The 52,664-nt window shown below is 66.0% G+C and carries 61 protein-coding genes and 1 CRISPR repeat array (2 of these 62 cut by a window edge); of the genes, 14 read left to right on the plus strand and 47 right to left on the minus strand.

The window, feature by feature from the left end:
- The 6 genes in view from ampD to ROZ37_RS16905 are tightly spaced (at most 56 nt apart) and all read right to left on the minus strand, a layout consistent with a single transcriptional unit that may run on beyond the window.
- Nucleotides 1–181 carry the 5' end (the start) of a 1,6-anhydro-N-acetylmuramyl-L-alanine amidase AmpD gene (ampD, locus tag ROZ37_RS16880; protein WP_312661067.1) on the minus strand. It extends 407 nt beyond the left edge of the window, so only the first 181 of its 588 coding nucleotides appear in the window; its start codon is at nt 179–181; its stop codon lies beyond the left edge, outside the window.
- Nucleotides 168–404: a hypothetical protein gene (locus ROZ37_RS16885; RefSeq protein ID WP_312661068.1), complete on the minus strand. Its 237-nt coding sequence runs from the start codon at nt 402–404 to the stop codon at nt 168–170. Before ROZ37_RS16885 ends, ampD begins: the two co-directional genes overlap by 14 nt.
- Nucleotides 405–460: 56 nt before the next feature.
- A complete protein-coding gene (locus tag ROZ37_RS16890; RefSeq protein WP_312661069.1) occupies nt 461–916 on the minus strand; it encodes a periplasmic heavy metal sensor in 456 nt (151 codons plus the stop codon).
- The gene (locus ROZ37_RS16895; protein WP_312661070.1) at nt 913–1,401 is read right to left on the minus strand and encodes a zf-HC2 domain-containing protein; all 489 of its coding nucleotides are present in this window, start codon (nt 1,399–1,401) and stop codon (nt 913–915) included. Before ROZ37_RS16895 ends, ROZ37_RS16890 begins: the two co-directional genes overlap by 4 nt.
- Nucleotides 1,398–1,964 carry a sigma-70 family RNA polymerase sigma factor gene (locus tag ROZ37_RS16900; protein ID WP_312661071.1) on the minus strand — a complete coding sequence of 189 codons (567 nt, stop codon included), beginning with the start codon at nt 1,962–1,964 and terminating at the stop codon, nt 1,398–1,400. Before ROZ37_RS16900 ends, ROZ37_RS16895 begins: the two co-directional genes overlap by 4 nt.
- Before the next feature lie 28 nt (nt 1,965–1,992).
- A complete protein-coding gene (locus ROZ37_RS16905; protein ID WP_312661072.1) occupies nt 1,993–2,469 on the minus strand; it encodes a hypothetical protein in 477 nt (158 codons plus the stop codon).
- Nucleotides 2,470–2,743: 274 nt separating this feature from the next.
- On the opposite strand from ROZ37_RS16905, the gene ROZ37_RS16910 reads away from it, so the two are divergent.
- Nucleotides 2,744–3,253: a pilin gene (locus ROZ37_RS16910; RefSeq protein ID WP_312661074.1), complete on the plus strand. Its 510-nt coding sequence runs from the start codon at nt 2,744–2,746 to the stop codon at nt 3,251–3,253.
- 180 nt (nt 3,254–3,433) lie between these two features.
- Here the strand turns inward: ROZ37_RS16910 and ROZ37_RS16915 are convergent, their stop codons facing one another.
- The gene (locus ROZ37_RS16915) at nt 3,434–3,949 is read right to left on the minus strand and encodes an acyloxyacyl hydrolase (RefSeq protein ID WP_312661075.1); all 516 of its coding nucleotides are present in this window, start codon (nt 3,947–3,949) and stop codon (nt 3,434–3,436) included.
- Nucleotides 3,950–4,330: 381 nt separating this feature from the next.
- Between ROZ37_RS16915 and ROZ37_RS16920 the strand changes: the two genes are divergently transcribed.
- The 5 genes from ROZ37_RS16920 (at nt 4,331) to ROZ37_RS16940 (ending at nt 7,512) form a co-directional block, all read left to right on the plus strand.
- Complete coding sequence (locus ROZ37_RS16920; protein WP_312661077.1) at nt 4,331–4,888, plus strand: pesticin C-terminus-like muramidase; 558 nt, start codon at nt 4,331–4,333, stop codon at nt 4,886–4,888.
- Entirely contained in the window at nt 4,885–5,556 is a 672-nt protein-coding gene (locus tag ROZ37_RS16925) for a hypothetical protein (protein WP_312661079.1), read from the plus strand. Before ROZ37_RS16920 ends, ROZ37_RS16925 begins: the two co-directional genes overlap by 4 nt.
- A 364-nt stretch (nt 5,557–5,920) precedes the next feature.
- The gene (locus ROZ37_RS16930) at nt 5,921–6,643 is read left to right on the plus strand and encodes a transposase (RefSeq protein ID WP_312661081.1); all 723 of its coding nucleotides are present in this window, start codon (nt 5,921–5,923) and stop codon (nt 6,641–6,643) included.
- 204 nt (nt 6,644–6,847) lie between these two features.
- On the plus strand, nt 6,848–7,102 hold the full coding sequence (locus tag ROZ37_RS16935) for a type II toxin-antitoxin system prevent-host-death family antitoxin (RefSeq protein WP_312661084.1): 255 nt from the start codon (nt 6,848–6,850) through the stop codon (nt 7,100–7,102).
- On the plus strand, nt 7,102–7,512 hold the full coding sequence (locus ROZ37_RS16940) for a type II toxin-antitoxin system VapC family toxin (RefSeq protein WP_312661085.1): 411 nt from the start codon (nt 7,102–7,104) through the stop codon (nt 7,510–7,512). Before ROZ37_RS16935 ends, ROZ37_RS16940 begins: the two co-directional genes overlap by 1 nt.
- A 44-nt stretch (nt 7,513–7,556) precedes the next feature.
- Here the strand turns inward: ROZ37_RS16940 and ROZ37_RS16945 are convergent, their stop codons facing one another.
- From ROZ37_RS16945 to ROZ37_RS16960, 4 genes are all read right to left on the minus strand, one after another.
- Complete coding sequence (locus tag ROZ37_RS16945) at nt 7,557–8,927, minus strand: sigma-54 dependent transcriptional regulator (protein ID WP_312661087.1); 1,371 nt, start codon at nt 8,925–8,927, stop codon at nt 7,557–7,559.
- A complete protein-coding gene (locus ROZ37_RS16950; RefSeq protein WP_312661088.1) occupies nt 8,924–10,477 on the minus strand; it encodes a PAS domain-containing sensor histidine kinase in 1,554 nt (517 codons plus the stop codon). Before ROZ37_RS16950 ends, ROZ37_RS16945 begins: the two co-directional genes overlap by 4 nt.
- Before the next feature lie 9 nt (nt 10,478–10,486).
- Complete coding sequence (locus ROZ37_RS16955; protein ID WP_312661091.1) at nt 10,487–10,729, minus strand: PP0621 family protein; 243 nt, start codon at nt 10,727–10,729, stop codon at nt 10,487–10,489.
- 283 nt (nt 10,730–11,012) lie between these two features.
- On the minus strand, nt 11,013–12,170 hold the full coding sequence (locus ROZ37_RS16960; RefSeq protein ID WP_312661092.1) for a pyridoxal phosphate-dependent aminotransferase: 1,158 nt from the start codon (nt 12,168–12,170) through the stop codon (nt 11,013–11,015).
- Nucleotides 12,171–12,303: 133 nt separating this feature from the next.
- On the opposite strand from ROZ37_RS16960, the gene mtnA reads away from it, so the two are divergent.
- Together mtnA and ROZ37_RS16970 are read left to right on the plus strand one after the other, a co-directional pair.
- Entirely contained in the window at nt 12,304–13,371 is a 1,068-nt protein-coding gene (gene mtnA / locus ROZ37_RS16965) for an S-methyl-5-thioribose-1-phosphate isomerase (RefSeq protein WP_312661093.1), read from the plus strand.
- Nucleotides 13,368–14,045 carry a class II aldolase/adducin family protein gene (locus ROZ37_RS16970; RefSeq protein ID WP_312661095.1) on the plus strand — a complete coding sequence of 226 codons (678 nt, stop codon included), beginning with the start codon at nt 13,368–13,370 and terminating at the stop codon, nt 14,043–14,045. The genes mtnA and ROZ37_RS16970 overlap by 4 nt, the downstream gene beginning before the upstream one ends.
- A 248-nt stretch (nt 14,046–14,293) precedes the next feature.
- Here ROZ37_RS16970 and ROZ37_RS16975 read toward each other — a convergent pair whose 3' ends face one another.
- The gene (locus ROZ37_RS16975; RefSeq protein WP_312661096.1) at nt 14,294–15,178 is read right to left on the minus strand and encodes an NAD(P)-dependent oxidoreductase; all 885 of its coding nucleotides are present in this window, start codon (nt 15,176–15,178) and stop codon (nt 14,294–14,296) included.
- Nucleotides 15,179–15,433: 255 nt separating this feature from the next.
- A complete protein-coding gene (locus ROZ37_RS16980) occupies nt 15,434–16,315 on the minus strand; it encodes a 2-hydroxy-3-oxopropionate reductase (RefSeq protein WP_312661097.1) in 882 nt (293 codons plus the stop codon).
- Between the two features lie 52 nt (nt 16,316–16,367).
- On the opposite strand from ROZ37_RS16980, the gene ybiB reads away from it, so the two are divergent.
- Nucleotides 16,368–17,288 carry a DNA-binding protein YbiB gene (ybiB, locus tag ROZ37_RS16985; RefSeq protein WP_312661099.1) on the plus strand — a complete coding sequence of 307 codons (921 nt, stop codon included), beginning with the start codon at nt 16,368–16,370 and terminating at the stop codon, nt 17,286–17,288.
- A 138-nt stretch (nt 17,289–17,426) separates the two neighbouring features.
- Here ybiB and ROZ37_RS16990 read toward each other — a convergent pair whose 3' ends face one another.
- Together ROZ37_RS16990 and ROZ37_RS16995 are read right to left on the minus strand one after the other, a co-directional pair.
- Nucleotides 17,427–18,314, minus strand: a complete 888-nt coding sequence (locus ROZ37_RS16990; protein WP_312661101.1) for a pirin family protein — start codon at nt 18,312–18,314, stop codon at nt 17,427–17,429.
- Between the two features lie 97 nt (nt 18,315–18,411).
- Nucleotides 18,412–19,011 carry an NAD(P)H-dependent oxidoreductase gene (locus ROZ37_RS16995; RefSeq protein WP_312661102.1) on the minus strand — a complete coding sequence of 200 codons (600 nt, stop codon included), beginning with the start codon at nt 19,009–19,011 and terminating at the stop codon, nt 18,412–18,414.
- 300 nt (nt 19,012–19,311) lie between these two features.
- Between ROZ37_RS16995 and ROZ37_RS17000 the strand changes: the two genes are divergently transcribed.
- Nucleotides 19,312–19,809 carry a disulfide bond formation protein B gene (locus tag ROZ37_RS17000; protein ID WP_312661104.1) on the plus strand — a complete coding sequence of 166 codons (498 nt, stop codon included), beginning with the start codon at nt 19,312–19,314 and terminating at the stop codon, nt 19,807–19,809.
- Nucleotides 19,810–19,840: 31 nt separating this feature from the next.
- On the opposite strand, the gene ROZ37_RS17005 is transcribed toward ROZ37_RS17000, so the two are convergent.
- From ROZ37_RS17005 to ROZ37_RS17030, 6 genes are all read right to left on the minus strand, one after another.
- Nucleotides 19,841–20,149, minus strand: coding sequence for a PilZ domain-containing protein (locus ROZ37_RS17005; RefSeq protein ID WP_312661105.1), 309 nt, complete (start codon nt 20,147–20,149; stop codon nt 19,841–19,843).
- A 171-nt stretch (nt 20,150–20,320) separates the two neighbouring features.
- Nucleotides 20,321–20,545 (minus strand): DUF2892 domain-containing protein, encoded by a 225-nt coding sequence (locus ROZ37_RS17010; RefSeq protein WP_312661107.1) that lies wholly within the window; start codon nt 20,543–20,545, stop codon nt 20,321–20,323.
- Nucleotides 20,542–23,796 (minus strand): efflux RND transporter permease subunit, encoded by a 3,255-nt coding sequence (locus ROZ37_RS17015; protein ID WP_312661108.1) that lies wholly within the window; start codon nt 23,794–23,796, stop codon nt 20,542–20,544. Before ROZ37_RS17015 ends, ROZ37_RS17010 begins: the two co-directional genes overlap by 4 nt.
- Before the next feature lie 11 nt (nt 23,797–23,807).
- Nucleotides 23,808–24,857, minus strand: a complete 1,050-nt coding sequence (locus ROZ37_RS17020; RefSeq protein WP_312661109.1) for an efflux RND transporter periplasmic adaptor subunit — start codon at nt 24,855–24,857, stop codon at nt 23,808–23,810.
- A gap of 355 nt (nt 24,858–25,212) precedes the next feature.
- Entirely contained in the window at nt 25,213–25,599 is a 387-nt protein-coding gene (locus ROZ37_RS17025) for a CbiX/SirB N-terminal domain-containing protein (RefSeq protein ID WP_312661111.1), read from the minus strand.
- Nucleotides 25,600–25,636: 37 nt separating this feature from the next.
- Nucleotides 25,637–26,461, minus strand: a complete 825-nt coding sequence (locus ROZ37_RS17030) for a tRNA threonylcarbamoyladenosine dehydratase (protein WP_312661112.1) — start codon at nt 26,459–26,461, stop codon at nt 25,637–25,639.
- 98 nt (nt 26,462–26,559) lie between these two features.
- Between ROZ37_RS17030 and ROZ37_RS17035 the strand changes: the two genes are divergently transcribed.
- A complete protein-coding gene (locus tag ROZ37_RS17035) occupies nt 26,560–27,219 on the plus strand; it encodes a tetratricopeptide repeat protein (RefSeq protein WP_312661113.1) in 660 nt (219 codons plus the stop codon).
- 172 nt (nt 27,220–27,391) lie between these two features.
- Here ROZ37_RS17035 and ROZ37_RS17040 read toward each other — a convergent pair whose 3' ends face one another.
- Nucleotides 27,392–28,357, minus strand: coding sequence for an MBL fold metallo-hydrolase (locus tag ROZ37_RS17040; protein ID WP_312661114.1), 966 nt, complete (start codon nt 28,355–28,357; stop codon nt 27,392–27,394).
- Between the two features lie 116 nt (nt 28,358–28,473).
- Here ROZ37_RS17040 and ROZ37_RS17045 point away from each other — a divergent pair, with 116 nt between their 5' ends.
- On the plus strand, nt 28,474–29,634 hold the full coding sequence (locus ROZ37_RS17045) for a PatB family C-S lyase (RefSeq protein WP_312661116.1): 1,161 nt from the start codon (nt 28,474–28,476) through the stop codon (nt 29,632–29,634).
- A gap of 144 nt (nt 29,635–29,778) precedes the next feature.
- A CRISPR array of direct repeats spans nt 29,779–30,687; the repeat unit is 32 nt; unit sequence GTTTCAATCCACGCGCCCGCGCGGGGCGCGAC.
- Nucleotides 30,688–30,872: 185 nt separating this feature from the next.
- Here ROZ37_RS17045 and cas2 read toward each other — a convergent pair.
- From cas2 to ROZ37_RS17095, 10 genes are all read right to left on the minus strand, one after another.
- Nucleotides 30,873–31,163 (minus strand): CRISPR-associated endonuclease Cas2, encoded by a 291-nt coding sequence (gene cas2 / locus ROZ37_RS17050; protein WP_312661118.1) that lies wholly within the window; start codon nt 31,161–31,163, stop codon nt 30,873–30,875.
- A gap of 9 nt (nt 31,164–31,172) precedes the next feature.
- Nucleotides 31,173–32,213 (minus strand): type I-C CRISPR-associated endonuclease Cas1c, encoded by a 1,041-nt coding sequence (cas1c, locus tag ROZ37_RS17055; protein WP_312661119.1) that lies wholly within the window; start codon nt 32,211–32,213, stop codon nt 31,173–31,175.
- Nucleotides 32,214–32,216: 3 nt separating this feature from the next.
- Nucleotides 32,217–32,864 carry a CRISPR-associated protein Cas4 gene (gene cas4 / locus ROZ37_RS17060; protein WP_312661121.1) on the minus strand — a complete coding sequence of 216 codons (648 nt, stop codon included), beginning with the start codon at nt 32,862–32,864 and terminating at the stop codon, nt 32,217–32,219.
- 1 nt (nt 32,865) lies between these two features.
- Entirely contained in the window at nt 32,866–33,747 is an 882-nt protein-coding gene (gene cas7c, locus ROZ37_RS17065) for a type I-C CRISPR-associated protein Cas7/Csd2 (RefSeq protein WP_312661123.1), read from the minus strand.
- The gene (gene cas8c, locus ROZ37_RS17070; protein WP_312661125.1) at nt 33,747–35,585 is read right to left on the minus strand and encodes a type I-C CRISPR-associated protein Cas8c/Csd1; all 1,839 of its coding nucleotides are present in this window, start codon (nt 35,583–35,585) and stop codon (nt 33,747–33,749) included. Before cas8c ends, cas7c begins: the two co-directional genes overlap by 1 nt.
- On the minus strand, nt 35,582–36,256 hold the full coding sequence (cas5c, locus tag ROZ37_RS17075; RefSeq protein ID WP_312661128.1) for a type I-C CRISPR-associated protein Cas5c: 675 nt from the start codon (nt 36,254–36,256) through the stop codon (nt 35,582–35,584). Before cas5c ends, cas8c begins: the two co-directional genes overlap by 4 nt.
- Before the next feature lie 319 nt (nt 36,257–36,575).
- On the minus strand, nt 36,576–38,294 hold the full coding sequence (gene cas3, locus ROZ37_RS17080) for a CRISPR-associated helicase Cas3' (RefSeq protein ID WP_312661197.1): 1,719 nt from the start codon (nt 38,292–38,294) through the stop codon (nt 36,576–36,578).
- On the minus strand, nt 38,189–38,809 hold the full coding sequence (locus ROZ37_RS17085; protein ID WP_312661198.1) for a CRISPR-associated endonuclease Cas3'': 621 nt from the start codon (nt 38,807–38,809) through the stop codon (nt 38,189–38,191). Before ROZ37_RS17085 ends, cas3 begins: the two co-directional genes overlap by 106 nt.
- 367 nt (nt 38,810–39,176) lie before the next feature.
- Nucleotides 39,177–39,674, minus strand: coding sequence for a single-stranded DNA-binding protein (ssb, locus tag ROZ37_RS17090; protein ID WP_312661129.1), 498 nt, complete (start codon nt 39,672–39,674; stop codon nt 39,177–39,179).
- A 21-nt stretch (nt 39,675–39,695) separates the two neighbouring features.
- The gene (locus tag ROZ37_RS17095) at nt 39,696–40,880 is read right to left on the minus strand and encodes an MFS transporter (protein WP_312661131.1); all 1,185 of its coding nucleotides are present in this window, start codon (nt 40,878–40,880) and stop codon (nt 39,696–39,698) included.
- A 136-nt stretch (nt 40,881–41,016) separates the two neighbouring features.
- On the opposite strand from ROZ37_RS17095, the gene uvrA reads away from it, so the two are divergent.
- Together uvrA and ROZ37_RS17105 are read left to right on the plus strand one after the other, a co-directional pair.
- Nucleotides 41,017–43,842: an excinuclease ABC subunit UvrA gene (uvrA, locus tag ROZ37_RS17100; protein ID WP_312661132.1), complete on the plus strand. Its 2,826-nt coding sequence runs from the start codon at nt 41,017–41,019 to the stop codon at nt 43,840–43,842.
- A gap of 282 nt (nt 43,843–44,124) precedes the next feature.
- On the plus strand, nt 44,125–44,424 hold the full coding sequence (locus tag ROZ37_RS17105; RefSeq protein WP_312661134.1) for a hypothetical protein: 300 nt from the start codon (nt 44,125–44,127) through the stop codon (nt 44,422–44,424).
- A 17-nt stretch (nt 44,425–44,441) separates the two neighbouring features.
- Here the strand turns inward: ROZ37_RS17105 and galE are convergent, their stop codons facing one another.
- The 15 genes from galE to rpsH form a co-directional block, all read right to left on the minus strand.
- Nucleotides 44,442–45,464: a UDP-glucose 4-epimerase GalE gene (gene galE, locus ROZ37_RS17110; RefSeq protein WP_312661136.1), complete on the minus strand. Its 1,023-nt coding sequence runs from the start codon at nt 45,462–45,464 to the stop codon at nt 44,442–44,444.
- A gap of 228 nt (nt 45,465–45,692) precedes the next feature.
- Nucleotides 45,693–46,103: a 50S ribosomal protein L17 gene (gene rplQ / locus ROZ37_RS17115; protein WP_312661140.1), complete on the minus strand. Its 411-nt coding sequence runs from the start codon at nt 46,101–46,103 to the stop codon at nt 45,693–45,695.
- Nucleotides 46,104–46,128: 25 nt separating this feature from the next.
- Nucleotides 46,129–47,109 carry a DNA-directed RNA polymerase subunit alpha gene (locus ROZ37_RS17120; RefSeq protein ID WP_312661142.1) on the minus strand — a complete coding sequence of 327 codons (981 nt, stop codon included), beginning with the start codon at nt 47,107–47,109 and terminating at the stop codon, nt 46,129–46,131.
- Nucleotides 47,110–47,148: 39 nt separating this feature from the next.
- Nucleotides 47,149–47,778, minus strand: a complete 630-nt coding sequence (rpsD, locus tag ROZ37_RS17125) for a 30S ribosomal protein S4 (protein WP_312661201.1) — start codon at nt 47,776–47,778, stop codon at nt 47,149–47,151.
- A 26-nt stretch (nt 47,779–47,804) separates the two neighbouring features.
- Entirely contained in the window at nt 47,805–48,194 is a 390-nt protein-coding gene (gene rpsK, locus ROZ37_RS17130) for a 30S ribosomal protein S11 (RefSeq protein WP_011237995.1), read from the minus strand.
- Between the two features lie 12 nt (nt 48,195–48,206).
- Entirely contained in the window at nt 48,207–48,569 is a 363-nt protein-coding gene (gene rpsM / locus ROZ37_RS17135; RefSeq protein WP_312661154.1) for a 30S ribosomal protein S13, read from the minus strand.
- A 53-nt stretch (nt 48,570–48,622) separates the two neighbouring features.
- Entirely contained in the window at nt 48,623–48,736 is a 114-nt protein-coding gene (rpmJ, locus tag ROZ37_RS17140; RefSeq protein WP_084600394.1) for a 50S ribosomal protein L36, read from the minus strand.
- Between the two features lie 21 nt (nt 48,737–48,757).
- On the minus strand, nt 48,758–48,976 hold the full coding sequence (gene infA / locus ROZ37_RS17145) for a translation initiation factor IF-1 (RefSeq protein ID WP_312661158.1): 219 nt from the start codon (nt 48,974–48,976) through the stop codon (nt 48,758–48,760).
- A 3-nt stretch (nt 48,977–48,979) separates the two neighbouring features.
- The gene (secY, locus tag ROZ37_RS17150; protein WP_312661160.1) at nt 48,980–50,305 is read right to left on the minus strand and encodes a preprotein translocase subunit SecY; all 1,326 of its coding nucleotides are present in this window, start codon (nt 50,303–50,305) and stop codon (nt 48,980–48,982) included.
- Between the two features lie 16 nt (nt 50,306–50,321).
- Nucleotides 50,322–50,759, minus strand: a complete 438-nt coding sequence (rplO, locus tag ROZ37_RS17155) for a 50S ribosomal protein L15 (protein WP_312661162.1) — start codon at nt 50,757–50,759, stop codon at nt 50,322–50,324.
- Nucleotide 50,760: 1 nt separating this feature from the next.
- Nucleotides 50,761–50,943, minus strand: a complete 183-nt coding sequence (gene rpmD, locus ROZ37_RS17160; RefSeq protein WP_312661163.1) for a 50S ribosomal protein L30 — start codon at nt 50,941–50,943, stop codon at nt 50,761–50,763.
- A gap of 3 nt (nt 50,944–50,946) precedes the next feature.
- Nucleotides 50,947–51,471 (minus strand): 30S ribosomal protein S5, encoded by a 525-nt coding sequence (rpsE, locus tag ROZ37_RS17165; protein ID WP_312661164.1) that lies wholly within the window; start codon nt 51,469–51,471, stop codon nt 50,947–50,949.
- A 12-nt stretch (nt 51,472–51,483) separates the two neighbouring features.
- Nucleotides 51,484–51,837, minus strand: coding sequence for a 50S ribosomal protein L18 (gene rplR, locus ROZ37_RS17170; RefSeq protein WP_312661165.1), 354 nt, complete (start codon nt 51,835–51,837; stop codon nt 51,484–51,486).
- A 12-nt stretch (nt 51,838–51,849) separates the two neighbouring features.
- Nucleotides 51,850–52,383: a 50S ribosomal protein L6 gene (gene rplF / locus ROZ37_RS17175; protein ID WP_312661166.1), complete on the minus strand. Its 534-nt coding sequence runs from the start codon at nt 52,381–52,383 to the stop codon at nt 51,850–51,852.
- 9 nt (nt 52,384–52,392) lie between these two features.
- Nucleotides 52,393–52,664, minus strand: partial view of a 30S ribosomal protein S8 gene (rpsH, locus tag ROZ37_RS17180; RefSeq protein WP_312661167.1) — the 3' portion only. 124 nt of this gene lie beyond the right edge of the window; the window shows 272 of its 396 coding nt (coding positions 125–396); the start codon falls outside the window, past its right edge; it ends in the stop codon at nt 52,393–52,395.

A 52,664-nucleotide genomic window follows, 5' to 3' on the forward strand; every position in this document is an offset into this window, starting at 1 on the left:
CGTCCGGCGGGAGACTGATCGCGTGGACGACGATCAGCTCCACGCGGCAGCCGTCCGGCCGCGCGTCGAAATTCGGCGAGTCGCAGCGCTCGGCGCCGGCGAGCCAGCCGGCGGTCAGCCGCCACCCGAGCTCCGGCGCCCCGCGTTCGTGCCCGGCCCGATCTGCTTCAATAGACCGCATCGTGACTCCCGACGTTGACGGGGATGACCTCCTGCTCTCGCAGGAGTAGCTCGAGCGTGATCCGGTAGGACAGATTGATCGAAACCGAATGCAGTCCTTCGAGCCGTCCCTGAAGCGCATGCAGACGAAGGGAAGGATGAAAGGGATTCACCTCCAGCAGTTGCAAGATCTTCAGATACTGCTGCCTCAGCGCATTCGACCACGCGATAAAGAACACGCTCAACCGCACGGTCGATCGCACTGCAAATGCAAGACAAAAGGTCACTGCGCCACGCCCCCTCACCGCGAATGCAGCTTTTCCATCCCCGACGGCCCGCCCGGCTGATCGAGCAGAAGCTGCGCGAGGCGCACGCGTTGCGCGGGCGCGAGGATCTCGCGCTCGGCGAGCAGTTGTTCGATCAGCAGCCGCTGCTGCTCGGCCTGCACGCGCGCGATGGCCTCGCGCTCGGCTTCGAGCGTTCCGCGGTCGACCTCCTCGGCGAAGATCGCGCCGATCAGCGCGACGCGGTGACGCTCGACGTCCGCGGAAGCCGCGCCGAACTGCTGCACGAACGGCCGCTCGATCTCGTGCCAGCGCCGGGTCTGGTCGGCGTCGAGGCCGAGGTGCTCGTGCAGCGGCGCTGCGTCGTGCCCCCCGGACGGTGCACGAAACGCATTCATGCCGACCGCGACGACGACGCCGACGTTGATGAACAGCGACGCCAGCAGCGCGACGCGCAGGAGCGTGGGTTTCATTGGAATTCGGTCTCCGCAAGACAGGTTTCGGAAACGGCGCAGAGCGCGCCGGGAGGAATCGGCGCGAATACTGCCATCGTCGCCACCCGCGGCGCCACCGGGCGCGGCGGCGGCAACAGGTTCGAGCCGAGGTACAGCCCCAGCGTCAGCGCGACCGCCCCGCTCGCCGCGGGAAGTGCGAGCAAGCTCGCCCAGCGCTCCCGCAGACGACGCACGCGGTCGGCGAAAGTGGGCCGCCGCACGCCTTTGGCCGCCGCCTGCTGGGCGTTCAGCCGCGTTTCGATCACGTCGCCGAAATCGAAGTCGGGCGCCTCGGGCAGCAGCGCGGCGAACTCTGCGCTCAGCGTACGGAAGTCTTCGAGTTCCGCAGCGCAGATCGGGCAGACCGCGACGTGCGCGGTGATCTCCGCCCGCTCGCGCGGCGCGAGCGCGTCATCGATCAGCGCCGACAGCGCGACGTGACGCGGGCAGGTCTCGTTGGTCATGCTCCCTCTCCGGAAGTGCGCCGCAGTTTTTCGCTGAGCGCCGCGCGCGCCCGGGCGAGACGCGACTTCACCGTGCCTTCCTGCACGCCGAGCACCTCCGCGAGTTCGCCGTACGACAGGCCCTCGATCTCGCGCAGCAGCAGGATCTCGCGCTGCTCGTCGGGAAGACGCGCCAGCGCCGCTTCGAGCCGCTCCCGCCGCTGCCCCTCGGCGAAGATTTCCTCCGGGCCCGGCCGCAAGTCGGCAATCGGCAGCGCGTCGTCGAGCGGCGCGAACTGCACCGCCTGCCGCCGCCGCAGCGCATCGAGCGCCGCGTTGCGCGCAATCTGCAGCAGCCACGTGCCGAAGCGCGCCTCCGGCCGCCAGTCCGGCAGCGCCTGCCACGCCTTCATGAAGGTGTCCTGGGTCAGGTCCATCGCCTCGTCGCGCACCCCGGTCATGCGCAGGACGAAACCGAACACGCGGGCCTGGTGCCGCCGCACGAGCGACGCGAACGCGGCGGTGTCGCCCGCGGCAGCACGGGCGATCGAAGCGTCCTCTTCAAAACTCGATTCACGGTCCATCCCCCGCCCGTCCGGCCTCCCGTCGCTGTCAGTGCACCGGCTTCCAGCCGGGATGATCGAAATACTCGCCGTAGCGGTCGAGCGCGACGACGATGCGGTTCACGCCTTCGTCCCGCGCGACGCCCGCACGCTTGCCGTTCAGCACCTCGACGCCCTCGCCCAGCTCCGCGATCACCCCGTGCAACACCTCGTCCGCCGCCGGCTCGAGCTTGCAATTTTCGACGATATACGCGACCTGCGCCTCCACCGTGCCAGCCATCGCCGCGTAATCGGCCGCGCCGAACTTCCCGCGGTGTATCGCCTCGGCATTATCGTCGATGCTCGCGCGAATCTTCGACATCCCCTGCCGCAGCGGCGCGTCGGTGCTCCACTTGCGCCCGTGATCGAGCTTCATCGCCACCGGCGCCGCGCCGTGGTCATGCGCCGGCGCCGCCGCCCCGACAAACCCCGCCCCTGCCGTAAGCGCCGCCGCAACGATGAGGGTCTTCACGAATTTCCCGTTCATTTGCCTTCTCTCCTTCGCTTCCGCCCCGACGATCGGCGCGGTCAGGGGTGAAACGAACGGGGACGGGAAATGTTCCGGATTTTTTTTGACGCCGACGCGAAATCGCTTTTGTCATTTTCTGACATCGCCCCGCACTGAGCCCGTCAGGTGTTGACGCATTTCACCGTGCAGGCGATGACGAATGCCTTCGGCGGCAAGGAATCAGCAGCCTGGCACGGCTGTTGCGTAGTTCCAGCCAAGCGGGTTATCCGTGGTTCAACTAAAGGGGTTCATCATGAAAAAGGTTCAACAAGGCTTTACGCTGATCGAGCTGATGATCGTCGTGGCGATTATCGGGATTCTGGCGGCGGTTGCGCTGCCGGCGTATCAGGATTACACGGTAAAAGCCAAAATGTCGGAGGTCGTCTTAGCGGCGTCGCAGTGCCGGACCTCCATTAGTGAGGCCGTGCAAACGATGAGCGCCTCAACCGTGCCCGCGGACAACGAGTGGGGTTGCGAAGCAAACACTGCGGGAACGGCGGGAAGCGGTCCGTCGAAATATGTTCTGTCTGTGACCACAGATGGTGCTACCGGTGCAGTAACGGTTAAGACGCAAGGGTTTAATGACAGCACAATCGATGGGAAAACCCTTACGCTGGCTCCGTTCATGGACGCGGCGTCGACAACCGCGCTTGACCTTTCCGCAGCTGACAAGGATCAGGGTAAGCAAATCGTCGCTTGGAAGTGCGAACCGGGTGCGACCGATCCGATTCCCACGAAATATCTTCCGGGTTCGTGCAAGTAAAAAAAAACAGTGCGGGAAAAACGGGGACAGACCACGTTTTCGTCTGACCCAGGCACCATCGAAGAAGACCGCTCCGGCGGTCTTTTTCTTTTTCTGCTAACGTCGCGCTCTCCCTGCTGAAACCTTAGACAGAAGAACGAATCGGCAGTCGCGCCCCCGGCTTTTCTCTCTTAACCCGTTTCAGAAACGGATCCTGTAATGGAGCGTATACGTCTCGACCCCACCATTCGGCTGCTTGAGTCCGGCATTGGAATAGTGGATCACCCGCAGGCCTAATTCCTGATCGGCGAAGCGGACGCCGATGCCGAGGCGGTCCTCGAACTGGAAGGACGAGCCGAGGTCGTTGTCTTCCACTTCGGTGCTGCTGAACGCCGCGACGCCGATGCCCGCCTCGATGTACGGTCGGAACCGCTGGCCGCTGAACTCGTAGACGAATACCGGGCTGAAGGACAGGCTGTGGTTGGCGGCGGTTTCGTCGCCTTCCCAGTACGTGTAGGCGCCATCCCAGTAACCGCCGAGATGGCCGGTGCTGCTCTGCAGCCAACGGCTGCCGAAGTCCACCTGAGTCCCGATCCGATAGACCGTGGTCGAATCGCCGGTGCGGCCGACAGCGAAAGTCACGTCGGCCGCCTGCGCCATGCCGACACTCGCCGCGCCGAATGATGCAAGCGCGGCTGCTGAAATCATCTTGTTCATCGAAATACCCATTTTCTTGTTTGTGACATACCTGCTGTTGAGGCGACACAAAGTCTAGAGACGGGAATTTTCCGGATACTTGATGGACATCAAACGGCGGAACTTATTGAATCCACACGATAATTGTGGAAATAGAAAACTCACAGCAGGGAAAACCGGGGGTCCAGCGTCGGCCCGCCTTTTCTGGTGGTTTCTGATAAGGGGACGATTCCTTGTTTCCCTGTAGTGACGCTCCGCCCCCCTCCTGACGCCTCGCACCCGCCTCCCGCCCGGTTGGGAGTTGCTCAATGTTCTTGTTTGTCATATTTTTACGCTCTTTCGGAACTCGCTTAAGCCGTAGCCGACTGCGTTTTAGGCGGCCGACAAATGAGGAGACAAACCGTGCCAGAGAACATCGACTACAGGTTCCTCACCGCGCTCGAGGGCGGTAGCCGGACAATCGGTTATGTTCCGGCCGCCGGGGTCAGCAGGAGTGGCGTGACGATCGCGACCGGGTTCGACCTCGGCCAGCGCAACGAGGGCGATCTTCATGCACTAAAGCTCGACCCCGCGATCATTGCCAAGCTGCGGCCCTATCTCGGCGCACGAGGGCCGCAGGCCCAAGCGTTGCTGGCGAAGGCGCCGCTGCATGTCACGCCGAGCGAGGCACAAGCAATAGACGAGTGCGTAAAATCCGCTCACATTGTCCGAGTGAAGTTCAAATACGACACCGCGCCCGGAAACACGCGGCGCTTCGCCGACCTTCCGCCGCAGGCCCAAACGGTGATCGCTTCCGTTGCCTTCCAATACGGAGTTGGCCTCGATCTAAGGACACCGCGATTCTGGAAAGCCGCCACGAACCGGGACTGGCCCGAAGCGATCAGGGTCCTCAGGTCGTTCGGCGATGCCTATCCGACTCGCCGGATGAAGGAAGCGGCTCTGCTGGAGCAGATCCGGTGACGGGCTCGCATCTATCCGCCGCACTCTGCTCGTTCCTCCTCGTCGCATGCTCCGATCCGACCTCGACCTCCGGTCCGGCGATCTTCGACACGGACCTCGCCGACGCGTACGCCCGTGTCGATCAGTCATTCGGCAAACAGCGCAGTCCGCTGTCGTTCGAAGGGAATGGAACAGCGACGGATTGCCCGTCCTATTTCGAAAAGATGTCGAAGTTCAGGATCGAGGAAGCCGTCGATAACCAGCTGGTCAAGAGCGAATATCTGGTCTGCGACGCGCTGAAGCTCCTGGCCGGTTCGTTTCCCCGGCCGAGCGGAGAATCGGCGCGGACCGTTGCGGGCAAGGCGTTGGTCTCGAAACTGGACCTCCGCACCTTCCCTTCGTCTCAAAACATGTTGAGCGACGACAAGTCCCACACGCTGGCGGCCTTGTATCCCGAGCGCGCCTCGTCCGACGCAACGACCGCCCGGATCGATACGGAAGACTGGAGCCTGACGCTGAAGATCGTCGCCGCCGCGCGCCTGAACGACAACGAAGCCGACGACTGGATTGTCTGGCTTTCCGACGAATCGAAGACCGGCAACTACCGGAACTATCAGACCCTCGTGATCTACGATCCGTCGGATCAACACGACGGTCTCGCAGCCCTCGCATACCCCAGCGAGAACTGAAACGTCGGGGGCCAGAGGCAGCTACATTAGATGCCGCCGGGCAACGCATCCTTCAGCAATTTGGTCGGGAGCGCCGTTGCGGATGGCGCTGCGGCGAACAACGGCTCGATAGGATGAGCTACGGCGAGACGGGGAAGGAGCCGCTCGATAAACGGATCGAGCCCACGCACCCGCCCTTGACGTAACCGAGGAGACGATCTGACGCAAAAAAGGGGGACAGACCACGTTTTCTCCTGACCCAAAGAAAGAAAAACGGGAACAGACCACCTTTTTTCCAAGCGCACCGACAGCCAAGAAATGCAATTGGCATCCACTCAGCGGCCAGTGGTATGGTTCGGATCTCTCCATTCATTTCACCTCCCCTATGCCACGGCGCGCCCGCATTCTCATTCCCGGTGTTCCGCTGCACCTCATCCAGCGCGGCAACAACCGGTCGGCCTGCTTCTTCGGCGATCACGACTACCGCTTCTTCCTCGAGCAACTCGGCGAGCAGGCCACTGCACACGGCTGCGCTGTTCACGCTTATTGCTTGATGACGAATCATGTCCACCTGCTGCTGACTCCTGAACGGGCGGACAGCGCGAGCAAGATGATGAAGGCCTTGGGACAGCGTTACGTGCAGTACGTCAATCGCAGCCATCAACGCAGCGGCACGCTCTGGGAGGGCCGTTTCCGTTCCTGTCCGGTTCAGGACGAGACCTACCTGCTCGTGTGTCACCGCTACATCGAACTCAATCCGGTCCGCGCCGGCATGGTCGATCATCCGGGCGAGTATCGCTGGTCGAGCTATCGCGCGAATGCGCAGGGCGAGGACCGGGCGCTCCTCATCCCTCACGCTCTCTACGACGCATTGGGGAATAATGAATTTGCGCGCCATGAGGCCTATCGGGAATTGTTCCGTCACGCGTTGGAGCCAGGCCTCGTAGATGAGATCCGCGTCGCGACCAACGGAAATTTCGCACTGGCGCACCCGCGCTTCCTCGCCGAAATCGAACAGACACTCGGACGGCGGGTAGGCAGAGGGCGGCCGGGACGACCGCGGAAAGCCGTGGAGCGAACGACGGGTGATGCTGGCCGGACCCGGTGAGGAGCAGGCGGGCGCCGAAAAACGTGGCCTGTCCCCGTTTTCACCGTTTTCACCCGTTTTCACCAAGAACTGGCTGCTGCCCGAGTCGTAGGAGCGTGATCGGCCCGTGCCGGCTTCGCACGCCGCAAAACGTGGTCTTCGCCTGGCATGTCTCGGGTCTCTCGACTAACATATAGCTAACCACCCATATAGTCCGAGCTAGCCATGCATAGCGTGCCGATATACGACGCCAAGAACCGCTTTTCCGAGTTGGTTGCCGCGGTTGAACGCGGGGACGAGGTGTCGATTACCCGACGCGGGGTTCCCGTCGCGAAGTTGGTTGCAGCGTCCGCGGGTGAAGCCGACGCAGACGCGCAGCGCACCCGCGTTGCCGCAGCACTGGCAGCGCTGCGCAAGTTGCGAGAGCACGTTGAGCTCGAGGGGAATCTGAAGGAAATCGCACGCGCGGGACTTGACTGATGCCGTTCGTGATCGACAACTCGGTGATCTGCGGCTGGTTTATCGGCAATCAGGCGACGGCTTACAGCGACGCGATCGGCGCGCGCCTGTTCACCGACCGGTGCACTGCTCCCGCGCTGCTGCAACTCGAATTCGCGAACGTCCTGCGGACCGCATGCAAGCGCCAACGCCTGGGGATCGAGGACGCGCGAATGGCGGTCGACCAGATCGAATCGCTACCGATCGACATCGACCGCGAGACGCCGGGACCGGCGGCGATTTTGTCTCTGGCACTGCGTTACGACTTGTCGAGCTACGACGCGGCCTACCTCGAACTCGCGCTGCGGAAGCAACTGCCGATCGCAACGCAGGACGAAGCGCTGCGTGAGGCGGCGTGGGCGGCCGGCGTCGGCGTGGTGCGGGAGAAGTAGCGGAGGCTTTCGCCTTGTTCGGCGCCGAGACGGTCTGGTAAGCCCTACTCCATCCCCCACTTTTCCAACCGGTAGCGCAACTGCCGCAGCGTCATCCCCAGGCGTCGCGCGGCTTCGGAGCGGTTCCAGCGGGTGTCGTCGAGCATGCGCAGCACGCGCGTGCGCTCGGCCTCTTCGTCGCCCGCCGGCTCGTCTTGCGGACGGTCGGCGCCGCGGTCGGTCGGGACGGGGCGCAGGCCTTCGGTCGGTTGCAGGTCGACGTCGTCGACGCCGATCTCGTCGCCGTCGCACAGCGCGCAGGCGCGCTCGAGAAGGTTTTCGAGTTCCCGCACATTGCCGGGGAAAGGATGCTGCTGCAGTACCGCCATCGCACCGGGACTGAGGCGGCGCGGCGCGGTGCCTTCGCGTTCGGCGAGCCGCGCGAGGATGTGGGCGGCGAGGTCCGGGACGTCCTCGGGCCGTTCGCGCAGCGGCGGCACGCGCAGCGTGATGACGTTGATGCGAAAGTAGAGGTCCTGGCGGAACTTGCCTTCGGCGACGAGCTGCGCGAGGTCGCGGTGCGACGCGGACAGGATGCGCACGTCGACCGATTCCTCGGCGTGCGCGCCGACCGGGCGCACCGCCCGCTCCTGGATCGCGCGCAAGAGCTTGACCTGCATCGCGAGCGGCAGGTCGGCGACTTCGTCGAGGAACAGCGTACCCCCGCGCGCCGCCTGGAACAGGCCGTCCTTGTCGGCGACCGCGCCGGTGAAGCTGCCCTTGCGATGACCGAAGAACTCGCTTTCCATCAGTTCCGGCGAGATCGCGCCGCAGTTGACCGGCACGAACGGCGCCGCCGCGCGCGGCCCCATTTCGTGGATCAGCCGCGCGGTGACTTCCTTGCCGGTGCCCGATTCGCCGTGAAGGTAGACCGGCGCCTGGTTGCGCGCGAGCTTCGCGACCTGCGCACGCAGCTGCGCGAGCGCCGCGGAGCCGCCGACGAGGTTGCGGCCCGCTTCGCCGCCCGTTGCACGCGCCGGCGGTTCGAGTCTCAGCGCGTGGTTGACGAGTTCGCGCAGCGCCTTGAGTTCGACCGGTTTGGTGACGAAGTCGAATGCGCCGGATTTCAGCGCGCGGATCGCGGTTTCGATGCTGCCATAGGCGGTGATCACCGCGACCGGCAGGCCGGGGAAGTTCGCCTGGATGTCGGCGACGAGCTCGAGGCCGTCACCGTCGGGCAGCCGCATGTCGGTCAGGCACAGGCGGTACGCCTTTTCGCCGAGCAGGCGGCGCGCGTCGGCGAGCGTTCCGGTCGTGTCGGCGGCGAGGCCCATGCGCATCAGTGACAGTTCGAGCACTTCGCGGATGTCTTCCTCGTCATCGACGATGAGGACGTCGATCCCGCGCGGGCGCTGCCGCCGTTCGGGTTGGTTCATGGCTGACTCCGTCCGGTGAGCACGAAATGGGCGCCGGGCGCATTGTCGCGCAGTTCGAGCGTTGCGCCGTTGGCTTCGGCGAGTTCGCGCGCGATGTAGAGGCCCAGCCCGGTGCCCTTCGGGTGCATCGTGAAGAAGGGTTCGAAGACGCGCGCCCGCTCGCTCTCGGCGATGCCGGGGCCGTCGTCGACGACGTGCAGCGCGGCCTGCCCGCTCGCTTCGGAAGTCGAGAAGATCCGCACCGACTCCGCCCCCCCCGAAGCATAACGACGCGCGTTGCCGAGCAGGTTGCCGAGAATCTGGTGCAGGTGCGCGCGGTCGATCGCGAGCGTCGCGCCGGCGGCGATATCGATGCCAAACACGCCGCGTTCGCTGTCGCCGCCGAGCGCGAACTCCTCGACGAGGCTCGCGACGAACGGCGCCAGCACGAGCGCCTCCGGCAGCGTTTCCCCGCGGCGCCCGAGCGCGAGCACGTCGCGGATCATCCGCTCGATGCGCCGCGCGTTGTCGTTGATGATGCGCACGAGCCGCAGCTGCACGTCGCCGCGCTTTTCCTCCGTCAGCAGTTCGGCAGCCTGGGTGACCGCCGCTAGAGGGTTACGGATCTCGTGCGCCATGCTCGCGGTGAGGCGACCGAGCGCCGCGAGCTTGAGCTGCTGGACGTGCATCTGGACTTCTTCGAAATCGGTGAGGTAGATCAGGGTGTCGCCGTCCGTGCCGTTCGCGTCGGCGCCGACCGCGCGGCAGCGCAACAACTTGCCCGACGCGCCGAGGCGCTGCAGCCGGCCCTCCGCCCCAGCGCAGCGCGTGCGGCAATCCGCGAAAGCCGGGTCGATGTCGGTGAGCATCCGCCCCTCGACCGCGGCCGAGCCCAGCAATTCCGTCGCGCGCGGATTCGCGTGCGTGATTCGGCCGTCGCTGCCGAGCACGAGGACGCCGTCCTGCATGTCGCGGATGATGCGTTCATTGACCGCCTGCTGTTTCGCGAGCGCTTCGCCGCGCTGCACCGCGAGCGACTCGTTCGCCTTCGCACGCAGCGCGAGCAGTCGGGCGGTGATCGCGATGCCGAAAAAGCCGATGCACACGAAGCCGACCTGCAGGAAATCGGCCGGCGTGCCGCCGCTGAAATAGCGCCATGCGTTCTCGGCCAGCACCGCGACGGTCGCGAGCGAAGCGAAGAACAGCACCATCCGGCCTTCGGCGACGAGACCCGCACCGGCCAGGATCACCATCATCAGCACCGGCATGCCGCTGCGGTAACCGCCGCTCGCCCACATCAGCACCGTCAGCACGACGATGTCGATGACGAGCTGGATCGTGATCAGGCGCCCGAGCCCGAAGGCGCGCGCCGCGTCGGGAAAACCGAGTGCCAGCACCGCGCCGCCGTAAGCGAGCGCCGTGCCGACGAAGACGTTCGGCGCTGCTTCGCCGAGATTCAGCTCACGCCCGGCGACAAGAAAAAGACCCGCGACGACGAGGCGGAAGAAGTTCAGGTAGCGCAGCGGCACCCAGCGGGACGGATCGAGCTCGGGCAAGGCCGCGTCGCGCATCGCCGGCCTTCAGCGCCGGGGGCCGAGGCGCCGGTGTTCCTCGCAGCAGAAGAAATCCTCGCCGACGCGCAGCCCTTCGCTCTCGGGAACGTGCAGACCGCAATGCGCGCAGCCGAGCATCCGCTCCGCCTCGGCTGCCCGCGACCGCTTTTTCCCGTCCGCGCCGGGCCGGCTGCGATCGAAGCGCGTCAGCGCGCGGCGCACCCACCAGATGGCGATCAGGACGAGGATGAAGATCAGTAGGCTGCGCACGGGGGAAGGATCTGCGAGGAGTCGGGGCGGCGGAAGTTTAGCACGCGCGTTTCCCGCGGCTGCCCGTAGCGCCCGTCAGCCGCGCATCGCCGCCAACGGCAAGAACAGCGTCGGAGGCGTATCCGAAAAAGCGAGGAAATCGTGACGGGTATAGAAGGCGCCGGCGAGCCCGTCTTTCGCATCGATCAGCACATCGTGAAGGCGGCGATCGTCGCGGACCGCGCGATTGAGCGCATCGGCAACGGCGCCTTCGCCGCGGCCTCGTTCACGCGCCGGCGAGCCTTCACACCCGGCACAGCCGCTCGCACGCGGCGGCCAGCGTGTCCTCGTTCTTCGCGAAGCAGAAGCGGATCACGCGATCGTCGTGCGCGTCGGCGAAGAACGCCGATACCGGGATCGCGGCGACGCCCGTTTCCCGCGTGAGCCGTTCGACGAAGGCGACGTCCGGTTCACCGGAGATCGCCGCGTAGCGTGCGAGCTGGAAATAGGTGCCGCGCGAGTCGAGGAGTTCGAAGCGCGAGCCCGCGAGCCGGGCGCGGAAGAAGTCGCGCTTCGCCGCGTAGAACGCCGCGAGACGTTCATGGCGCGACGCGTCGGCCATGTAGTCGGCAAGCGCGAACTGCACCGGCGTGTTCACCGTAAAGACGTTGAACTGATGCACCTTGCGGAACTCGTCCATCAGCTCGCGCGGCGCGACCACATACCCGACTTTCCAGCCGGTGACGTGATAGGTCTTGCCGAAGCTCGACACGATGACGCTGCGCGCGGCGAGCTCCGGGTGGCGAGCGCAGCTCTCGTGCTGTCGGCCGTCGAAGACGATGTGCTCGTAGACCTCATCCGAGACGACGACGATGCCGGTGCCGCGGGTCAGCGCGGCGAGCCGCGTCATGTCGTCGGCCGACCACACCGTCGCGGTCGGATTGTGCGGGCTGTTGATCATGATCATCCGCGTGCGCGGCGTGATCGCGGCGGCGACCGCGTCCCAGTCGGGCCGATAGTCGGGGGCAGCAAGCCGCAGCCGGACGACGCAGCCGCCCTGCAGCTCGATCGCCGGCGCGTAGGAGTCGTACACCGGCTCGAAGACGATGACCTCGTCACCCGGATGCACCAGCGCGGCGACCGCGGTGAACAGCGCCTGGGTTGCGCCTGCCGTCACCGTGATCTCGGTGTCAGGGTCGTAGGTCGTGCCGTACAGGCCCACGACCTTGCATGCGATCGCTTCGCGCAGCGGCGCAACGCCGCCCATCGGCGCGTACTGGTTCCACCCCGCGCGCATCCAGTGCGCGACCCGCTCGAACAGCGCGTCCTCGGCGTTGAAATCGGGGAAGCCCTGCGACAGGTTGATTGCGCCGCATTCCTGAGCGAGCCGGGACATCACGGTGAAGATCGTGGTCCCGACGTTCGGCAGGCGGGAGTCGATGCGAGCGGGGAAGCTGGGCATGGCGGTGGTGGCAGGATCGGGATGCGGGGAATTCTGGCAGAGCCGGGATCGAAGGCCAATTGCGCCGATGCGCGCCAACCGCGCCGGCTTTCGAACCACGCCGCCGCCGGGACAAAGGACTAAAATGCGCGCCATGTTCACTCAGCCCATTCCCACCCTCGTCCGCGACGGCAACGCCGTCGTCATCCTCGACCAGACGCTGCTGCCCTACCACAGCGAGCAACGCACCCTCGCGACGCTCGCCGACGTCGCCACCGCGATCCGCTCGATGCAGGTTCGCGGCGCGCCGCTGATCGGCGCCACCGCGGCGTTCGGCGTCGCGATCGCGCTCCTCGCCGACCGCAGCGACGCGCAGCTCGATCACGCGTTGCAGACGCTCGCCGCGACGCGCCCGACGGCGGTCAACCTGCACTGGGCGCTCGCCCGCATGGATGCGAAGCTGCGACCGCTGCCCGAATCCGCCCGCGGCGACGCCGCCTGGGCCGAAGCCGAGGCGATTCGCACCGCCGACGCCGACACCTGCTCAGCGATCGGCGAGCACGGCGTCGCGCTGATCGAGGAAGTCGCCACGCGGCGCAACGGCCCCGTGCGGGTGATGACCCATTGCAACGCCGGCTGGCTCGCGACCTGCGGCGCCGGGACGGCGCTCGCGCCCGTCTATCGCGCGCACGCGAAAGGCATTGCGGTTCATGTGTGGGTCAGCGAAACCCGGCCGCGTAACCAGGGGCTGCTGACCGCATGGGAGCTGCGCGAGGCCGGCGTGCCGCACAGCCTGATCGCCGACAACGCGGCGGGAATCCTGCTCGCGCGCGGCGAAGTCGACCTCGTGATCACCGGCGCCGACCGCGTGGCCGCGAACGGCGACTCCGCGAACAAGGTCGGCACGTATCTGAAAGCGCTCGCGGCGCGCGAGCACGGCGTGCCATTCCACGTCGCAGCGCCGTATTCGACCGTCGATTTCGCGTGCGCCGAGGGGGGCGCGATCCCGATCGAAGACCGAGGTCCGGCTGAAGTGCGCAGCGTTGCGGGCATCACGGACAAGGGAGCCCTCGTCAGCGTGCGCCTCGCGCCCGACGCGACGGGTGCGGCGAATCCCGCGTTCGATGTGACGCCGGCGCAACTGATCACCAGCATCATCACCGAGCGCGGAGTCACGGCGCCCGGCCGGCTGCGCGAGCTTTATCCGGAGAAGGCCGAATGAACCCGGTCCGCGGAATCGAATTCGACGACTCGGAACTGCGCGCCGAGCTCGTCGCGACGACGCTCGCGATGTCCGCGGCGCGGCTCAACACCGGCGCCTCCGGCAACGCAAGCGTGCGGACGCCGGGCGGGATGCTGATCACGCCGAGCGGACTCGCACCCGACGCCTGCACGCCCGACGACATGGTTGTCGTCGACCCGAGCGGAAGACCCGACGGCCGCCTCGCGCCGTCGAGCGAGTGGCGGCTGCACAACGACCTCTACGCTCACCGCCCGGAAGCGGGCGCGATCATTCATGCGCACGCACCTTTCGCGACCGCGCTCGCGTGCCAGCGGCTGGAAATTCCGCCGTTCCACTACATGATCGCGCGCTTCGGCGGCAACAATGTGCGCTGCGCGAAGTACGCGACCTTCGGCACGCAGGCGCTGTCGGATCACATCGCAACCGCGATCGCGGACCGCAGCGCGTGCCTGATGGCGAACCACGGCATGCTCGTCTTCGGCCGCAACCTCGCGAACGCGCTCGCGCTCGCGATCGAATTCGAGACGCTGTGCGAGCAGTACTGGCGCGTGCGCCAGCTCGGTAAGCCGGTGCTGCTGTCGGACGACGAAATGCGCGAAGTCGTCGAGCGTTTCCGCTGGTACGGCAAGCCCGCGGAGCAGTTGCCGGAATAAGGTGCCGAAGGCGAGCGGCGCAACCTTCGCCGAGCGCCTTCAGCCTGGATCGGCGGTTGGGTTGCCCCCCTTGGGCCAACTCCGCGTAGCGCGGCGTTAGCCGAGGGCGAAGGCCGACGCAGAGCTTCCGGCACCCGTAGTTGTCGGATATCGCTTCGTCTCAAGTCCGACTGACGGGTTGGACGGTTCGGGTGTGCCGACGGACCGTTTTGGCGCAAGTCGGCCCGAGCCGCAGGGGAAGGCCGACGTCAGGAATCGGAACCGCACCCGGAAGCACGTTCGAGCACCCGTAGCAGACTCGAGGTATCGTCCCGCGCGCCGCCGAGCGCCATCAGCGCGTTGAGCTGCTGCCATACCTGCGCTGCGACCGGCAGCGGCGCGCCGAGCTTCGCCGCCTCGTCCATCAGGATGCCGAAGTCCTTGTGATGCAGGCGCGACTCGATGCCGGCGCCGAAATCCCGCCGCACCATGCGCTCGCCCATCACGTCGAGCACGCGCGACGCCGCCGAGCCGCCGCTCAGCGCGGCGCGCACCGCGGCGAGGTCGACGCCATGCGCATTCGCGAGATGCATCGCCTCGGCGCACGCTTCGACCGCCGCGACCATGATCATCTGGTTGCACGCCTTCGCGACCTGCCCCGCACCGTTGCCGCCGATATGCACGATCGTCCGGCCCAGGCAGGCGAGCAGCGGACGCACGCGCTCGAGGACCTCCGCGCTGCCGCCGACCATGATCGCGAGCGTCGCGTCCTGCGCTCCCTGCGCGCCGCCCGATACTGGCGCGTCGAGCATCGCTGCGCGGCGCCCATGGAGCGCCGCGGCGACCCGGCGCGCCGATGCGGGCGCGATCGTGCTCATGTCGACGTGCACCCAGCCCGGCCGTGCGCCGTGGATCAGGCCGTCGTCGCCGAGGACGAGCCGCTCGACGTCCGCGCTCGCGGTGACGATCGAGAACGCGACGTCGGTCGCGGCGGCGAGCGCCGCGAGGCTGTCATGCACGACCGCGCCGCTGCCGCCGAACGGCGCGAGACTTTCGGGTCGCCGCGCCCACAGGTGCAACCGGTGCCCGGCGCGCTGCAAGCGCCCGGCCATCGGCCTCCCCATGACGCCGAGCCCGATAAAGCCCACTTCCATTCGCGAACCTCCTTGTCGTCCGGCGATCTTCCCCGATCGACCGGGAATCCGATATCGGCCATGCGCGCGATCTCATCGCCGCGTCGGCGCGACCTTCGACAAACTCCAACCGGCCGCGACTTCGTGGCCGGTTCGCAGCCTTACGCGCGTACGAGATGTACTACGACGAGGCGATTTCGCACCAGGACGGACGGCGCGATCGCCTCGCCCCCGTCGCGAGCCGCGCTCGTCATGCTGCAATCCCTGTGCCGCCCCTCAACCCGGCGAGCCGCCGCTCATGCGCTCGAGCAGCTTCAGCATCGCCACCGAGTCGTCCTCGCCGAGCCCGCTGCCCACCATCGCGTTGAACATCTGCGCGGTCACGGCGGCCGACGGCAGCGCCACCCCCAGTCGGTACGCCTCTTCCATGACGATGCGCATGTCCTTCTGGTGCATCCACGCCTTGAAGCCGGGCTTGAAGTTGCGGTCGAGCATGCGCTGGCCGTGGTTTTCGAGCACGCGCGAATACGCGAAACCGCCGAGCAGCGCTTCGCGCACCTTCGCCGCGTCGACGCCGCTCTTCTGCGCGAAATTCATCGCCTCGGCGACCGCAGCGACGCCGACGCCGGTGAGGATCTGGTTGCACGCCTTCGCGACCTGCCCCGCGCCGCTCGCGCCGATCAGCGACACCGTCTTGCCCATCGCTTCGAACAGCGGCTTGACACGCTCGAACGCGACCGCATCGCCGCCGACCATGATCGTCAGGCTGGCGTTGATCGCGCCGATCTCGCCACCCGACACGGGCGCGTCGAGCATCTCGATGCCGCGCCCCTTCAGTCGCGCGGCGATCGCCTGCGCCGCTCCTGGCGCGATCGTGCTCATGTCGATGAACACGAGCCCGCGACGCGCGCCCTCGGCGACGCCCTGCGGTCCGAGCGCAACGTGCTCGACGTCCGGCGCGTCGGCGACCATGGTGATCACGACTTCGACGCGCGATGCGACGTCAGCGGCGCTTGCGGCCTCGCTGGCTCCGGCTTCGAGCAGCGGCAGCATCGATTCGCGCCGCCGGCTCCAGACATGCACGCGGTGCCCGGCGCGGATCAGGTTCAACGCCATGGGGCGGCCCATCAGGCCGAGTCCGATGAATCCGACATCCATTCTTGTGTTCTCCTCGCTGGCTGGAAGACGCATCGCAGCGGATAATCGCCGCATGACTTACGCCCCGATCATCAAGGAAATCGGACGCGGCGCCAAGGGCGCGCGCTCCCTCGACGTTGCGCAAGCCGAAGCGCTGTTCGGCGACATTCTCGACGGCCGCGTGCCCGAGCTTGAGCTCGGCGCGATCCTGATCGCGTTGCGGATCAAGAGCGAGACGCTCGACGAGCTGCTGGGCTTTCAGCGCGCGATCGACGCCCGCTGCCCACGGATCGCGGTGCCGCCCGGGCCACGCTGCGTCGTGCTGCCGACCTATAACGGTGCGCGCCGGCAGGCGAACCTGATGCCGCTCGTCGCGCAGCTCGTCGCGCGCGAAGGCGTGCCGGTGCTGATCCAGGGGCGGCACGACTTCGAGTCGCGCGTGAGCCCGTTCGAACTGCTCGACGCGCTCGGGATCCAGCCGGCCGCGGAAGTCGAGGACGCAGCGAAGGCGCTGGCGCGCGGCGAAATCGCGTGCGTGACGCTCGCGCAACTCCTGCCCGGCATGGACCGGCTGCTCGGTCTGCGGCTGCGCCTCGGCGTGCGCGCGAGCGGCCATACGATGGCGAAGCTGATCGACCCGTGCCCGGGACGCAGCGTGCGCGTCGTCGCGGTCACGCATCCCGAATATCTCGAACGGATGCACGAGTTCCTTATCGCGGACCGCGCGCGAGCGATGCTGATGCGCGGCACCGAAGGCGAGGCGTATGCGAACCCGCGCCGACGGCCGGCGATGGAAGCGTTCCGCGAAGGCGTGGCCGAGTTCGCATGGCAAGCCGAAGCCGGCGGCGCGCCGCCGCTCGAAGGCCTGCCCGAAGCGCCGGCGGTCGCGAAAAACGCCGCGCTGATCCGCGCGATGCTCGCCGGCGAGGTCGTGATCCCGCAGCCGATCACTGACCAGGTCGCCGCGCTGGTGCGGCTCGCGCTGGAGGGGTAGAACGTCGACCACATCGGATCAGCCGCTCGGAGCACCCCGAAAATGTACATCCGACCGAGCGGAGCGATGTAGGACCTCGGCAGCACCCGCGTGCTTACCCGCCGGCCTTCGCTTCGCTCACGCCGCACCGCACGGCTTTCACTGCGCGCCGAAGCGGCCGTCGCGGTAGTCGGCAAGCGCTTCTTGGATCTCCTGCTGCGTGTTCATCACGAACGGGCCGTACTGGGCGATCGGTTCGTCGAGCGGGCGTCCGGCGATCAGCAGCAAGCGTGCGGGTTGCGCGCCCGCTTCGACGACGACGCCGTCCGCAGCAGCGTCGTTCGCGAGGATCGCCATCTGCCGCTCGCCGAGCGTCTTGCCCGCGATACTCACGTCGCCGCGATAGACAAACAGGAAGGCGTTGTGCGTCGACGGCAGCGACTGGCTGAAGCGGACACTGGCCGGCAGATGGACGTCGAGATATAGCGGCGCGGTCGCGTCGCGCGTCACCGCACCGGCAACGCCGTGGCTCGCGCCCGCGATGACGCGTACGTCGACGCCGTCCGCGGTCCGAAGCGACGGGATCGCCGCGGCCTCGAAATCGCGGTACCACGGCTCGCGCATCTTGTCGCTCGCCGGCAGGTTCAGCCACAGCTGGAAGCCTTCCATCAGGCCGCCTTCCTGCTCGGGCATCTCGGAATGGACCACGCCGCGGCCCGCCGTCATCCATTGCACGCCGCCATTCTCGAGCAGCCCTTCGTTACCGGCGCTGTCGCGGTGGCGCATGCGGCCGGCGATCATGTAGGTGATCGTCTCGAAGCCGCGGTGCGGGTGGTTCGGGAAGCCGGCGAGATAGTCGTCGGGATTCTCGTTGCGGAACGCGTCGAGCATCAGGAACGGGTCGAGCCGCCGTTGCAGCGGCTGCGTCAGCACACGCGTGAGCTTGACGCCGGCGCCGTCGGAAGTCGCCTGCCCGGTGACGACGCGTTCAACCGTGCGCGTCTGCTGCACGCGCTCGGGTTTCAGTTCGGTGCGTTCGGTGGTCATCTGGGTCTCCTGTCAGGCTTCGTCGGTCGTCGCCGCTGCACGGGGGAATGCCGGCCAGCCCGCCGTTCGGGCCGGCCGTCGTTCCCGCGCGGCGCGATCAGGCGAAAGCCGCTTCGATATCGCGTTGGGCTTCGACGATTGCCTGTTGTTCCGCATCCGCGCCCATCGCGAAGCCTTCGGCGAAGACGAAGCGGACGTCGGTCATGCCGAGGAAGCCGAGGATCGTCTTCAGGTACGGCACCTGGGTGTCGGCCGGCGTGTCGCGATAGCGTCCGCCGCGCGCGAACGCGACGTACACCGTCTTGTTCTTCAGCAGACCTTCCGGGCCGTTCGCCGTGTATTGGAAGGTCACTTTCGCGCGCGCGATCGCGTCCAGCCAGTTCTTGAGCTGCGCCGGGATGCCGAAGTTGTACATCGGCACTCCGAGGACGACGGCGTCGGCGGCCTGGATTTCGGCGATCAGCGCATCGTCGAGCGCAACGCGCGCCGCCTGCTCGGCGGTCCGCTGCTCCGCGGGCGTGAACAGTGCGCCGAGCGCGGCTTCGTCGAGCGCCGGATGCGGATTGCGCGCGAGGTCGCGGGCGACGACTGACGCGCCCGGATTCGCCGCACGAAGGCGTTCGACGATCTTGTTCGCGACACGAGTGGAGTTGGAGCCTTCGCCACGGGCGCTGGAATTGACCTGCAGGACTTTCATCTGAATCTCCGTGTTGTTCGGTTTGGGTAGGCGAACTTTATCGCCCGGACTGTTGCGAAAACAGCCGCGAACAAGAACAACACCGTTGCCTGATTTGCATCAATTGCGCGACTCGCGACGCCGGCCCATCGCCCGGCGCTCCCGTCGATATGCCATCGCGCTTGTCTTCGCCGGCCCGACTGCCCCGCTCGGCGCGGCTTTCGGGCGGGGGCCAGTTCAACGCTGAACTTTTTTGACGGCACGACGACGAATGCGCGTCCGTGGCCTACAATCGCCGCTCTTACACGCCCGCCCGCCCCGATGACTCTCTCGAATCTCTCGTCCCGCTCCCTGTTTCTCGGCCTCTTCGCCGTCTGCGTCGGGCTTCTGTCGTTCGGCCTCTACCTGCAGCATGTGGTCGGCCTCGAGCCGTGCCCGATGTGCATCATGCAGCGCTATGCCTTCGTCGGCATCGCGCTTGTTGCGCTGATCGGCGGCCTCCACGCGCCGGGGAGAAACGGGACCCGCATCTATGCGGGGATGATCCTGCTGCTCGCACTCACCGGCGCCGGCGTCGCGGCGCGCCAGACGTGGATCCAGCTCTATCCGCCGGAATTCGCCGAGTGCGGCCCCGACCTGGAGTTCATGCTCGGCAGCTTCCCGCTCGCGGACGCGCTGCCGATGATCTTCCACGGCGCGGGGGATTGCTCGCAGGTCGACTGGACCTTCCTCGGGCTGTCGATCGCGAACTGGTCGCTGGTGATGTTCTCGCTCGTCGCAGCGTTCGCGATCGCGATGGTCCTGCGCAAGCGCGGCTGACACACCCGGGGCGCCGCCGGCTATCGGCCGCCTATTCGACGACCCTTAGGGTCGCGCCGCCGATCTCGTAGAGGCCGTTTCCGAGCGCATGGCAGCGCCGGACTTCGAGCCGCGTCACAAGCGGCGGCCGTGCCAACGCGCCGCCCGGCGATGCGACGGCGACTTCGAGGACTTCCGCTTCAGCGGGGACGTAGGCGGCGCGCAAGGTCATGCCGCCGACACTGATATCGATGCATTCCGCGGCGATGATTTCGCCACCACGCAGCCGGATCGAGGCCGGGCAGCCGAGCGGAACGCGACGATCGAGACGCCGTTCGGGCGGAGATGCGCGGTCATTCATCGGAGGGCGACACCGGGTGGGGATAACGCCCGGATTCTAGCCCGACCGCCCGGAAAACATCCCGCGTAGCCGTACGGATGGACGTCGGGTTTGCCGAAGCACACGGCGAACATTACTCGGGGGCAGGCCCCGCCTCCGCATGCCCCGCCGACGTTGCCGCCGAACTCGTGTTCAGCGGCAGGCCACGGCGTCCTTGACGCCGAACTTGCGCAACGCGATTTCGAGCGGGCAGAAGCGCGTGAAGCCGCTCTGGAACAGGTTCGCACCGACAAACGCGGTGAACCACAGGAAGTTCTTCGACGCGAACAGCGGCGAGCCCTCCACGCCGAGCGCGAGCGAAATCAGCACGAAAGCACCGGCGAAGATGCGGACGAACTGGTTGACCGTGAGGTTCATGACGTTTCTCCCGTGAGTTGGGCGACGCGATTCCTCATCGCGGCGAAGTACAGCACCGGAATGACGACGAGCGTCAGCGCCGTCGACACGAAGATGCCGAAGATCAGGCTGATCGCCAGCCCGTTGAAGATCGGGTCGTCGAGAATGAACAGCGCGCCGATCATCGCGGCGAGCGCGGTGAGCCCGATCGGCTTCGCGCGCACCGCGGCGGCGCGGATCACGGCTTCACCCAGTTCGGTGCCGGCGCGCACCTGCTGATTGACGAAATCGACGAGCAGGATCGAGTTGCGCACGATGATGCCGGCGAGCGCGATCATGCCGATCATCGACGTCGCGGTGAATTGCGCACCGAGCAGCGCGTGGCCGGGCATCACGCCGATGATCGTCAGCGGGATCGGCGCCATGATCACGAGCGGCACGAGGTAGCTGCGGAAGTGCGCGACGACGAGCAGGTAGATCAGCACGAGGCCCACCGCGTACGCCGCGCCCATGTCGCGGAAGGTTTCGTACGTGACCTGCCATTCGCCGTCCCATTTGACGCTGTAGCCGGCGTAGGGGTCGGCCGGCGCGCGGACGAACCATTCCCCGAGCGTTCCGCCCAGCCCCGGAGCGCCGCCGAGCGGCATCCCGTCGATCTGCGAGCGGATGCCGAACATGCCGTACAGCGGCGAATCGAGCCGGCCGCCCATGTCGCCGGTGACGTAGACGACCGGCAGCAGGTCCTTGCGGTAAATCGCCTGTTCGCGCGCGATTTCCTCGACGCGCACGAGCTCGGACATCGACACCAGCGTCCCGTCGCGCGCGCGCACCTTCAGCGCGAGCACGTTATCGACGGTCGACATGCGCTCAGGCGGCAGCTGGACGCGCACCGGCATCTCGTACTTGTTGTCGCCGCCGTGGATCGGCGTGACGTTTTCGCCGGACAGCCCGAGGCGCACGACCTCCACCGCGTCCGCCTGTGCGACGCCCATCCGTGCGGCCTTCGCCTGATCGACGCGCAACACGAGCTTCGGCGCCGCTTCGTCCACCGTGTCGTCGACGCCGACGACGTCCGCCGTGCCTTCGAATGCGGCCCTCACCCTGGCGGCGACGCTGGCCTGGCCGGCATAGTCCGGCCCGTACACCTCGGCGACGATCGGCGACAGCACCGGCGGACCGGGCGGCACTTCGACGACTTTCGCGTTGCCGCCCGCCGCGCGCGCGATGCGCATGACTTCGTCGCGCACCGCGACCGCAATCTGATGGCTGCGACGCGAGCGCTGCGCCTTATCGACGAGGTTCACCTGCACGTCGCCGAGCTCCGGCGCACTCCGGAGGTAATACTGGCGCACGAGGCCGTTGAAGTTGATCGGGCTCGCCGTGCCCGCATAGGCCTGCCAGTCGCTGACTTCCTCGACGCCGCCGAGGTGCTCGCCGATCTCGCGCAACACGCGCGCGGTCTCCTCGACCGGCGTGCCGACCGGCATGTCGAGCACGACCTGGAACTCGCTCTTGTTGTCGAACGGCAGCATCTTCAGCACGACCAACTCCAGCGCCGGCAGCGCGAGCGACGCGACGATCAGCGCGACGACGGCGAGCCACAGCCCGAGGCGCGCCCGCCCGCCGCGCACCGGGTCGAGCATCGGCGTCATCACCTTGCGGAAAAGACGGTCGAGCCGTGCGGTGAGCCGATCCTCGCCTTCGTGATGATGCGCATCGACCGGCTTCAGCAGCCGCTGCGCAAGCCACGGCGTGACGACGAACGCGACCGCGAGCGAGATGAACATGCCCATCGATGCGTTGATCGGGATCGGGCTCATGTACGGCCCCATCAGGCCGGTGACGAACGCCATCGGCAAGAGCGCCGCGATCACCGTGAAGGTGGCGAGGATTGTCGGCCCGCCGACCTCGTCGACCGCGCCCGGGATCAGCCGCCACAGTGGCGTGGCGGGTTCGAGCACGTGGCGCCGATGGATGTTCTCCACGACGACGATCGCGTCATCGACGAGGATGCCGATCGAGAAGATCAGCGCGAACAGGCTGACGCGGTTCAGCGTGAAGCCCCACGCCCACGACGCGAACAGCGTCGCGGCGAGCGTCAGCGCAACCGCGACTCCGACGATCAGCGCCTCGCGCCGCCCGAGCGCGAAGAACACGAGCAGCACGACCGCGGCGGTCGCGAACACGAGCTTGCCGATCAGCGTGTTGGCCTTGTCGTTCGCAGTCTTGCCGTAGTTGCGCGTGACGGTGAACTCGACGCCGTCGGGGATGAGCTCGCCGTGCAGCGCATGCGCGCGCGCGATGACGTCTTCGGCGACGTCGGCGGCGTTCGCCCCCGGCTGCTTCGATACCGCGAGCGTCACGGCCGGAAACACGCCCGACGCCCCGATACCGGCGCGGCCGGCCGCGGCGCCGGTGCCGAACCACACGTACTGCGTCGCGTGGTCCGGCCCGTCCTCGACTTGCGCGACATCGCGCAGGAACACGGGCTTGCGGTCGGTGACGCCGACCACCAGATCGCGCACGTCGTCGGCCGACTCGAGCCAGGTACCGGCCTGCACGAGCACTTCGCGATTGTCGGCGACGAGGCTTCCCACCGGCCGCGACGCGTTCGCGAGCAGCAACGCGGCGCGCACGTCCTGCGCGGTGACCGCGTGGGCGTTCATCCGCTCGGTATCCATCAGCACGCGCACGACGTGGCCGGGGCCACCGATCGTCGCGACGTCGCGCGTGCCCGGGACGCGCTTCAGCTCCAGCTCGACCGCCCGCGACACCTGCTGCATCTCGAAGCCGGCGCGCTCCGGCTCGGCGGTCCAGAACGTCAGCGCGACGATGGGCACATCGTCGATGCCCTTCGGCTTGACGACCGGCTCGCCGACGCCGAGCTCCGGGGACAGCCAGTCCCGGTGCGAATGGACGGTGTCGTACAGTTTCACGAGCGCTTCCTGGTTCGGCACGCCGACTTCGAACTCGACGGTCACGACAGCCATGCCGGGACGGGAAACCGAGTAGACGTGCTCGACACCCGCGATGCGCGACAGGATCTGCTCCGCCGGCCGCGCGACGAGCGCCTCGACGTCGCGCGCTGACGCGCCGGGGAACGGCACGAGCACGTTCGCCATCGTCACGTCGATCTGCGGCTCCTCTTCCTTCGGCGTGACGAGCGTCGCGAACACGCCCATCAGCAGCAGAATCAGCGCGAGGAGCGGCGTCAGCGCGTGACGCTGGAACGTCGCGGCGATGCGTCCGGAAATGCCGAGCGGGGCGTTCATCGCGGCACCGGTCAGCGCGTGTCCGCGACCGCCGCCGCGCGGGCTTCGATGCCGGCCTGCACCGCGTCGAGCGCGACCACCTCGCCGCCCGCCAAGCCCGCAAGCACCTCCACGCGGCCGTCGGCGAGCTCCTCGCCCGCCCGGATCTGCCGCAGCCGGAACCCGCCCTTGCCGTCGGCGACATATACCCCGGTCAGCTCGCCGCGCTTGACGATCGCCGACGCGGGCACGCCCACACGCGCGTTCTCGCCCCCCGAAAAATGCACGCGCGCGAACATGCCCGGCACGAGCCCGACCGCATCCGGCGGCAAGTCGACGCGGACCCGGACGGTATGCGTGCGAGGATCGGCGGCCGGCAGCACAGTGACGGCGCTCGCATCGAACCAGCGATTCGACTCCGGCAGCTCCACGCGCGCCTTCGGCAGCCTTCCGCCGGCAGCGCCGAGCTGTTGCTGCGGCACATCGACGACCGCGCGCATCGCAGTCGGGTCGTAGATGGTCAGCAGCGGGCGACCCGGTTGCGCCATATCCCCCTGCTCGACATGGCGCGCCGCGACGAGGCCGGTCAGCGGCGCGGCGATCTCGGAATAGGCCCGGGCGGCCGCGGAGGCGCCGCGCCCGGCGCGCGCCGCCCGCAGCTGCGCCTCCGCCGCGTCGCGCGCGGCTTTCGCCTGGTCGAGCGCCGAAGGGCTGACGAACTTGCGTTCGAGCAGACGCGCCGTGCGTTCGTAACCCGCCTTCGCGTTGATCAGGCTCGCCTCGGCCTGAGCGATGGCCGCCTCGGCGCCGCTCACCAGCTGGTTTGCCTCCGCGGCGTCGAGGCGAACCAGCACGTCGCCTTTCGAGATCCGATCCCCTGCGTCGACGTTCAGTGCAACGATGCGCCCGGGCACCTGCGCCGCGAGCGTGGCTTCGCGGACCGCCTCGAGCGTCGCCTCGGCGGCGCGCGACACCGCAACCGGGCGCGACTCGACCCGTATGGTGGCGATCTCGGCATGCGCGAGCGTGGCGCAAGCGAACAGGACTGGAAACGGCAGGAAGAAGGCGGCCGGCATTTTCATAGTGAATATTAGTGTATTCTGATATTCACGAAAGTCAACGAAAGCCGCCGAAGTCGGCACGCGGGGAACTGCGCGTATTTGCAGCAGCGCGAAGTTGCCCGCGACCGAGGCGTTCGCGCCCCGTCATCGCCACTACGAACGCGTTTCGCCCCGCGAACCGATCACGGACATTCGCCGTAAACGCACCTGGACGAGCGTCGATGCGCGTGCGCTCCGCGCGAGGAAAACGCGAGAAGGCGGGGCGAGCTGGGGAAACGCCGGTCGAATTCATCATTTATGCTCCGCTTAGTCGGAAGCGCAAAAAAAATCTCGTCGCGCGGACGATGCCGCCCGGGCCGGGCGACCGGCTCGACCTTCAGCCGACGTCGCCCGTCGCGCACCGGCGCGCGTAATCAGCCATCGCCGCGATGACCGGATCGGCCTCGCCGACTGCGAGCGTCTGCACGATCTCGCAGCCGGGATGGCGCACGCGGGCCGCGGTGACGAGTTTCGGCAGATCGGCTTTCAGGTGCCCGCCCTGCGCGATGAACATCGGCACGACGACGATGCGGCGCGCGCCGCGGGCGACGAGCGAGTGGATCGCGACGTCGAGCGTGGGCTCGATGAATTCGAGAAAGGCGAGTTCGACGCCGACATCGGGGGCGCCCGCGACGAGTTGATCGCGAACGCGCCGCATCGGCTCCGCCCACGCCGGATCCCGGGCGCCGTGACCGAACAGCACGACCGCCCGATCGCCGCTCACCGGACCGCCCTCTCTTCATGAAAACTTGTCGCGACGCTCATGCCCGCGCCTCCTCTGCGATTCCCTCCGCAACGACGGCCTGCGTCGCGACCAGTCGCTCCACCGCGAGCGCGGCAGCGAACAGACCGACGCTCGCGGTCATCATCATGCTCGACCCGTAGCCCGCACAGGCGAGTCCCTGCGGAACGTGCGGCAGATCGCACGCCGCGCCATCCAGGCGCAGCGGCTCCGCCGAATACACCGCGTCGATGCCGAACGGCCGCTTCGGATTGCGCGGAAAGCCATGTTCGCTGCGCAGGCGTTTGCGCACTTTCGCGAGGAGCGGGTCCTGCTCGGTCCGCGACAGGTCGTCGACGCGGATCTTGGTCGGATCGGTCTTGCCGCCGACGCCCCCGGCAACGATCAACGGAATGCGGCGGGCGCGGCACGCGAGCACGATCGCGACTTTTGCGCGCACGTTGTCGATCGCATCGATGACGACGTCGAAATCCTGCAGCAGCGTGGCGGCGTTGTCCACGGTGACGAAATCCTCGACGACCGCAACGTCCGCCAAGGGGTTGATCGCGCGGATGCGGTCGGTCATCGCGACCACCTTCGCCTGCCCGAGCGTCGCGTCGAGCGCGTGGATCTGGCGGTTGATGTTCGATTCGGCGACGTGATCGAGGTCGATCAGCGTGATCCGCCCGACGCCGCTGCGCGCCAGCGCTTCGGCGCCCCACGACCCGACGCCGCCGATGCCGATGACGCAGGCGCGCGCACGTTCGAGCCGATCAAGGGCGCCCGCACCGTAAAGCCGAGCGATGCCGCCGAAGCGTCGCTCGCGGTCGACGTCCGCGGGCGGAGGCAGGAAGGAACCGGACATGGAAGCGGGAGGAGGAACGAAGTGCGCCGATGTTACCTCAGCGGCGCGGGGCTGAACTCCCCGAACCGGTCCGGCTCCAATGCGCGAAGGAGGACCTCATGCCCCGATTGCTATGCCGGGCCCTGCTGTGCGGCACGCTGATGCACCTCTGCCCGCTGGCGATCGCGATGCCGCCCGCGCTCGTCGGCGAAGCCGGCGTCGGCGCCTATGAAGCCGGCCGCCTCGATGACGCGGCGCGCCTTTTCGAGCAGGCCGCCCGCGCCGGCAATCGCCTCGCCCAGTTCAACTACGCGATGATGCTGTTGCGCGGCGAGACGACGGCGCGTGACGACCACGCGGCGTGGCGCTGGCTGCGGCGCGCGGCGGCCGCGGGTCTGCCACAGGCGCAATACGAACTCGCGGTGCTGTACGACCACGGCGACGGCGTCGAACGCTCGCTGCCGACGGCGGCGGAATGGTATCGGCGGGCCGCGGAACAGGGCCATGTCGACGCCCAGGTCAGCCTTGCGGCGATGTACTTCGCGGGTCGCGGCATTCCGCTCGACCCTGCGGCTGCGGCGCGCTGGTATCACGCGGCGGCGAGCGCGGGCCACGCCGGCGCGCAGAACGCCCTCGCCGGCATGTACGAAACCGGCTCCGGCGTCGAACCCGACCCCGATCTCGCGGCGCATTGGTATCGGGAAGCGGCGAAACACGGCAACGCCGAGGCGCGCGCGAAGGTCGAAGCGCTCGGCCCCGAGGAGGGCGCCGCGCAATAGGATGTTTCGGCGACAAGAGCGCCTTCTCGGCCCGATCGTGTCCGACCTTGCCCTTGCCCGAGCAGACCCGCCGCCCGCGTCAAGCGGCCTTTCGCCCGAATCGCGACGATCGCACCGGGCGTTGTCGGCTCGACCGCCAACCCATCCGTCGGCGGTCCGCCATGATCGCGGCTCACGCCGTAGCGGTTTCCTTCGTCACCGGACGGTCGAGCCACATTCCGAGCCCCTGCGCATTGAGCTCGAGGTCCATCCGCAGCAGCTCGAGAACTTCCGCTTCGGGCAGCGTCCAGCCCTGGCGCTCGGCTTCCTCGCGCACGATCTGCTCGAGTCCGGCCAGAATTTCGACGTGGCGCGCGACGCCGTGCCCCCGCGCGGCCTGGGCGACCGCGACTTCCGTGCTGATCAGTCGTTGCAAGTCGGCGGCGAGCCGGTCCACATCCGTGACGCGGCTGTAGTGCGTCAGATACATCGCCTCCGGCGCGAACGACATCAGCCGTTCGATCGATGCGTGCAGCGCATCGGGGTCGAACTGCGTCGGCGTCGTCGTCGGCAAGACCGACGCACGCCCGTCGACATCGAGTTCCCGATAGGACAGACCGAAAGTGTCCCCGGTGAAGAAGGCCCGTGCGGTCTCGTCCCAGATGCAGATGTGATGGCGCGCGTGTCCCGGCGTATCGAGGATGCGGAAGCGGCGCCCGGCCATGTCGATCTCGAACTCGTCGGTCGCCGCGACGATGCGCTCCGCGGGCACCGGCGCGAGCCGCCCGTAAAGCGCGAACGCGCGCTCGGCGCCATACACCGCCGACGTGCCCGCCCACAGCGCCTCGGGATCGATCATGTGCCGCACGCCCCGCGGGTGGACCAGCAGCTTCGCGTTCGGAAATGCGCACATCAGGCTGCCGGCCCCGCCCGCGTGATCAAGATGGATGTGCGTCAGCATCACCCAGTCGACGTGGTCGGGCGCGATCCCGGCCGCGGCGAGCGCCGCGAGCACGCGCGGCGCCGACGCGTTCGTGCCGGTATCGACGACCGCCGCGCGGCCGCGATGAATGACGAGATGGATCGCCGCCATGCCTGGCCGATCGTAGCCCGAATCCACCGCAAGGATTCCATCGGGATGAGCGGTCACATGCTGCATGCCTAACCTCCTCCTGCCCGTTCCTTTTGTCAGGCGCGATTGTATCCTGCAGTGGCGACCCGAGGCCCGTGGGCGGGGCGCGTTACACTGCGACACGTCATCGCCGGAGCCACAGGATGCCCACTTTCGATTTCGATTCGCCGATCGACCGCCGCAGTCAACCTGGCGACAAATGGGGCCGCTACGCCGATCGGGACGTCCTCCCGCTGTGGGTCGCCGATATGGACTTCGCTGCACCGCCGGCGGTTCTCGACGCACTGCGTCGGCGCCTCGAGCACCCGGTGTTCGGCTACACCGATGCGTGGCCTAGTCTCGTCGATGCCGTCGTCGAAGGCATCGCCCGCGACCATGCATGGCGGATCGAACCCGACTGGCTCGTCTGGCTGCCGGGCGTCGTCAGCGGCCTCAACCTCGCGTGCCGGGCGATCGGCGAGCCGGGCGACGAAGTCTTCACCGCAACACCGGTCTATCCTCCGTTTCTGACGGCCCCGGGGAACAGCGACCGGCGCCTCGTGACCCGTCCGCTCGTGCTGATCGACGGGCGCTGGGAGTGGGACCGCGCGTCGGTCGAGACCGCGCTGTCGCCGCGGACCCGGTTGCTGATGCTGTGCAACCCGCACAACCCAGTCGGCCGCGTGTTCGACCGCGACGAACTCGGCTGGCTCGTCGATCTCGCCGAACGCCACGACTTCACGATCTGCTCGGACGAAATCCACTGCGGCCTCGTGCTCGACGACGAGGTCGCGCACACCCCGATCGCGGCCCTTGACGACAGCGTCGCGCGGCGCACGATCACGCTGATGGCGCCGTCGAAAACCTGGAACATCCCTGCGCTCTACTGCGCGTTCGCGATCATCCCGGACCCGGCGCTGCGCCGGCGGTTTCGCCACGAGATGCGCGGCCTCGTTCCGCATCCGAATCTGCTCGGCATGGTCGCCGCCGAAGCCGCTTACCGCGACGGCGGCCCCTGGCGCGCCGCACTGCTGGCCTACCTGCGACGCAACCGCGACGCCGTCCTGATCGCGGTCGCGTCGATGCCCGGACTGACCATGGTTCCTCCCGAAGCGACCTATCTCGCGTGGATCGACTGCCGCGCCGCCGGGCTCGCCGACCCGGCGAAATTCTTCGAAGACGCGGGCGTCGGCCTGTCGGATGGCAGCGCCTTCGGCATGCCCGGCTTCGTGCGCCTGAACTTCGGCTGTCCGCGCACGGTGCTTGCGGAAGCACTGGGACGGATGCAGCGGGCGCTGGAGGACCGGCAGCGCAAGGGCACGTAAGCAACGAAGCGGTGCTGACGAATCCGGACCTGTCTTTGCTGTTTTCGACACAGCAAGGAGTCGGATACGGCGCACGGCAACTAGGTCCACGAGTTAATGCGGCGTGAGACCTGTGCCGGCGCTACCTGCCGCAACGCGGATGCATTTGCAATCCACGCGCCCGCGCGGGGCGCGACCGCTCGCCGCACCCGACGTCGGGACCGCGGGCGCGTTTCAATCCACGCGCCCGCGCGGGGCGCGACCTGAAGTGACTTTACTTTCTCGCCGTCCCCGGCGAGTTTCAATCCACGCGCCCGCGCGGGGCGCGACTGGCGTCTCCTTGGGTGGCGGGCTCTGCCCGGTTGATGTTTCAATCCACGCGCCCGCGCGGGGCGCGACCAGCAGCGGCAGCGAGACGTGTTGCCCGCGGGGGTCGTTTCAATCCACGCGCCCGCGCGGGGCGCGACGTACGCGCACGAGTTCATGGTATCGCTGGGCTACGTTTCAATCCACGCGCCCGCGCGGGGCGCGACTCGCTGGCTCGCGACCCAGGGCGAGGTTCGACGTGTGGTTTCAATCCACGCGCCCGCGCGGGGCGCGACATCTGCTGAGCGCGTGGGGCCGATGGGCGCAGCGGTTTCAATCCACGCGCCCGCGCCGGGCGCGACCTGCTGCGCGTCGTAGCTGATCGGCGTCGCGTCGACGTTTCAATCCACGCGCCCGCGCGGGGCGCGACACACCGGGCACGCCAGCGCGCGCCAGCCGGCGACGTTTCAATCCACGCGCCCGCGCGGGGCGCGACCGACACAGATCCGTTGGTCGAATCCGTCACCTGCAGTTTCAATCCACGCGCCCGCGCGGGGCGCGACATGCGTACTCCGCAGAGTCGTCATCGCCGAGCGTCGAGTTTCAATCCACGCGCCCACGCGGGGCGCGACCGTGGCGGTCGTATCGCTGATCGTGGGCACTGCCGTGTTTCAATCCACGCGCCCGCGCGGGGCGCGACGAATGTCGCTGCGGTGACTGCATTACACCAAACGGTGTTTCAATCCACGCGCCCGCGCGGGGCGCGACCCCGTCAACGTAACATCATGACGTGCAAGAGACTATCTTCCACTTTCCGCGAATCTCCCCGCAGAGACGCGGCTTTCCCGTCCTTCAATCGACGGAGCGCGCCGAACCGGCGAAAAATCAATCTATTGGAAAACTGCGAACCTCAGGGGCATTCACCGGCCACTTCCGGTTCGCACTGATTGAACTCAAAAGACAAGGGGGCCGTTCAGATCGACTGCCGCTTTCGCACCGACGTGTTCGACGCGGCTGGTCCAGTGCTTACCGAGGTAGTAGAAGCGAAGGCTGTCCTGCGTGATATCGATCAGGTCGATCAGCCGTTGCTTCAGCATCGCCCACTGTGCCGGGTCGACTTCGATCTCGAACACGGAATACTGCACCCGCTGACCGTAGTCGCGGCAAGCCTTGGCGACGCGCCGCAGACGCCGGTCGCCGCCACTTTCGCGGGTGCTGACGTCGTAGCTCACCAGAACCATCATGACGGGAGCTCACTTCCAGAGGAAGGGTGGATAGGCTTCCAGGTCGCCGCGCAGGTGGCGGGCCAGCAACTGAGCCTGGACGGCGGGAAAAAGGCCGACGGCGAGCTTTTCCTCCAAAAAGCCGTGGCGTAGTTCCTCACGCTTGCGCTCCTGATAGGCGGTCAGCACGGTCTTGCGGGAGCCGTCCTTGAGCAGCACCGCGCCGTTGTCCAAGCGGATGAAATCGCGCTCGCCGAGTTGGCGGCGGTTGATCAACGACAATGCGAGACGGTCGGCCAACACGGGGCGGAACTCCTCCAGCAGGTCGAGCGCGAGACTCGGGCGACCGGGGCGGTCACGGTGGAGGAAGCCCACCGCGGGGTCGAGGCCGACGCCTTCCAGAGCCGAGCGACAGTCGTGCGTCAGTAGCGTGTCGAGGAAGGAGAGCAAGGCATTGACGGCGTCGATCGGCGGCCGGCGGCTACGGCCATTAAAATGCAACGCCGGTTCCGGAACGCGAATCAGGTGGTGGAAGACACCGAAGTAAGCTTGGGCCGCCTCACCCTCCAGGCCGCGCATCGTGTCAGGCCGTTCTTCAGCAAGCAGGCGATCGGAGATGCGACGCAGGCGCTCTCGCGCGTGGGACAGCGCGACGCGGTCGGCCTCGGCCAGCGTCTCGCCGTGGTCGCGCAGTGCGCGGCCGAGCACGGCGCGCTGGTTATGTACCTTGCCGAGCAGCAGGTTGCGCACGATCAGGCCGCAGCGCGCCGAGTCGTCGGTGCGGCGATACTGTTCTCGACGCAACAGCACGTTGCCGGAGACCGGCCCTTCCACGCGCGCTAGAAATCGCCCGTTAGGAGACAGGAAACTGACGCAGATGCCCTGCTCGGCGCAGTAGCCGAGCAGCGGCGGCGACACGAGCACCCGCCCCAGGCAGACCAGGCTTTCCAGCATGTGTGCCGGGAGGCGCGCCCGTTCCACTCCCTCCACTTCCATCACGATGTTGGCACCGTCTTTCTTAAGCCAGGCACCCTCGGTGGTGACGTACAGGGTATTGAGGTGGCGGCGCATGCTTCAGTCCTCGCTTCGCAGTTGCCGCTCGAGCCACGCGTCCACGCTGCCCGCGCGCGCCAGCAGACGGGGCTGGCAGAGATCGAGCAGAGAACAGCTGTCGCAACGCTTTGCTTCGTAGCTGGCCAGCGGCGTGCGCCTGGAGAGGAACATCGCGCGGACCGCGCGGATCGTTTCGCGCGTCAAGCTGCGTAGGGCGTCGTCGAGCACCACGACCGCGCGCCGGCGCGGCTGGCCGTAGAACAGGGCGCCCTCCTCCACCGCCACGCCGAACATCGCTTCCAGGCACAGCGCCTGCGCACACAGTTGCACCTCGTCCGCGCGATGCGACTTGGGGCGCCCGCGCTTGTACTCCACCGGGTAGGGGCGTTCGCCGATGTCGCCGGCGTGGAATTCCACCACGTCGGCCACACCGACAATACCCAGTTCCACGCTGGACAAAGGCATGGCGGTCACCGTGCGCACGCCGTGGCGGCGCTCTGCAGCGGGGGTATCGGCACGGTCGTGCAGCAACCGCCCCTCCGCTGTCTGCCGATTCTCCGCCCACAGCTGTTCCAAGTGGATGAGCGCGCACTGGCGCGGACAGTAGAGATAGTGCTGCAGGGCGGAAAGGGGGATGAGGTCTTCATCCGCGCTCGTCCCCGCCTCCACCTCAGAGGTACTCGCGCACGCCTACGCCGCGCGGCAGCGCCTCGGCGTCCACGGTGACGCGATAATCGGCAAAGCTACGCGCCGGGCCGTCATCCTCCGGTTTCAACCGCTCGACCTTGACGGTATCGAACAACACGTGCGCCGGTGCGTTACCCATCGTATTGTCATGCTCGAACACGATCAGCTTGCGTGCAGCCATCTCGCCGCGGGCGGCGGAGCGGTCGTGCTCGAACATGTTGATGAGGGCGTCCCACAGCAGTTGCAGGTCCACGTCGGAAAAACCGGTGCGTTCTGCGAGCTTCGCGGAGACGAAGCCGTGCGCCCGGTAGAGGCCGTATGGCAGGATGTGTTTGCGGCCCATCGTGCGGTTGTCGCCGCTTTGCGCCTCGGCCTCCTTCTCGGTAGTGACCGCCATGCGGGTAATGGAGATCTCGAGCGGCAGCACCGGCTCCACCGACGTCGCGAAACCCAGTTGCACCGGACCGCGCACTTGGCCGGCATTGATGCCGGTCGTCATCACCGCGCCGAACGTGCGCACGTCGAAGAAGTTGGCGCACATCCACGCCGTGATCTCCCGCGCCTTGGCCTCGTCCTTCGGTAGCTTCTTGTCCTCGGGCTTGATCTCCAACGCGTCGTAGGCCCGCTTGTGCTGGTTGTTGAGCACGGCCTTTTCCTGCATATAGATCGCGTAACCCGCGGCGCCTTCCTTGTCCAGAGTGACGAAATTCCGGATCTTCCGCTTGAGGGCGACGTCGGTGACCAGCCCGCGGTTGGTTTCGGGGTCGAGGCGCGGCAGGTTGCCCGCGTCCGGATCGCCATTGGGATTGCCGTTGGTGACGTCGAACAGGTAGACGAATTCGTAGCGATGGGCGATGGCCGTCATCAGAGGGCTCCTTCGGTCTCGGTTTCGGTGTGTTCAGCCGCGTCGCCGGCGGCGTCGCGTTTGGTGAAGTGGGAATGCGACTGGTGGTAGTAGCCGATTGCGAAACGGCCCTGGTCCTCGATTTTCAGGCTGCGCGGGAAGCGATCCGGCAGGTTTTCGACGATCTCGCGGATTTCCTTTTCGAGCGTCACCGCCTGCCCGGGCCGTTCCTTGCGCAGCTTGCCCAGATGGTTCTGCGTATTGCGCAACAGCACCGGAAAGATCGCTGCCGGCGTCGCCGAAGCCGCGCCGTAGTAGCGGTCGCGGATGGTGGCGTTCACCTGCCCGCCGAGGGCGCTGCGCTGCACGTACTCCAGTACCGCGAACAGCCGCCCGAGCAGGTAGCCTGGCTGGGTGGATTGCTTGTTTAGACTCACGGGAATCTCCTCGTCGGAAGTACGGATGCCCAGGCGACGCTCGCGCGCCAGGACGCCCTTGCAGATCGCGGCACGCATGCCGGACAGGTTGCCGTCGCTGCGGATGCGCATCACGGTGCTGCCGAGCAGGCTGCGCGGATAGAGGCCGCCGCTCAGAATGGCGCGCATGGTTTCGCCGACCAGGTTGTCGAAGGCGTCGTCGGTCCTCGGCTTTGCCCCTTCGCGATTCGGCACGGTCGCGAGCAGCAGGCGGTAGACGGTAGGCTCCACGCGCCACGGCAGCGGCTCGATGCGCAGATCCTGTGCATGCAGGGCGAGCCGCTTGGCGAACACTTCCAGCGTGTCGACCTGCCAGTAGCGCACCGACAGGCGCGAGGCGTTCGGCGCGAGACCGAGCACATACATACGGGTTCCGGCTTCGAGACCCGGATCGAGTTCGGCCAGCGGCCTGCCCTTGCCGAGGCCGTCGAGCACACCGCGCAGCCGATCGGCCTCGCTGTCGTCGTCGGGCGGAAAGAAGAGACTGGCGAGGAAGTTCTCCGCCGCCTGGGCGTCCGTCTCGTTGCCCGCAGCCTCGGCCCAGAACAACACCGTGGTGTCGCCCACCCGCAGACGCTGGCGGTTGTCGCCACCGCCGCGCAGCAGATAATTGAGCACCGAGGTATAGGCGAAGGCGGCGTGCTCGGACACCGGCGCGTTGTCGCCCCGACTCTTGCCGTATGACGTAAAGGCGTCGAGATTGAAGGAGACCAGCGAGGCGCCGGAACTCTGCGCGCCGATCACCCCCTTGATCGCGGGATGCAGGCGGGCAATCGGCGCGGACACGCCGTTCACCAGGCAAACCGCCTGGGCAACCGCAGCCGCCCCGGCACCCTCCGCCTCGCCACCCAGCAAACGCGCGCGCAGAGCCCGGGCGGCCTCACGCTCATGAAGATGCCGATATTCGTCACCGAGGCGGAATACAAAGTTGGCGTCCTGCATCTCGTCAGAAAAATGCGGCGCCTGGAACTGATCGGGCGTCCAGCGCTGCAGGAAGGCCAGCAGAGCCTTCAGGCCTTCGTCGTACTCGCCCGCCAGCGCGCTTTCATGCAGCGCCTTGAACGCCTCGTGCTCCTTGTCGGCGCGCTTGCTGGTGGCACTGACCCCGAGCACGTAGCTGGTCTTGTCCCACAGGAAATTGGAGTTGATGCCAACCGTGCGCTTTTCCGGCTGAGGCACGTCCAGCATTCGCGGCTGAGGCTTCTTGCCCGTCGTGTCGCGGATGTCGTTCACCGCTCGCACCGCCCCGTCGGGACCGAGCACGATCTCGTAGCTGATCTTCTCGGGGCTGTAGCCGTAGGGCGCGATGCCTCCCGAGCTCGGGTGGGCTGACCGTTTTTCAAGCAGCCGCTGGTAGTAGCGCACAAGCGCCTGCAGGATCATGCCTTCACCTCCGCCGCTTGCCAGGGCGGCACTTCGATCACGCCTCCCTGCACACGGGCGCGGAAGAAGCGCGGCGTCATGCGATCCGAAAAATCGATGTCATGCAGCATCCAACCGAGATCCTTTTCCGCGTCCACTCCGGGGTCCGGCAACGGTGCCGACGCCTCGTCCTCCAGCAGCTCGAAGCTGGCCGGAAATTCGCGCACACCCAGGCAGGGCGCATGGAAGCACTGCCCCTTGCGCGCGCGGCGGTTGAAAATGTCCAGATGTTTGCCGACCGAGTCGTCCGGTCCGGCTCGCTCGGTAAGTTCGAAATGGGCCTCGATCAGGTAGCGCACATCCCGCAGCACGGTGGCCGCCCGCTGCTGCCGATCCTCGTCCACGAAGGCGGCGAGGCCGGCGGTGCTGCCCGCCTTCATCGCCTTCGCCACGCTGGCCGGCGACAGCTTGCCGCCGACCTCGTTGCGCCGGATCGACTCGAAGCGGATCGGCTTCAGTACATGGATGCGGTTGATGTGCCAGCGGATCGCCGGCTTCCAGTGGATCGCCTCCAGAATGCCGCGCGCGGCAGAAGGCGTGATGACGTCGTAGCTCACACGCTCGACCTTCATCTCGGGGCGCGTGAAGCAGGCTCGTTCGCCCCAGACGAGAAGACGGATTCCGAAGCTCATGCCCTATTGCCTCCCTCGTTTATCGAGTTGGTTGTTCTTCGTCGGCACAAACTTCGGCCAACGGTTATATCCGACCTCGGGATTGTTGGATTGCCACTGCCGTATCAACTCCACCTCCTTGCGGCTGACCCTTGGCGCGCTCGCCGCGCGGGATTCCCACAAAAATGGTTCGCCGGACAGTGAAATCACGTCGTTCCTCATCAGTGAAGTCCCGCGCGATCAGCTCACTGCTTGCGCTGCCAAAATAATTGACGCTGTTGGTGCGGTCTTGACCGATATAGATCTTTCCGTTGGGGTAGGCGACTTTTCGCCGATGTACTCACCACATCAGACTCTCCCCCTTCAAAAACGCCGGATCGTCCCAGCTCAACCCAAACCGATCGTCGTACAGATCCATCGTCATCAGCGCCATGAACTGCTCGCCCCAGCGTTCCGGCGCTACCGGCTGAATCGCGCCGGACTTGCTCAGCGCGTCCAAGCCCTGCCGCGGCAGTTGCACGAGGTAGGGCTGAAGCGCTCGAGCGAGGGCGCCGCTCCTGTCCGCGAAGCGCAGCGCCTGCAGCGCCTCTCGCGCCGTGCGGTCGAACGGAACGATCACCGGCATCTGCACCGACTCGATCATGCGAAAGCGTTCGGCCAGCGTTTCCATCGGTAGCGTGTCGGGGCGGCTGCGCTGAAGCAGCCGAAGTATCGGACGATCGCCGCCGTCGAGTGCGGCGTCGCCCTTCTGCCAATACAACTCGCGGAAGTAGGCCTCGATTGCGAGCGGCGACAGCGGGTCGTCCGCGTAACTGCGCAACACCATTGCCGCCGCCTGGGCGAACTGCTTCAGCTCGGGCGGCGGCGCCCAATCGGGGTTGGCGGTGGAAAACACGAGCACTTCGCTGTCCGCGATATCGCGCCGCCCTTCACGATTGCAGCGACCGGCGGCCTGGGCGATGGAGTCCAGTCCGGCCTCCGCCCGCAGCACCAGCGGGAAATCCACGTCGACGCCGGCCTCGATCAGCGAGGTCGAAACCAGCCGGCACGGCCGTCCCTGTTTCAGGTCGTCGCGCGCGCCCGCCAGCACCTCGCTGCGGTGGCGGGCACACATCAGCGTCGTCAGGTGACGTGCGCCGGACTGATCCGCCATCGCCTGGAATACCGCCCGGGCGTGGCGGCGATTGTTCACGATGCACAGCACCTGCGCGTGCGCACGCATGCGCTGAGCCAGCGCCTCGTCGTCCAGCGCGCCCACGTGCCTCACTCGGACCCGCTCCAGCTTGCGGAACAGCACGGGTGGTTCGGGCGCGAGTTCGCGGACCTGCTCCAGCCCGCCTTCAAATTCGGGGGCCTGCAGTGCGGGCTGGGTGGCGGTACACAAGACCATGCTGCTGCGGTAATTGCGCGCCAGCTCGTCGAGCGCGGCGACGGCCGGGCGCAGCAGCTTGAGCGGCAAAGTCTGAGCTTCGTCCAGGATCACGACGCTGCCGGCGATGTTGTGCAGCTTGCGGCACTGGGAAGGCCGGGCGGCGAACAGGCTCTCGAAGAACTGCACCGCGGTGGTGACGACGATGGGCGCGTCCCAGTTCTCCATCGCCAGCTTCAGCTTCTCCTGCGACTGGTAGCGTTCGGCACCGTCGCGGGACAGCGACGGAGCCATGAAGGCGCTGTGGTGCTCCAATACGGCAGCTTCGCCGAGTTCACCCAGCGCGCGGCGGAATACCGCCGCGTTCTGCTCGACGATGCTGGTAAATGGAATGACGAAGATCACCCGCCGCAGCCCGTGGCGTATCGCATGATCGAGTGCAAACGCGAGCGAAGCCAGCGTCTTGCCACCCCCGGTAGGCACCGTCAGCGAAAACAGGCCCGGGGCGAGATCAGCCTGTCGACGAGCACATGCCAGGATGTCGCCTCGGATCCGATTGACCTCGGAATCGGCCGAAAAACAGGCTAAATGGGTATCGAGTCGGTCGCGCAGGACGTCGAGCGAGGGGACCTCAACCTCGCGCGCCGACGGGCGATTCTCCACCCGGTCGTAGAAGGCTTCGGTGTCCAGATAATCCGCATCGACCAGGCACGAGAACAACATCCGCACGAAAAATGCGGTCTGGAAGCCACGGAGCTCTGCCCCGGCAAACTGAAACGGCAGATCTCCGAGCGTACCGGGCAGTTTGATCTCGTGTTGCCACTGCGTGATGAGCGGGGGAATGCCGAGGCCGCCAATCGGTCTCGCAGCGCGGTGCGCTCCCCTCCGTCGTACCCATTCGCCAAGCCCGCGTGATGGCCGGCAATTCCGTACGCAAGGAGGTAGCCAACCGGGCCATACCATTCGAGCGCAAGCATGGCGCCACGGGTGGCATGGTCGACGCGAACGGCTTCACCCGAAATGCGGCGCTGGAAATCCTCGGTGTACTTGCCTATGTCGTGGAGGATGCCGGCAGCCTCCGCCATGCGGCCAGCCCCGAATACGGCCGCGCTCCGCCCCGCCATCCGCCCGACATTCAGGAGATGCTCCGCAAGGGGCTGCCAGTCCGCCCGGTCGCCCTTCTGCGTCGAATGTGCGAAAAACATCAAGTACCGTCATCTCCCGCCGAAGAAAGCAACCCGTACCGCGAGGCACCCGTCGAACGATGCTTTTCACATAATACTCGCGCATGCAGACGTCCGGTCCATTTTCGTTTCGTGCATGACAGCTACGTGTTTCTCGGCCGCAAAGCTTCTTCGCGGTCGAATTCACCCGCGGATCACCTCTGAACCTGTCGGCCTCGACAAGTCCGGCGAGGGCGGTCCTCCAGATGCTCGGCGCCCTCATTGCGCGCTCGGAGGCAAGGGAATAGCCGCGGCCCGCGTCCTGGGCTATCGCGCCCCGAGAAGCGCCGAAAAAAAACGGAGCCGAATCAGCGGCTCCGTTTTTCATTTATGTTTCAGGAAGGGGACGTCAGAACGGGATATCGTCGTCGAAATCCCCGAAGCCGCCCGACCCGCCGCTCTTCGGCGGCGCCTTCGGGGCTTGCTGCGGGGCCGGGCGCGAGGGCGCCGCCGGGGCGTCGTAACCGCCCGCGTCGTACTGGCGCCCCGACGCATCGCCCCCGCCCGCACCCTGGCGCGAGCCGAGCATCTTCATTTCATCGCCGCGGATTTCGGTCGTGTAGCGATCCTGGCCTTCCTTGTCCTGCCACTTGCGCGTCTGCAGCCGGCCTTCGACGTAGATCTGGCTGCCCTTGCGCAGGTATTGCGCGGCGATCTCCGCGAGCCGACCGAAGAACACGACGCGGTGCCATTCGGTCTGTTCCTTCTTTTCGCCGGTGTTCTTGTCCTTCCAGCTTTCGCTCGTCGCGACGGTGATGTTGCAGATCGCGTCGCCGCTCGGGGCGTAGCGTGTTTCGGGATCCTTGCCGAGATTGCCGATCAGGATCACTTTGTTCAGGGAAGCCATGAGGTACTCCTCGAGGATTGATTAACGTGCCGTCGCGGCAGGAACGGCACGTCGGGGAGGCGGATTCATCGTCGCTGCGAAGAGCAGCCAGATCAGTGCGAGCAGGCCGCAGGCAAGGTTGACCGCGCCCGGGCCGAAATGCTGCGCGACCCAGCCGCCAAGCATGCCGCCGAGGAACAGTCCGACCGACTGCAGCGTGTTGTACAGGCCGAGCGCGGCGCCTTTCGAATGGGCGGGTGCAACCCGTGAAATCCATGACGGCAGGATCGCTTCGAGGACGTTGAAGGCGACGAAAAACAGCGTCAGCCACAGGCCGAGCCACCACAGCCCCTGTCCGAACGCGTAGAGCCCGATCTGCACGATCAGCAGCAGCACGACCGCGCTGTTGAAAACCGCCTTCATCTTGCCCCGTCGCTCGGCGACGATGACCGCCGGCACCATCAGCGCGAACGACAGCAGGACCGCGGGCAGATAGACCTTCCAGTGCTCCGGCAGCGCGAGTCCTCCGCCGGCGACGAGCGCCGCGGGCACCAGCACCCACATCGCGGTCTGGATCAGATGCAGCGCGAAAACGCCGCCATTGAGCCGCATCAGCTGGCCGTCCCGCAGCACATCGACGAAGCTGCCCGCCGGCGCACGAGGCACCGGAGGTGCCGCGGGCACGACGTAGAGCACGACGCCGATCGCGGCGAATGCAAGCACCGCGGTGAGCCAGAAGATGCCGTCCATGCCGATCGCCGCGTATAGCGTCGGGGCGGCAACCATCGAAATCGCGAACACGAGGCCGATGCTCGAACCGATCATCGCCATCACCTTTGTCCGATGCTGATCGCGCGTGAGGTCGGCCGCGAGCGCGGTCACCGCTGCCGAAATCGCGCCGGCGCCTTGGAGCACGCGCCCGACGATGATCGTCTCGATGTTCCCCGCGAGTGCGGCGACCGTGCTGCCGACGACGAACAGCAACAATCCGAACACGATCACCGGCTTGCGCCCGAAGCGGTCCGACGCGATGCCGTAGGCGATCTGCAGAAAGGCTTGCGTGAGCCCGTAGGCGCCGATCGCGAGGCCGACGAGTGTCAGATTGTCGCCGCCCGGGACCTTGTGCGCGTGGACCGCAAACACCGGCAGGATCAGGAACAGCCCGAGCATCCGCAACGCGAAGATCGCGGCCAGGCTCGCGCCGGCGCGCTTTTCGGCGGGGGTCATGGAGTCGTGCTCGGGTCGTGACATCTAGGCTGGCAACGAAGCAAAGCGGGGATTCTAGCATCGGTGCTTGACGGGTTTGGTTGGCGTCCGCGTTCTCTCGTATAGTGGCGTGCTCCGCTTTCGCCAGCCCCGCCTCATGGACGAGATCCGCATTCGCGGCGCGCGCACGCACAATCTCAAGAACATCAGCCTCGACCTGCCGCGCAACCGGCTGACGGTCATCACCGGATTGTCCGGCTCGGGCAAGTCGTCGCTCGCGTTCGACACGCTGTACGCCGAAGGGCAGCGCCGCTACGTCGAGTCGCTGTCGGCGTACGCGCGACAGTTCCTGCAATTGATGGAGAAGCCGGACGTCGACCTGATCGAGGGCCTGTCCCCGGCAATCTCGATCGAGCAGAAGGCGACGAGCCACAATCCGCGCTCGACGGTCGGCACGGTCACCGAAATCCACGATTACCTGCGCCTGCTGTACGCGCGCGCCGGCACGCCGCACTGCCCCGATCACCCGGAACATCCGCTCGAGGCGCAGACGGTGTCGCAAATGGTGGACCATGTGCTTGCGCTGCCGGAAGACACGCGGCTGATGATCCTCGCGCCGGTCGTCGCTCACCGCAAGGGCGAGCAGAGCGATCTGTTCTCGGAGTTGCGCGCGCAGGGTTTCGTACGCGCCCGCGTCGATGGCGAGGTGTACGAGCTCGATGCGCTGCCGCCGCTCGTGAAAGGCCGCCGGCACACCGTCGAGGTCGTCATCGACCGTCTCAAGGTGCGAGCGGACCAGCGCGGCCGGATCGCGGAATCCTTCGAGACCGCGCTGACGCACGCAGACGGCCGGGCGATCGCGATGGAGATGGACACCGGCGCCGAGCATCTCTTTTCCGCGCGCTTCGCGTGCCCGGTGTGCAGCTACGCCTTGGCAGAGCTCGAGCCGCGCCTCTTCTCGTTCAACAACCCCGCCGGCGCTTGTCCGAAGTGCGACGGGCTCGGCCAGGTCGAATTCTTCGACCCGGCGCGCGTCGTCATCCACCCCGAACTATCGCTCGCCGCCGGCGCGATCCGCGGATGGGACCGGCGCAACCAGTTCTATTTCCAGATGCTCGCGAGCCTGTCGAGCCATTACGGCTTCGACCTCGACACAGCGTTCGACGCGCTGCCGGCCGACATTCGCGAAGTCGTGCTCCATGGTTCGGGGCGACAAAAAATCCGCTTCCGCTATCCGTCCGACAACGGACGGATGGTCGCGAAGGAGCACCCGTTCGAAGGCATCATCCCGAATCTCGAGCGGCGTTACCGCGAGACCGACTCCACCGCGGTTCGCGAGGAGCTGACGAAATACCGGGCAACCTGCGCATGTCCCGTCTGCGACGGCACGCGGCTTCGCTCCGAGGCGCGCCACGTGCTGATCGGCGGCCGCTCGATTCACGCCGCGAGCCGGATGCCGCTCGGCGAATGCAGGGCGTTCTTCGAGGGGCTCGCACTGACCGGACACCGCGCCCTCGTCGCCGGCAAGATCGTCAAGGAGATCTCGGACCGACTGAGCTTCCTGATCAATGTCGGACTCGACTACCTGTCGCTCGATCGCTCGGCCGACACGCTTTCCGGCGGAGAGGCGCAGCGGATCCGTCTCGCGAGTCAGATCGGTTCCGGGCTCACCGGCGTGATGTACGTGCTCGACGAGCCGTCGATCGGGCTGCACCAGCGCGACAACGATCGCCTGCTCGGCACGCTGCGACAACTGCGTGACCTGGGCAACACCGTCATCGTCGTGGAGCACGACGAAGATGCGATCCGCGCGGCGGACTATGTCGTCGACATGGGGCCGGGAGCCGGCGTCCATGGCGGAGAAATCATCGCGCGCGGCACCCCCGGCGAAATCGCGGCGAACGAAACGTCGCTGACCGGCGCCTATCTCGCCGGCCGCTATTCGATTCCCGTTCCGGCTCGGCGCAGGGCTCCTGACCCTGAGCGCGTCGTGACGCTACGCGGCTGTTCGGGCAACAATCTCAAGGACGTCACCGCCGAACTTCCGGTCGGCCTGCTGACCTGCATCACCGGCGTATCGGGTTCGGGCAAGTCGACGCTGATCAATGACACCCTTCACGCGGTCGCCGCGAAGCATCTCTACAACTCGAATACCGAGGCGGCCCCGTACGTCTCGGTCGACGGCCTGGATTTTTTCGACAAAGTGATCAACGTCGATCAATCTCCGATCGGCCGCACACCGCGGTCGAACCCCGCGACCTACACCGGACTGCTGACGCCGGTGCGCGAGCTCTTCGCTGGCGTTCCGGAAGCGCGCGCGCGCGGCTACGGGCCGGGCCGGTTCTCGTTCAACGTCAAGGGCGGACGCTGCGAGGCCTGCCAGGGCGATGGCCTGATCAAGGTCGAGATGCATTTCCTGCCGGACATGTACGTTCCGTGCGACGTCTGCCACGGCAAGCGCTACAACCGCGAGACCCTCGAAATCCGCTACAAGGGCAAGACAATCTTCGAAGTGCTCGACCTGACGGTCGAACTCGCGCTCGAATTCTTCCGCCCGGTCCCGGTCGTTGCGCGCAAGCTCGAGACGCTGATGGACGTAGGGCTCGGTTACATCCGTCTCGGCCAGAGCGCCACCACGCTCTCGGGCGGCGAAGCGCAGCGGATCAAGCTTGCGCTTGAACTTTCGAAGCGCGACACCGGGCGCACCCTGTACATCCTCGACGAGCCGACCACCGGCCTGCATTTCCGCGACATCGAACTGCTGCTCGGCGTGTTGCATCGCCTGCGCGACCATGGCAACACCATCATCGTCATCGAGCACAACCTCGACGTCATCAAGACCGCGGACTGGCTGATCGATCTCGGACCGGAGGGCGGCGACCGCGGCGGACAGATTGTTTGCGCCGGAACTCCCGAAGCCGTCGCGGCCGATCCCGCCAGTCATACCGGGCGATATCTCGCGCGCGTGCTCGGGACCCCGTGACCGTTTTCCTTGTGACCCAAACTCCGTCGCACCGCCGACTCGCACCGACACGGCACTTAAAAAGCCGCGCGCACCCAGCAATCATCGACGCCGGCTCGCTGTCGGCCACCATCCCAATGATCCCGCCGTGTGGCTGCTGGCCGGAGAGTCGAAAGGCGCCCGCCCTGGTTGCCCGTCCGGCAACTTCCTCCCGGTGCGCCCCTTACTTCGGCTTACAATCACTCCATCATAGTCGCTTGCAATGGCGTCCGGCCCGGACGCGCGCAATTCCAGGAGAACGCGATGGCCGAAGTGCCGAAGGACCCGCAGAGCATCTTCCTTGACCGGATAGAGCGACGCGTCAAGACGTTCGCGACCTTGCTCGAAGCGGGCCTGGGCGTTTATGTCGCGCCTGACGAGCAGCAGCGCACCCGGTCGATCGAGCAGTTCGTGCGCCTGACGGCACGAAAGAGCGAACTCCCGCTGCTCTCGACCGCTACGCTAGCGCGGGCATTTGAGATCGTCAGCGCGCATCTCGAAGCGACGCAGAAAGTTCTCCCGCACGACGTGCAATACCGCAACCGCGTGCGAAAGTCCTGGTAACGGCCGGACGCTCTCACTTACACGTCGGGATAGCCCTGCGGATTCGCGACCTGCCAGTGCCAGGCATCGCGGCACATCGCGTCGAGATCGTATTCAGGCCGCCAGCCCAGCACTTCGCGCGCGCGCGACGGATCCGCCCAGCATTCCGCAACGTCGCCAGGGCGCCGCGCGGCGACTTCGTATGGCACCGTCCGGCCCGACGCCCTCTCGAATGCCCGGACGACTTCGAGAACGCTGTAGCCGCGCCCGGTTCCGAGATTCAGGCAGCTGACACCGGGCAACACGTCAATCCGCTCGACCGCTCGGACGTGACCGCGAGCGAGGTCGACCACATGAATATAATCCCGCACTCCCGTGCCGTCCGGCGTGCGATAGTCCGCGCCGAAGACCTGCAGGCGCGGCAGGCGTCCGACGGCGACCTGGCTGATGTATGGCATAAGGTTGTTGGGCAAGCCGTTCGGGTCCTCGCCGATTCGCCCGCTCGAATGTGCGCCCACCGGATTGAAGTAGCGGAGAAGCACGACGTTCCAGCGCGGATCAGCCGCGGATAGATCGGACAGGATGCGTTCCATCATCCACTTCGTCCACCCGTACGGGTTCGTCGCCCCGGTCGGAAAATCCTCCGTGATCGGCACACGATCCGGCTCCCCGTAGACCGTCGCGGACGAGCTGAAAACGAGCCGACGAACGCCGAACTCCGCCATGACATCGGCGAGTGCGATCGTTCCGCCCAGGTTGTTGTCGTAATACGCCAGCGGCTCGCGTACGGATTCCCCGACCGCCTTCAGCGCCGCGAAATGAATCACCGCAGCGAACTCGTACCGCCGGAATATTTCCCGCAGAGCCGCGCGGTCGCGCACATCGACGCGATGAAAACCGGCCAACGGGCGACCCGCGAGCTCCTCGATCCGTTCGAGCGCAGCCACTTTGCTGTTGCAGAAGTTGTCGACGACGACGACGTCGTGTCCGCTCTGCAGCAGCTCGACGCAGGTATGCGAGCCGATATATCCAGCTCCTCCGGTCACCAATATCAAGCTCACGCCACCTCCTATCGCTCAACGCGTCCCAATCGGTCTTAACGCTAATCCATGAGCCCTGCTACAAACCCATCGTCGGGTCGCGAATCACGGCTTCACGGACGGCAGGCGTAGCAGGGAGCGCTCGTCGCCCTCTGGCCGTAACCGCTTTGCCGAACGAGGATAACGGCCTCCCGCGGACAAAAAAAAGGGCCGGATAACCGGCCCATTTTCTCACGCACTGCGATGCGATCACGCAGCGGAAGCTTCACGCTCGTCGGCTGCTTCGACAGCTTCGCCCTCGACCGGGCGGTCGAGCAGCTCGATCAGAGCCATCGGGGCATTGTCGCCATCCCGGAAACCGAACTTCAGAATCCGGAGATAGCCGCCGTTACGGGCGGCAAAGCGCGGGCCCAGCTCGTCGAACAGCTTCACGACCATATCGCGGTCGCGAAGACGGTTGAAAGCCAGCCGACGATTGGAAAGGCTCGGCTTCTTACCCAGCGTGATCAACGGCTCGACCACGCGGCGCAGTTCCTTCGCCTTCGGGAGAGTCGTCTTGATAACCTCGTGACGCAGCAGCGAGTTGGCCATGTTGCGGAACATGGCCTGACGGTGGCTGCTAGTACGGTTTAGTTTGCGAAGACCGTTGCGGTGACGCATTTTTCTTCCTCACTCAACTGACGTCTCAACCGAGCTTTTCAAGCCCGGCCGGAGGCCAGTTTTCCAGTTTCATGCCGAGAGTCAGCCCACGCGAGGCCAACACTTCCTTGATTTCATTTAGCGACTTGCGCCCCAGGTTCGGCGTCTTCAACAGTTCCGTCTCGGTCCGCTGAATCAGGTCGCCGATGTAGTAGATGTTCTCGGCCTTGAGACAGTTGGCCGATCGCACGGTCAGTTCGAGATCATCGACCGGGCGGAGCAACACCGGGTCGATAGTCTGCGCTGCCGAGGTCTCGACAATCGGAGCGGTCCCTTCGAGATCGGCGAACACCGACAACTGGTCCATCAGCACGCGCGCGGCGTAGCGGATGGCCTCTTCCGGGTCGACCGCACCGTTGGTCTCGATATCGATCACCAAACGGTCCAAGTCCGTACGCTGTTCGACGCGCGCGCTTTCGACGAGGTAGCTGACTCGCCGCACCGGGCTGAACGACGCGTCCAGAACGACACGTCCGATCGTCTTGCTCTCGCCGGCGATCGGGCGGACGTTACCCGGCACATACCCGCGGCCCTCCTCGACCTTGATCTGCATGTCGAGCTTGCCGCCGGGGGCAAGATGCGCGATCACGTGATCCGGGTTGATGATTTCCACGTCGTGGCTGACTTCGATGTCACGCGCCGTCACGACGCCGTCACCGGACTTGGCCAGCCGCAAGGTTGCTTCGCTGCGGTTGTGGAGCTTGAGCACCACGCCCTTGAGGTTCAGCAGCAAGTCGACAATATCCTCGCGGACGCCATCCAGCGTCGAGTACTCGTGCAGCACGCCCTCGATCGACACTTCGGTCGGAGCATAGCCCGGCAGCGAGGACAAGAGGATACGCCGAAGCGCATTCCCCAGGGTATGGCCGAAACCGCGCTCGAACGGTTCCATCGTCACGCGGGCCTGAACCGGCGAAACACTCTGGACGTCGATGATGCGGGGTTTCAGCAGCGAATTGCTTTGCATCAGCAGTTCCTCGAATCTTTGATTCTTCGGGCGAACCCGTTAGCGGGAGTACAGTTCGACGACCAGACTTTCGTTGATCGTCGGCGGCAGCTCGGCGCGTTGTGGGTAAGCCTTGAAGATGCCCTTGCCGGCCTTGACGTCGACCTCGAGCCATTCGGGGAAACCACGCGATGCGGCCGCTTCGAGAGCCGCCTTGACGCGCAGTTGGCCGCGAGCCGCCTCGGTCAATTCGACGACCTCGCCCGGGCGCACGACGTACGACGGGATGTTGACCCGTTTGCCGTTCACCAGAATGCCGTTGTGGCGGACCAGCTGGCGCGATTCCGCGCGCGAGCCACCAAAACCCATCCGATAGACGACGGAGTCGAGGCGGCCTTCGAGCAGTTGCAGAAGGTTTTCACCGGTCTGACCGCGGCGGCGCTCGGCCTCGCCGTAGACTTTGCGGAATTGCGCTTCGAGGACGCCGTACAAGCGACGGATCTTCTGCTTCTCGCGCAATTGCACGCCGTAGCCCGACATGCGCTGACCAGATCGCTGACCATGCTGACCCGGCGCATACGAGCGTCGCTCGATCGCGCATTTGTCGGTAAAGCACTTCTCGGCTTTCAGAAACAACTTTTCGCCCTCGCGCCGGCACTGGCGGCACTTGGGATCCAGATTACGAGCCACGTTAAACTCCTTGCAAATTCGCCAAGTCAGATCCGACGCTTTTTGGGCGGCCGGCAACCGTTGTGCGGAATCGGCGTGATGTCGGTAATGCTGGAAATCTTCATGCCCAGCGCGTTGAGCGCGCGAACAGCCGATTCACGACCGGGGCCAGGCCCCTTGATGCGCACTTCGAGGTTCTTGACGCCGCATTCCTGGGCAGCCTTGCCGGCCGCTTCGGCAGCGACCTGCGCTGCGAACGGAGTGCTCTTGCGCGAACCCTTGAAACCCGCACCACCCGACGTCGCCCATGACAGGGCGTTACCCTGACGGTCGGTAATCGTGATGATCGTGTTGTTGAAGCTAGCGTGGACGTGAGCGATGCCTTCGGCAACGTTCTTCTTGACTTTCTTGCGAACTTTCGCAGCAGTTTTAGCCATTATCAGTTCCTATCACTTCTTGCCGGCGATCGCCTTGCGCGGTCCCTTGCGCGTGCGAGCGTTAGTCCGGGTCCTCTGACCGCGCAGCGGCAAGCCGCGACGGTGACGGACACCTCGATAGCAGCCCAGGTCCATCAGGCGCTTGATATTCATCGTCGTCTCGCGGCGCAGATCGCCCTCGACGACGAACTTCGCCACCTCGTCACGCAGACGCTCCATGTCGGACTCGGTCAGATCCTTCATCTTCGTCCAACGCGCCACGCTGGCGGCATCGCAAATGTTCTGAGCACGCGAACGGCCAATTCCATAGATGGCGGTCAGCGCAATCTCGGCATGCTTGTGGTTGGGAATGTTTACCCCAGCAATACGGGCCATTCGATTACCCCAAAAAGCGAAACATTAAATAATAAACGGTGAACGCCTGCAGATCAACCTTGGCGCTGCTTGTGACGCGGGTCGACGCAAATCACCCGCACCACGCCTTTGCGGCGGACGATCTTGCAGTTGCGGCAAAGCCGCTTTACCGAAGCCTGAACTCTCATTTTGTTACTCCTGTTTCTTGATTACTTGGTCCGGAAAACGATCCGGGCCTTGGTCAGGTCGTAGGGCGTCAGTTGCACAGAGACCTTGTCGCCAGGAAGAATGCGGATGTAATGCATCCGCATCTTCCCGGAGATGTATCCGAGAACCGAATGTCCGTTTTCGAGGCGGACACGGAAGGTTGCATTGGGAAGGTTCTCGGTGACCTCGCCCTGCATCTCGATGACGTCTTCCTTCGTCATGACTTACCTGATAGGAAGACCCGCACCCTTAAAGTTCGCCTTTTTCAGCAAACTTTCGTATTGGTGAGACATCACGTACGCCTGGACCTGCGACATGAAGTCCATCGTCACGACGACGATGATGAGGAGCGAAGTCCCGCCGAAGTAGAACGGCACGTTCCATTTCAGAATCAGGAACTCGGGCAGCAGGCACACCAGCGTGATGTACACCGCTCCGACGAGCGTCAGTCTCGTAAGGATCTTGTCGATGTAACGAGCAGTTTGATCGCCCGGACGGATTCCAGGAACGAATGCACCGCTCTTCTTCAGGTTGTCCGCCGTCTCCCGCGCATTGAACACCAGCGCCGTGTAGAAGAAACAGAAAAACACGATCGCCGCCGCATAGAGCATCACGTAGATTGGTTGCCCCGGAGCGAGCGTGGAAGAAATGTCACGTAGCCACGTCATTCCCTCCGAAGAACCGAACCATTGTCCCAGCGTCGCCGGAAACAGGATGATGCTCGACGCGAAGATCGGAGGAATCACACCCGACATGTTCAATTTCAACGGAAGGTGCGAGCTTTGCCCACCGTAGATCTTGTTGCCGACCTGGCGTTTGGCGTAGTTCACCAGAATCTTCCGCTGTCCGCGCTCGACGAACACGACGAACCCGGTAACCAGCACGACAAGCACACAGATCAACAGCGCAGTGAAGGGATGCATCGCACCAGTACGGACCAGTTCGAACAATCCGCCGATCGCGCTCGGGAGTCCGGCCGCGATACCTGCGAAAATGATCAGCGAGATGCCGTTGCCGACGCCGCGCTCGGTGATCTGCTCGCCGAGCCACATCAGGAACATCGTGCCGGTGACCAGGGTCGCAACGGTGACGAAGCGGAACATCAGACCGGGCTCAAGCACCAATCCGGGTTGACTCTCCAGCGCAATCGCGATCCCGAGGGACTGAGCGAACGCGAGCGCCACCGTTCCGTAGCGGGTGTACTGGGTGATCTTCCGCCGCCCCGCCTCACCTTCCTTCTTCAATGCCTCGAGTTGCGGCACCGCAACCGTCATCAGTTGCATGATGATCGATGCCGAAATGTACGGCATGATCCCCAGCGCGAAGATCGTGAAGCGCGAAAGCGCGCCGCCCGAGAAGAGGTTGAAGACCCCGAGAATGCCCCCGGCCTGCGACTGGAACAGCTCCGCCAGCCGCTCCGGATCGATGCCGGGAACAGGGATGTGCGCACCAAGGCGGTAGACGACCAGCGCCCCCACCAAGAACAGCACCCGGCGCTTCAGATCACCGAAGCGGCCGGGCGTACCCAGTGTGGCAGCAGGATTGGCCACTTTGCGATTCCTTCGTTTACTCGGACACCACGGAGCCGCCGGCAGCTTCGATCGCTGCGACTGCACCTTTGGTCGCGCCGACACCGCGGAGCGTGATCTTGCGCCCAATGCTGCCCGAGAGCACCACCTTCGCGGCCAGCGCGTCACCCGGAACAACGCCGGCTTGCATGAGCACCAACAGATCGATCTCGTCGACCGGCAGCTTGTCGAGCTCCGACAACCGCACTTCGACGTTCCGCGAAGCGGTCAGCGACACGAAGCCACGCTTCGGCAAACGGCGCTGCAACGGCATCTGACCGCCCTCGAAACCGACCTTGTGGAAACCGCCTGCGCGCGACTTCTGCCCCTTGTGACCCCGACCGCAAGTCTTGCCGAGACCGCTGCCGATACCGCGTCCGACGCGTTTGGCCGGCGACTTCGATCCCGCCGCGGGTTTAATCGTATTGAGCCGCATATCAACCCTCACACTTCACAAGGTAGGACACCTTGTTCACCATGCCGCGAACTTCGGGCGTGTCCTGCAGTTCGACCGTGTGATGCATGCGCCGCAGACCGAGCCCGCGAACCGTCGCACGGTGCGACTGCTTGGTGCCGATCACGCTCTTCACGAGCGTGACTTTGATCGTTTTCTCGGACATTGCTTACCCCAGAATCTCTTCAACGGTCTTGCCACGCTTGGCAGCGATCTGCGCCGGCGTGTTGATCGCGAGCAAACCGTTGAGCGTGGCACGCACGACGTTGTACGGATTGGCCGAGCCGAGGCACTTGCACGTGACGTCGGTCACGCCCATCACCTCGAACACCGCGCGCATCGGGCCACCGGCGATGATGCCGGAGCCGCTCGGGGCGGGCTGCATCAGCACTTCGGACGCGCCGTGCTTGCCGACCACCGAGTGCTGGAGCGTGCCGTTCTTCAGCGGAATTTTTGTCAGCTTGCGGCGCGCCTCGTCCATTGCCTTCTGCACTGCGACCGGCACTTCGCGCGACTTGCCCTTACCCATCCCGACACCGCCGTCGCCGTCGCCGACCACCGTCAGCGCAGCGAACCCGAGGATTCGGCCACCTTTGACGACCTTCGTCACACGGTTGATGGCGACCATCTTTTCGCGAAGGCCGTCATCCCGCTCTTCCGACGCCTGCGGTCGCTTGCTTTGTTGCTTAGCCATTCGAATCCTCGCTTAGAACTTGAGTCCGCCTTCGCGGGCGGCCTCGGCCAGCGCCTTGACGCGACCGTGATACTGGAAGCCGGCACGGTCGAAAGCAACCGCCTCAATGCCGGCAGCCTTCGCGCGCTCGGCAATCAGCTTTCCGACGACTTGCGCGGCTTGCTTGTTGCCACCATTCGCGACTTGCGAACGCACGTCGGTCTCGACAGTCGAGGCGGCTGCCAGCACCCGCGCTCCGCTGCCGTCGATGACTTGTGCATAGATGTGGGAGTTGGACCGGAACACGGTGAGGCGCACCGACTTCAGCTCCGCGATTTTGGCTCGGGTTTTACGAGCACGACGCAGACGAACTTCTTTCTTGTTCATGACGAACCGCCCTTACTTCTTCTTGGTTTCCTTGAGCACAACCACTTCGTCCGAATAACGGACGCCCTTGCCCTTGTAAGGCTCGGGTTCGCGGTATGCACGCACCTCGGCTGCGACCTGACCGACTTGCTGCTTGTCGATACCCTTGATCACGATCTCGGTCTGGGTCGGCGTTTCCACTTTCACACCGGTCGGCATCTGATGGACCACCGGATGCGAAAAACCCAGCGTCAGGTTCAGCTTGTCACCCTGGGCTTGAGCCCGATAGCCGACACCGACCAGCGTGAGTTTGCGCTCGAACCCTTTCGTGACTCCAGTCACCATGTTATTCACCAGCGCCCGCACGGTCCCGGACATCGCACGTGCGTTCACGGCACCTTCCCGCGCCTTGCACACGAGCTCGTCGCCTTCGCGCTCGACCACGACCGCGTCGCCGATGTACTGCCTCACCGAACCGAGGGGGCCCTTGACCGCAACTTCGCCGGCGCCGATAGTGACTTCGACGCCCTTCGGAATTGCAATCGGATTCTTAGCTACACGAGACATGAAACCCCCTTATGCGACGTAGCAAATCACTTCGCCGCCAACGTGACCGGCACGCGCCGCACGATCGGTCATCACGCCGCGCGGCGTGGAAACGATGGCGACACCGAGACCGTTCATGACACGCGGCAGATCGACAGTGCTCTTGTACACGCGCAGGCCAGGACGGCTGACACGCTCGATGCGCTCAATAACCGGGCGTCCGGCGTAATACTTGAGCGCGACGTCGAGCTCGGGCTTGCCATCCGCCTCGCGAACCGAGTAACCGTCGATGTAACCTTCGT

The sequence above is a fragment of the Aromatoleum sp. genome (genome assembly GCF_032027225.1).
GTDB lineage: Bacteria > Pseudomonadota > Gammaproteobacteria > Burkholderiales > Rhodocyclaceae > Aromatoleum.

Bases quoted from the DNA above. Each gene is read 5' to 3' on its own strand.
- ROZ37_RS16890 (WP_312661069.1), bottom strand. From the start codon at position 916: ATGAAACCCACGCTCCTGCGCGTCGCGCTGCTGGCGTCGCTGTTCATC.
- ROZ37_RS16895 (WP_312661070.1), bottom strand. From the start codon at position 1,401: ATGACCAACGAGACCTGCCCGCGTCACGTCGCGCTGTCGGCGCTGATC.
- ROZ37_RS16900 (WP_312661071.1), bottom strand. From the start codon at position 1,964: ATGGACCGTGAATCGAGTTTTGAAGAGGACGCTTCGATCGCCCGTGCT.
- ROZ37_RS16905 (WP_312661072.1), bottom strand. From the start codon at position 2,469: ATGAACGGGAAATTCGTGAAGACCCTCATCGTTGCGGCGGCGCTTACG.
- ROZ37_RS16910 (WP_312661074.1), top strand. From the start codon at position 2,744: ATGAAAAAGGTTCAACAAGGCTTTACGCTGATCGAGCTGATGATCGTC.
- ROZ37_RS16915 (WP_312661075.1), bottom strand. From the start codon at position 3,949: ATGAACAAGATGATTTCAGCAGCCGCGCTTGCATCATTCGGCGCGGCG.
- ROZ37_RS16930 (WP_312661081.1), top strand. From the start codon at position 5,921: ATGCCACGGCGCGCCCGCATTCTCATTCCCGGTGTTCCGCTGCACCTC.
- ROZ37_RS16935 (WP_312661084.1), top strand. From the start codon at position 6,848: ATGCATAGCGTGCCGATATACGACGCCAAGAACCGCTTTTCCGAGTTG.
- ROZ37_RS16940 (WP_312661085.1), top strand. From the start codon at position 7,102: ATGCCGTTCGTGATCGACAACTCGGTGATCTGCGGCTGGTTTATCGGC.
- ROZ37_RS16945 (WP_312661087.1), bottom strand. From the start codon at position 8,927: ATGAACCAACCCGAACGGCGGCAGCGCCCGCGCGGGATCGACGTCCTC.
- ROZ37_RS16950 (WP_312661088.1), bottom strand. From the start codon at position 10,477: ATGCGCGACGCGGCCTTGCCCGAGCTCGATCCGTCCCGCTGGGTGCCG.
- ROZ37_RS16960 (WP_312661092.1), bottom strand. From the start codon at position 12,170: ATGCCCAGCTTCCCCGCTCGCATCGACTCCCGCCTGCCGAACGTCGGG.
- mtnA (WP_312661093.1), top strand. From the start codon at position 12,304: ATGTTCACTCAGCCCATTCCCACCCTCGTCCGCGACGGCAACGCCGTC.
- ROZ37_RS16970 (WP_312661095.1), top strand. From the start codon at position 13,368: ATGAACCCGGTCCGCGGAATCGAATTCGACGACTCGGAACTGCGCGCC.
- ROZ37_RS16975 (WP_312661096.1), bottom strand. From the start codon at position 15,178: ATGGAAGTGGGCTTTATCGGGCTCGGCGTCATGGGGAGGCCGATGGCC.
- ROZ37_RS16980 (WP_312661097.1), bottom strand. From the start codon at position 16,315: ATGGATGTCGGATTCATCGGACTCGGCCTGATGGGCCGCCCCATGGCG.
- ybiB (WP_312661099.1), top strand. From the start codon at position 16,368: ATGACTTACGCCCCGATCATCAAGGAAATCGGACGCGGCGCCAAGGGC.
- ROZ37_RS16990 (WP_312661101.1), bottom strand. From the start codon at position 18,314: ATGACCACCGAACGCACCGAACTGAAACCCGAGCGCGTGCAGCAGACG.
- ROZ37_RS16995 (WP_312661102.1), bottom strand. From the start codon at position 19,011: ATGAAAGTCCTGCAGGTCAATTCCAGCGCCCGTGGCGAAGGCTCCAAC.
- ROZ37_RS17000 (WP_312661104.1), top strand. From the start codon at position 19,312: ATGACTCTCTCGAATCTCTCGTCCCGCTCCCTGTTTCTCGGCCTCTTC.
- ROZ37_RS17005 (WP_312661105.1), bottom strand. From the start codon at position 20,149: ATGAATGACCGCGCATCTCCGCCCGAACGGCGTCTCGATCGTCGCGTT.
- ROZ37_RS17010 (WP_312661107.1), bottom strand. From the start codon at position 20,545: ATGAACCTCACGGTCAACCAGTTCGTCCGCATCTTCGCCGGTGCTTTC.
- ROZ37_RS17015 (WP_312661108.1), bottom strand. From the start codon at position 23,796: ATGAACGCCCCGCTCGGCATTTCCGGACGCATCGCCGCGACGTTCCAG.
- ROZ37_RS17020 (WP_312661109.1), bottom strand. From the start codon at position 24,857: ATGAAAATGCCGGCCGCCTTCTTCCTGCCGTTTCCAGTCCTGTTCGCT.
- ROZ37_RS17030 (WP_312661112.1), bottom strand. From the start codon at position 26,461: ATGTCCGGTTCCTTCCTGCCTCCGCCCGCGGACGTCGACCGCGAGCGA.
- ROZ37_RS17035 (WP_312661113.1), top strand. From the start codon at position 26,560: ATGCCCCGATTGCTATGCCGGGCCCTGCTGTGCGGCACGCTGATGCAC.
- ROZ37_RS17040 (WP_312661114.1), bottom strand. From the start codon at position 28,357: ATGCAGCATGTGACCGCTCATCCCGATGGAATCCTTGCGGTGGATTCG.
- ROZ37_RS17045 (WP_312661116.1), top strand. From the start codon at position 28,474: ATGCCCACTTTCGATTTCGATTCGCCGATCGACCGCCGCAGTCAACCT.
- cas2 (WP_312661118.1), bottom strand. From the start codon at position 31,163: ATGATGGTTCTGGTGAGCTACGACGTCAGCACCCGCGAAAGTGGCGGC.
- cas1c (WP_312661119.1), bottom strand. From the start codon at position 32,213: ATGCGCCGCCACCTCAATACCCTGTACGTCACCACCGAGGGTGCCTGG.
- cas7c (WP_312661123.1), bottom strand. From the start codon at position 33,747: ATGACGGCCATCGCCCATCGCTACGAATTCGTCTACCTGTTCGACGTC.
- cas8c (WP_312661125.1), bottom strand. From the start codon at position 35,585: ATGATCCTGCAGGCGCTTGTGCGCTACTACCAGCGGCTGCTTGAAAAA.
- cas5c (WP_312661128.1), bottom strand. From the start codon at position 36,256: ATGAGCTTCGGAATCCGTCTTCTCGTCTGGGGCGAACGAGCCTGCTTC.
- ROZ37_RS17085 (WP_312661198.1), bottom strand. From the start codon at position 38,809: ATGTTTTTCGCACATTCGACGCAGAAGGGCGACCGGGCGGACTGGCAG.
- ssb (WP_312661129.1), bottom strand. From the start codon at position 39,674: ATGGCTTCCCTGAACAAAGTGATCCTGATCGGCAATCTCGGCAAGGAT.
- ROZ37_RS17095 (WP_312661131.1), bottom strand. From the start codon at position 40,880: ATGACCCCCGCCGAAAAGCGCGCCGGCGCGAGCCTGGCCGCGATCTTC.
- uvrA (WP_312661132.1), top strand. From the start codon at position 41,017: ATGGACGAGATCCGCATTCGCGGCGCGCGCACGCACAATCTCAAGAAC.
- ROZ37_RS17105 (WP_312661134.1), top strand. From the start codon at position 44,125: ATGGCCGAAGTGCCGAAGGACCCGCAGAGCATCTTCCTTGACCGGATA.
- rplQ (WP_312661140.1), bottom strand. From the start codon at position 46,103: ATGCGTCACCGCAACGGTCTTCGCAAACTAAACCGTACTAGCAGCCAC.
- ROZ37_RS17120 (WP_312661142.1), bottom strand. From the start codon at position 47,109: ATGCAAAGCAATTCGCTGCTGAAACCCCGCATCATCGACGTCCAGAGT.
- rpsK (WP_011237995.1), bottom strand. From the start codon at position 48,194: ATGGCTAAAACTGCTGCGAAAGTTCGCAAGAAAGTCAAGAAGAACGTT.
- rpsM (WP_312661154.1), bottom strand. From the start codon at position 48,569: ATGGCCCGTATTGCTGGGGTAAACATTCCCAACCACAAGCATGCCGAG.
- rpmJ (WP_084600394.1), bottom strand. From the start codon at position 48,736: ATGAGAGTTCAGGCTTCGGTAAAGCGGCTTTGCCGCAACTGCAAGATC.
- infA (WP_312661158.1), bottom strand. From the start codon at position 48,976: ATGACGAAGGAAGACGTCATCGAGATGCAGGGCGAGGTCACCGAGAAC.
- rplO (WP_312661162.1), bottom strand. From the start codon at position 50,759: ATGCGGCTCAATACGATTAAACCCGCGGCGGGATCGAAGTCGCCGGCC.
- rpmD (WP_312661163.1), bottom strand. From the start codon at position 50,943: ATGTCCGAGAAAACGATCAAAGTCACGCTCGTGAAGAGCGTGATCGGC.
- rpsE (WP_312661164.1), bottom strand. From the start codon at position 51,471: ATGGCTAAGCAACAAAGCAAGCGACCGCAGGCGTCGGAAGAGCGGGAT.
- rplR (WP_312661165.1), bottom strand. From the start codon at position 51,837: ATGAACAAGAAAGAAGTTCGTCTGCGTCGTGCTCGTAAAACCCGAGCC.
- rplF (WP_312661166.1), bottom strand. From the start codon at position 52,383: ATGTCTCGTGTAGCTAAGAATCCGATTGCAATTCCGAAGGGCGTCGAA.